Here is a 57,671-nt window from a genome sequence, read left to right as displayed (position 1 = left end):
TCCTTATCTGGCCCGTAGGCGTTGTGAAAGATGAGGTCTACGGCAAAGATGTCTCCTATTTCCCCTTTTTGGATGGTGTCGTAAACCGCTTTAAAGGCTTTGGTGTAGCGGTAGGAAAGATCTACGGAAAGCAGCTTGTTTGCCTCGCGGGAGGCTTCGACCACCTGTTCTACTTCTTTGGCGGTACGGCCGAGTGGCTTCTGGCAAAAAACAGCTTTTCCGGCTTTTAAAGCCTCCACGCTTTGCCGGGCGTGCATGGCACTTGGGGTGGCAATCACAATACCGTCGAGGTCCTTTTCAGCAAAAAGGGCTTCAGAAGAAGTCTTTAAAATGGCATTTTTGGCACTCTTTTGGGCAGCGTCGCAATTTTCGGAATCGGGTTCTGTGATCGCCGAAGCTTTTGCGTTGGTATTATTGAGAATGGCTTCCATACGATTGCGGCCTATCCAGCCAACGCCCAGAAAACCTAATGATAATTCTTTTTTGGTGGGTTGAGTTGCGATCATGCTAGTTAACGATTAGAGCTTTTATAAATCCGTCTGGCCTTTGGGTTAAATGCTGGTAAGCTTTTTCCATTTCTTCAAGAGGGAATTTGTGGGTAAAGAGCGGGAAGGGGTCCATCTTACCTTCTTCCACGGCTTTTATGGCATTTTTGATCCCTTTTATATATTGCTGCGGATCTCTCTCGTGGGCACTTATCATATCTATGCCGCGCCAGTTGAGCATTTGCACGTTCACGCTGCGCATCCCGTCCTGATGGAAACCGGCAACGATGAGTTTACCCCTTTCGCCGGTAAGCTCGATAGACAGGTTGAGCGGCCATTCTTTTCCGGTGCATTCTATGACCCGATCACAAAAGTTTTCTCCGGTTAATTCCTTTACTTTTTCAATGATCTTATAGTGGTCATCCATCTGGATCAAATGGTCGGCTCCTGCTTTTTTGGCGGCTTCCAGGGAGAATTCCCTTCTGGAAACAGCAATGACTTCGGCTCCGGCCGATTTTGCCAGCTGAATGAGCAGGAGTCCTAAAAATCCGCTCCCAACAACAGCAACTTTTTGGCCTTTTTGGATATCGCTGCGTTCAAAGATGTTCATGGCACAACCCAAAGGTTCCCCGGGGAAAGGCTTTCCCTCTAAAGAAGCAGGCAGTTTTACTGTGCTCTCTTCTTTTGCGATATCGTGCGTGGCATAGGCGTTGTAAGTGAGGGCAGTTACCCTGTCGCCCTTTTCAAATTTTGTCACGCCTTCTCCCACGGCATCTACAACGCCCCAGCCTTCGTGACCCGGTTCTCCCGGGCTTACGGGATAGTTGAACCAGTCGCGGCCTTCCCAAACCGGAATGTTTGAAGCGCATACGCCGCTGCCTTCCAGCTTGATGCGGATTTCGCCCCGGGCGGGTTCGGGTAAGTTGATTTCTTTAACAGCAACTTTTTGCGGGGCTTTTAAAATTGCGGCTTTTGCAATTGCAGTTTCTACTTTTACAGGTGCTTTTTCCTGTACGGCCTGCGGTGAACTCATATGGCGATTTCTTTTGTAGGATTTAAATTTGCGGGTAATTCAATATTTCGGTTTTCACAAAGCCATTTCAGGAGGTGCTCAACCCCTTTATCTACAGAATATCTGGGCTGCCAGCCTGTGGCTTCTTTAAATTTGCCGGTGTTGGATACATAGTAGAACTGATCTCCCGTGCGCCAGTCTTCAAAGCTCACGTTCATTTCTTTTCCGGCCTTTTCCCGTATCGTGTCTAGGATTTCCAGGAGACTAACGGTATTTTGTGGCCCGCCTCCAATGTTGAAGACCTGCCCGGCCAGTTTATCGATGTTCTTATGAGCCAGCATAAAGGCATCAATCAGGTCTTCTACAAAGAGAATGTCGCGCACCTGCTTGCCGTTTCCGTAGATGGTGATAGGCTTATCTTCAAGCGCACTAATTAAAAAATGTGCCACCCAGCCCTGGTCTTCGGTACCAAACTGGTGTGGCCCGTAAATGCAGCTCATTCTAAATACCGCCGTCTTTAGGCCGTAAGTTCTTGAGTAATCAAGAATGTACTGGTCGGCCGCGCCTTTAGAGCAACCATAAGGGCTATGGAAGTCGAGCGGGATCTTTTCGTTAATGCCGTATTCTTTCATTTTTGCATCGGCAGGATAGAACCTGGTCTCATTTTCAACCATTTCTACATCCTGAAGGTTTCCGTAAACCTTGTTGGTAGAGGTAAAGATCAATGGCGGCTGATGTTTGCTTTTTCTGATGGCTTCCAGAAGGTGGAAGGTGCCGCTGAGGTTTACATTGAAATCGTGAACAGGATTGGTCACCGATGAGGTCACTGCAACCTGTGCGCAGAGGTGGAAAACTTCGGAAGCGTTGTTCACGCTCTCCTGAAGGATTCGTGTTTCATTAATGTCTGAGATCTGGATAATGAGCTTATCTCCATATTCCTTTTGCAGCCATTGAAGGTTTTCTTCAACGCCATCCCTAAACAGGCTGTCATAGATCATCACTTTTTTTCCTTCCGAAAGGAACCTTGAAGCGAGATTGGTGCCAATAAAACCGGCACCTCCCGTGATGAGCGTATATTTTTGACTGGTATTGACCCGGTATTGTTTCTGAATGTAATCCTGCTCCCTTACCTTCTCTATTCCATTTTTCTCCAGGAGTTTATAGAGCAGCTTTTTAGTGCCGTCGGTTTTCTTTAACCCGAAGTGATATTCCCTCTCATCGAGATGAAAACCACCCACAGTCGAATTTTTAGGGTCGAGATCTTTTAACGAGTACCAGTAAATCCTGTCGGCATCGGCATTAAGCACATTTTTAAATTCCTGAAACTGCTTTACTTCATCATTTTGCCAGGTGGAGAAGCCAACTTCAGAAATCCATATCTCTTTGTGGTACCCGAACTTTTCCATCACTTCCCTGATGCAGCTTATGTTTACGTCCCAGCCTTTCCATTGCTGGTCAAATACATGTGGAAAACCGTGAATTCCCACCGCGTCTATATGATCGAGCACTTTTTGCTCTATCATCATTTGCATCCAGTTTGGATCTATGGGGCTCATCCCGCCAAGCAGGGTCTTTTTTCCCCTTTTTTGAGCCCAGTGGGCCGCCATGCCTATCATGGTAGAAAACTTGTTCCACGAATAATCGAGGGTGAAGTCATATTCTACTTTGTTGTTGGGCTCGTTCCAGAGTTCAACCCACTCAAAGTAGTTTCCGTAGCGGGTGATCATGGTGTCAATAAAATCGGCGTAGGCTTTCAGATCTTTAGGTGGGGCCGAAGTCTTCGGCATTTCACCTATTGAGGGCGGCGTGTAGAGAAAACAGGGCAGGATCTCGACATGGGGAGAAAGTTCGGCAAAGAGCCAGTCGTACCATTCAGCGGTACCTTCCACATACCAGTCGGCCCACGAAATTCCTGTGCGCAGGTGCCTGATCCCCAGTTTTTTGAAATCTTCTATTGCAGCTTTGACCTCCTCGTATTCTCCGGGTCTAAACCATTCCAGAATGCCAAGGGAAGGAGTATTATTATCTAGATTCTTCTTTACGTTCATAGCTGTTCTTTTACACGGTTAAACCTCTGGAAGACAATTCGCTGCTGGCCCTGCTCACATTGTCTGTGGCTATTTGGGTTTTAAGCCATTCGGCCAGTTCGTACAATCCATCTTCAAATTTCACTTCGGGAGTGAATCCCAGTTTCTCTTTTGTTTTGGTGGTATCTGCAAAGCAATGCCTTATATCTCCCACCCTGTATTTTCCGGTGACTTCAGCTTTAATATTTTCTTTGCCCATTACTTCGGCCAGTTTATCGGCAATTTCAAGTATGCTGTACTGGTTACCGCTACCCACGTTAAATACTTCCCCGTTGGCTTCAGGTTTTTCCATGGCCAGCCTAATGGCACGGGCCACGTCTTTTACATGAATAAAGTCCCGCTTCTGTTTCCCGTCCTCGAAGATCATGGGGGCATTGTTGTTGAGCAGGCGGGAAGCGAAAATTGCAAGCACGCCGGTATAAGGGTTTGACAGTGCCTGGCGGGTTCCGTAGACATTAAAGAACCGCAAAGCTGTGGTGGGAATATTGTAGGCTTTGCCGGTAATGAGGCTTAGCCGTTCCTGGTCATATTTTGAAAGGGCATAAACCGAAGAAAGATTAGGGGTTTTAGACTCGGGAGTCGGTACAGGTTTGAGTTCTTTTCCCTGGCTGTCATACATTTCCCACTGTCCTTTTTTAAGGTCGCCAAGTTTGCGTTCACAGTCCATTTTTTTCTCACCTGCCTCATTGAGGTAAAGGCCTTCCCCGTAAATGCTCATGCTCGATGCGGTAACTAATTTTTCCACCGGCCTGTCCATTAACGCCTCCATGAGTACTGCCGTGCCCAGGTTATTAACATGGGTGTAGTCTTTGATCTGGTACATACTTTGGCCAACCCCTACCATGGCAGCCAGATGTACCACGGCATCTACGCCTTCAAGAGCCTTTTCAACAGCTGCTTTATCGCGCACATCTCCAATTTGCAGTTCCACATTTGGGTTGAGATATTCGGGGCGTGAGGCATTCTCCCCATGCACCTGCTCTGAGAGGTTATCCAGAGCCCGTACTTTATATCCTTTGTTTAGAAGCTCATCTGCAAGATGAGACCCTATAAATCCTGCTCCTCCGGTAATTAATACTTTCTTCTGCATTTGATTGGTTTTGGTTGGTTAGAAGTTTTGCAATAATGGTCTGGTTGTGATCTTATTTATGCTGGTGCCTTTTTTCTTGTTGAGTGCATACCACACGTCTTCTGCAATTTCTTTAGGGTCTATGGCACCCATACCCATTTCTTCCACGGAAGCATTTCCGGAGATTTCATGCTCAAAAAAGGCAGTATCTACTATGCCGGGGCTTACCACCGTAACGTTGATGTGCGGAAGCGACTCCAGCCTTAAGGTTTCGGCAATTACCTCCAGGGCCGATTTTGAAGCTGCATAAATTCCTCCATAGGGGTGGGGCTGGGAGGCCGAAACTGAAGAAATGAATACCACATTTCCCCCTTTTTGAGAGATCATGTGCGGGGTAAATGCCCGAATGCATCTTAGAGGCCCCATAACGTTGGTCTCGAGCACTCCTTTCCATTTTTCGGGATCCCCTTCTGAAAGTTTTTCCTTAATGCCCTGCCCGGCGTTTATTATGAGGTAATCGGGATGGCCCACATGCTCTGTGGTCCAGGCATACAGCTCATCAATCTCCTGGGCATTTCTTACGTCGCACTTGTGAAAGTGAAGGTTTTCCTCTTTAAAATGCCCTTTTTGAAGATCAGCTACAACCACCTTTACTCCTTCTTTACTCAGTTTTTCGGCTATTGCTTTGCCTATACCACTACTCCCGCCGGTTACAAGTGCTATTTTGGAAGTAGTTTGTTGGCTCATTTAGACTGGTTCTTTTTAGGTTCAATAAATATGTGAGAAACTGCGTGCGAATTTTTCCCGACAGGTGAACTAAAAGGGGGGAAGGGAATTCCTGCGGAAAAAAAACGGCTGAGTTTCCTCGCCGCTCGATATTTTCAAAGGTACATGAGGAGCCTGTGAAATTATGCTAAAGCTAAGCTAAAACATTCTTAAACCCCTAGATTTTACTGGGCTTTCGGGGTAGGATCAGCAGCCGTAAAGCGGGCTGGCCACGTGAGATAATTCGTAATAAAGGCAGCAGCAACAAGGGGTTGAAGAAGCCCTTAAAACAAAGAACAGGAGTTTTAGGGCTCCTGTTCTTTAATTTAAAAAAATCATTGTCGTCTGGAGGAAAGGTCAAAAGCTAAAAACCATGCTTGTATACCTTTATTAGGCTTAATTACTGGCGAATTATGGCCTTAGCTCCAATTTGATTTATTTAATCGGACAATGCTGATTAAAAATGAGAAAATCTTCATGCCTTACAGTACTTCTGAAGGCTTTTTTGCCATTTTATAGCCTTGTCGAGACGGTCTTTTTTCTCCGTAACCGGGTCTTCCTCTTCAGCATAAAAGATAAGGGTTTTGTCTTCCCTGCTCTTACTCTTCAGCAGAAGGGAGATTTCCCTAATCTCATCGAGCACCTGGGTGCTTTTCTCATCTTCATCTATTTTAATGAGATCGATCTTCAAGATGTCCTGGAGGTTTATTTCCTGAAGTTCGGCTTTGTTAGAAGACTTCAGCAGGAAAAATTTTCCGGCAGTTTTATCGAGGCCTATAGACAGGCCGTAAGTATTATCGGTTTCATCAAGCCTGTAACCTTTTTCACCTGCCAAAAATGCCATTTTTTGAGCTCGTTTTTTTTCTTTGTGCGATTGGCTGTAAACCAGGTAACCAACGGGAGCTATGAATAGAATTAATAGTCCCAGCCCCATAAGGGTGGATGCTGTATCCATTTTTTATATGATTTATTGTGAACGATTTATTTTTATCCTGAATGGTTGCAAGAGTTGCAGGAGGGCGTTCACCAGAAAAAATGTTTGGGGAAAAGCTGGGTTTTCAGATCTTTCCGAAGATCTCTTTTAAAGCTGAAATATGCCGCCTGAGTGACATTTTTGGGAAGTATGTGAGGAATAAACCTTACTGAAGAAATAGCCGGGCAACTGTCTTTTTTAAGTTCGGGCAGCTCCGGGAATAAATTCTCGCGGTAAGCGACAGAAAGAGGGTTGGCAGCTGCCAGTTTTTCGGAAGCAGGTGAGTGCTCCTCACGTACTTCCGAAATACTAAAAGCATAGCCCGATGCCCCTCCAATGCTGAAAAATGCAAGAAGGAGAACCAGTATCTTCATCCCTATTTTAGGCTGCTGCTGCACAGGCTAAAGGTACTCAAAAAGTGCGCCGTTATAGCAGTTTTACAGCATCTTTGGCAAAATAACTGGCTATCATTTTTGCGCCGGCTCTTTTAATGGCCGTGAGCTGCTCTAGCATCACCGCATCGTGATCTAACCAGCCTCTTTCGGACGCTGCTTTGAGCATGGAATATTCCCCGCTCACCTGGTAAACCGCAACGGGTACATTTACGGTATTTTTGATCTCTCTCACAATGTCCAGGTAGCAAAGGCCGGGTTTTACCATCACCATGTCGGCACCTTCTTCGATATCCTGCAGGGTTTCTTTTATGGCTTCTTCGCGGTTGGCGGGATCCATCTGGTAAGTTTTCTTGTCGCCAAATCCCGGGGCCGAATCGAGCGCATCGCGAAATGGCCCGTAAAAAGCTGATGCGTACTTGGCACTGTAACTCAAAATTCCTGCGTTGAAGTGGTTTTCCTGTTCCAGAAGTTCCCTTATTGCCTTTATGCGGCCGTCCATCATATCACTTGGCGCAACAAAATCGGCACCAGCCTGCACATGAGAAAGTGACATTTTTGCGAGGACTTCTTTTGTAGGGTCGTTCAGGATCTGTCCGTTTTCTACAATCCCGTCATGGCCGTAAGAAGAATATGGGTCTAGAGCCACATCGGTCATGACCAGCATTTCCGGAACGGCATTTTTGACAGTTTTCACTGCCCTTTGCATCAAACCATCGGGATTAAGGGCTTCGGTTCCCTGGTTGTCTTTAAGGGTATCGGGTACTTTCACAAAAAGCAGTACCGATTTCAAACCGAGGCTCCAGAGTTCTTTCACCTCGTTTTCAAGAAGGTCAAGGCTATACCTGAAGTAATTTGGCATAGACGCAATCTCTTCCTTTATATTTTTTCCTTCCACAACAAAAAGAGGAACTATAAAGTCATTTGGGGTGAGCAGTGTCTCCCTCACCAGCCCTCTTATGGTTTCGTTTGTTCTAAGTCTGCGGTTTCGTATTAGCATAATTCAAAATTCAAGATTCCTGTTATTCAAGGTTTAATGTTTATAGTTCAAGGTCTGAATGTCATAAACACTTTCACTGACCATTAAATCAAACCCATTTCCGCGGATTCGCCAGGACCTCCACCAGCTTCTCCTCCTCACTTCCTGGCTCGGGGTGGTGGTCATATACCCACTGAACGTGTGGCGGTAAACTCATTAAGATACTTTCTATCCTGCCATTGGTTTTTAGTCCGAACAGCGTGCCTTTGTCGTGAACCAGGTTAAATTCCACGTAACGGCCCCGCCTTATTTCCTGCCAGTTCCGCTGCTGTTCATTGTAGGGCAGATCTTTTCTTTTTTCAACTATTGGAAGGTAAGCTTCCAAAAAACTGTCGCCCACATCGGTGACAAAATCATACCATTCCTCGCTGCTCCTTTCTTCAGAAGGCCTTAAATAATCAAAGAACAAACCGCCAATCCCACGGGCTTCATCCCGATGGGAGTTCCAGAAATACTCGTCACAGCGTTTTTTGAATTCCGCATAAAAATCTGGATGATGCCGGTCACAGGCAGTTTTACATATTTGGTGAAAATGTTTGGCATCTTCTTCAAAAAGATAATAAGGAGTAAGATCCTGTCCGCCGCCAAACCAGCTATCTACCGTGTTTCCTCCTTTGTCATACATCTCAAAATAGCGCCAGTTTGCGTGTACAGTGGGTACCATTGGGTTTTTTGGGTGTAGCACGAGGCTTAATCCGCAGGCAAAGAAGTTCACATCGCCCACCCCAAAATGTTTTTGCATGGCAGGGGCAAGCGGGCCATATACTTTAGAAATGTTCACGCCTCCTTTTTCAAAGACATCACCTTCTTCAATCACCCTGGTGCGGCCACCGCCACCTTCAGCCCTTTTCCAGAGGTCTTCTTTAAAAACGGCTTTTCCGTCAATGGCTTCAAGGTTGGCTGTGATGCGATCTTGCAGGTCCTGTATGTATGCGTAAAATTTCTCCTTCATTTTTTCTGAAGCTTTTTTCTGAAAGCTTTTTTCTGAAAGCTTTTCCTAATGATTAGCCTTTATATTCCTTTACTGCTTCAACAAAAGCAATGGCATTTTCAACAGGAATATCGGGTAAAATTCCGTGGCCAAGGTTTACCACATACCTGTCTTTCCCAAACTGGTTGATCATATCGTGTACCATTTGTTTTATTTGGGTCGGTGGCGAATAAAGGCGGCTGGGGTCAAAATTTCCCTGCAGGGTGATTTCGCCTCCCGTTAATTTTCTCGCCATTTGCGGGGAGCAGGTCCAGTCTACGCCAAGAGCCGAAGCGCCCGATTTGGCCATGGTATCAAGGGCAAACCAGCAGCCTTTTCCAAAGGCGATCACCGGGATTTCAGGTTTTAGCGCATCAATGATCTGCTGAATGTATTTCCATGAAAATTCCTGGTAATCTTCGGGAGAAAGCATGCCGCCCCAGGAGTCAAATACCTGAACCGCATCTACCCCTGCCTCCACTTTTGCCTTCAGGTAAGCTATAGTGGTATCAGTGATTTTCTGGAGCAGGGTATGGGCAGCCTGCGGATTTGTAAAACAGAATTTCTTTGCAATATCAAAGTTTTTGGAACCCTGGCCCTGTACCGTATAGCAAAGTATCGTCCATGGGGAGCCAGCAAAACCAATTAACGGCACCTCGTCATTAAGCTCCTTCTTGGTCATTTTAACGGCGTCCATAACATAACCCAAAGTTTCATGAACATCGGGAACAATTACTTTTTCAACATCAGCCATCGTCCTCACCGGATTGGGTAACCATGGGCCCAATCCAGGTTTCATTTGCACCTCAATATCCATCGCCTGTGGCACCACTAAAATGTCGCTGAACAAAATAGCGGCATCGGTACCTACCTGGTGAATTGGCATTACGGTAATTTCTGTAGCCAGTTCAGGTGTGCGGCAGCGGGTAAAGAAATCGTACTTATCCTTGAGCTTCATAAAATCGGGCAGGTACCTTCCTGCCTGGCGCATCATCCATACCGGTGGCCGCTCTACAGTTTCGCCTTTTAAAGCTCGAAGAAAAAGATCGTTTTTTATCATAATTTTATTATTCGAATGTTAGTTGTGCAGACAAATTAAGTCTGCGTATATCGTGAACTTCCTGAAAATTTTGTTTTTTTTCACTAGAGCTTTTTTCCAGCGTTTCAGGTCTCATTTTTATTAGGTATGCCGGTTTATCTAAAAGTTTTTACCACCTGCACAATGACATTTTCAATAGTAGGTGTGCTGGCGATAACAATATTATCTGTAAAATTCTTTGCTTCGGAAGCTGTTGTGGTCCCAATACAAAAGGCTGTGCTTTGCTTTAAATCATTTCTGGAACAGTAACTTCGCACTGCGCTGGGGCTAAAGAACAGCACTCCCTCAAAGATACGATCTATTTTTTTGGGCACCGAAAGGGTGTCGTATACTTCTACTTCGGTAAGTGGTACCCCTGCCGATCTTAATCGCCCTGGGATCTCGGGACGCCTCTTTTTTCCGCAGAAGAACAGGAAATTTTCTTTACTGTGGTTTTCAATGATTTCTGAAGCTAAAAGGGCCCCGTAATTTGCCATTTTTGACACCCTGAAGCTGTTATGTTTCAGGAAAGCTTCGGTTTTTTCGCCTACACAAAAAATATTTTTCTGCTGAATTTCCTTTATCCGAGGATGCTGAAGTATCGCCCTTACCGAATTTTTGCTCGTAAAAATGACATTTTCAGGGAGCGTTCCAATTTCAAAATCCAAAGGTTGTATCGCAATAAAATCGGTTTCCACGAGGCCTATTCCTTTATTTAAGAGCAGTTCTCTCTGGCCCCGGCTTAGTTTTTTTGTAGAAAGTACACTTGCGCCCGCTCTCTCTCTGGAAAGTGACCTCTTAGCCTCGTGTCTGGTTTCTTTAGCGGACAAAAGATTGTAAGATTAGCCTTTGGTGTTGTTTACCTCTTCCTTGATCTTGCGCATAAGCACATCGCCGCCGGCATTTAACACTTCCTCGGCACATTTGCGCCCAAAACCTTCATACTGAGATACCGGAATTTCTTTTTCTACTCCAATTCTCTCCTGACCGTCAAGGCTGAAAAGTGCCGCTGTAAAATGTACAGTCTCGTCTTGAATGGTAGCGAGGGCACCAATAGGTGCGGTACAACCACCTTCCAGCACTCGTAAGAATTCTCTTTCAATGTGTACACAAACTGCTGTAGGTTTATGGTTTAAAGCAGCAAGGGCTTTTCGGCAAAACTCATCATCTTCTTTTGCCACCACCAGCATGGCTCCCTGTGCTGGGGCAGGGATCATCCACCTGAGGTCAATATAAGCCTCGGGAGTTAAATTTATACGCTCAAGGCCTGCCGCTGCAAATACAGCACCGTTCCAGTTACTGTCTTCCAGTTTTTGAAGCCGGGTATTCACATTTCCGCGCAGGTCAACGATCTCGTGGTTGGGGTATTTATGTAACCACTGTGCCTGGCGGCGCAGGCTTCCGGTGGCGATTATTCCGTCATCATCATTGAGGAAATCGGTTCCTTTATGCACCAGAATGTCGTGCGTATTTGCCCTTTTTAAGACCGCAGCCTCTACAATGCCCTGTGGCAGTGCAGTAGGAACATCTTTCATGGAATGTACGGCGATGTCTATTTGATCTGTGATCATGGCGACATCGAGGGTTTTGGTGAAAATTCCGGTGATCCCGAATTCGTACAGGGGCTTGTCAAGCACCAGGTCTCCCTGTGATTTTACCGGCACCAGTTCGGTTTTGTGCCCCAGTTTTTCCAGCGCATTCTTCACGGCATTTGCCTGCCACAGCGCAAGTTCGCTGTCACGGGTTCCTATGCGAATCACTTTGCTCATCTTTTCACGGTCTCTTCAAGTTGAAACACCTTCTGGATCAATTCCAGGCTTTCATCGGTAGAATTGGAATCGCCTTTTAAGTGATTGGCAAACTGGTTCATGATCTTTTGAATAATGCGATCTCCCAGCACTTCAGCCTGGCGTTCATTAAAATTCTCTATTTTTTTGCGTTGAAAATCCACTTCCGCATCTTTCATTGTGCGGAGTTTCTTTTTCAGGGCTTTTATGGTAGGGGCGAATTTTCGGGTTTCAAGCCATGAGTTGAAATCGGCTTCCATTTCAGCAATGATCTCGTGAGCCTGTGGGATGGCGGCTTTTCTTCTTTCCAGAGTCTCATCGGTGATCTGTGAAAGGTGGTCAAGGTGAATAAGGGAAACCCCGGGAAGTTCTTCAACTTCATTAGCCACATTCTTAGGGATAGAAAGGTCTAAGATCAACAGGTCTTTCTTGTTAAAGATAAGGTCTTTGGTAATGGTTGGGTTTTGAGCGCCCGTAGCCACTATCAAAACATCGGCCTGTCTTATTTCGGCCTGTAGATCGGCATAATCCTTAACGGTAAGATCAAATTTTCCGGCAATTTTTTCAGCCTTGTCTTTGGTCCTGTTGATGAGGGTGATGTGGTGGTTCTTGGTGTGTTTTACCAGGTTTTCGCAGGTGTTACGCCCAATTTTTCCGGTTCCAAACAACAGGATATTGAGATCGGCAGGGTTTTCAAAATTCTTCAGAATATATTGCACCGATGCAAAACTTACTGAAGTAGCTCCCGATGATATTCCTGTTTCATTCTTAATGCGCTTGCTCGCCTGGATCACCGCATTCACCAGCCGCTCTAAAAATGGATTTGAGACTCCGATATCCTTTGATTGTGTAAAAGCCGATTTTATCTGGCTAATTATTTCAAAGTCCCCCAATATCTGGCTGTCAAGACCGGTGCCCACTCTAAACATGTGAGAAATGGCATCTTTGTTTTTATACACATAAGCCACTTTTTCAAATTCTTCAACGGTGCCGTGGGTATGCTCGCAAAGCAGTTTGATCAACTGGAAAGGGTGTTGGGCAAAACCGTAAATCTCGGTTCGGTTACAGGTGGAGGTTACAATGAGCCCATCAATACCTTCAGCTTTTGCCTGCTCAAGCAAATTTGTCTTTCCGGTATCGTCCAGGCTAAAATGTCCTCTTACTTCTGCATCGGCTTTTTTGTAACTAAGCCCTATGGTATAAAAATGTTTTCCTCTAGAAATATTATAATCTTCCATGTACCTGAATAGCATTCTAACGGGCAAATTTAAGCTAAGGCTAAAGTAAAAAACAACGCTCAAAGTACATTTTTTGTCGTTGCACGTGATTTTGTACCAAAAACTGATCAAAATCATTTATTTGAGCTATTTTTACCTGTGAAATATGGAAATGCAGCAATTTTGTTTAGAACGTTTCTAAATAGAAGCTACTGAAAAATTGATTTTGCCATGCAGGAAAATGTCGCTCAAAGTACCTATGAAAAAACCCGTTTGGAAGAAGGATTTTATCTGCTCCGGTTCCAAAATCCCACCAGGGAGCGGGTGAAAATTCAGCGGAATATCAACAGTAATTTTATACAGTTTCACTTTTCAGGAAAGGGGGAAGGAAGGTTTTTTTTCAATAACGGCAGTTACAAGGTCCCGTTGCTAGAAGAAAATGCACTGCTTTTGTACAACCCAAAAAGAGACCTGCCCATAGATTTGGAGCTACAGGCCGGCAGCTGGGTAATTTCTATAGTGATCTCCTTAAAAAAATTTCATGCGCTTTTTTCTGAAGAAGCGGGTTACGTAAGTTTTTTTAGCCTTGAGAACCGCGATAAACAATACTATAAAGACAGCCCCCTCACGCCGGGAATGGTGATCGTATTGAACCAGATTGCCAATTACAACGTGGTGCCCAGCATCAAAAACCTATATTTTAAGGCCAAGGCATACGAGTTGCTCAGTTTGTTTTTTAATAAATCTGAAGAACCCGATGTTGAACAATGCCCTTTTTTAAGTGACGAAGAGAACGTGCTTAAAATTAGAAAAGCCAAAGAAATTATCATTGCCAATATGGCCGAGCCACCTTCGCTGCAGGAGCTTTCACGGGAAATAGGCCTAAGCCTTAAAAAGCTGAAAGAAGGCTTCAAGCAGATCTACGGAGATTCGGTGTTCAGCTTTTTGTTCGATTATAAGATGGAATATGCCCGCAAGCTGCTCGATTCGGGCGAATACAACGTGAATGAGGTGGGGTTAAGGATTGGCTACAGCACCTCGAGCCACTTTATAGCAGCGTTTAAAAAGAAATTTGGCACCACCCCAAAGAAGTATCTCATGTCGCTTTCTTCGGAAAGCTAGGCTATAAATTTCTTCAATGGAACTATTTTTTTTGAGCTTTTCTGAAGCTTTTTAGCCGAATTTAATAATCGTATTTTTGCCACAAATTTAACAGATGAGTAAAGGAGTATTATTGGTGAACCTGGGTTCGCCCGACAGTACAGATCCGGAAGATGTAAAGAAATATCTGGATGAATTTCTTATGGATGAAAGGGTGATAGATGTACCCTATTGGGCACGCACGCTGCTGGTGCGTGGCATCATTTTAAATACCAGGCCCAAAAAATCGGCTGAAGCTTACCAGAGAATCTGGTGGGACGAAGGCTCGCCCCTCATTGTACTTTCCGAAAGGCTGCAGCAAAAAGTAGATGCGCTAACCTCTGTGCCCATTGCCCTTGCGATGCGTTATGGAAAACCTTCCATTAAAACAGGCCTCGAAGAATTACAGGCGCAGGGGGTAGATGAAGTATTGATCTTTCCGTTGTATCCGCAGTTTGCCATGGCCACTACCGAAACCATCCTGGTGCTGGCAGAAGAGCTCAGGAAAAAGCATTTTCCGCAGATGCAGTTTACTTCTGTCCCCGCATTTTATAATCACGATGATTACATTCGGGTGTTGAGCTCAAGTATTTCAGAATCTTTAAAAGGGGTAGATTTTGATCACCTTTTGTTTTCCTACCACGGGGTTCCAAAAAGGCATATTAGAAAGAGCGATATCACTAATTCTCATTGCAAGATAGATGGCAGTTGTTGCCAGACAGCTTCGGCAGCGCATCAATTCTGCTATCGCCACCAGTGTTACGAGACCACCAAGCTGGTAGCCGAACAGCTGGGGCTTGAAAAGGGGAAATTTTCGGTATCATTTCAGTCCAGGCTTGGGTTTGATCCATGGTTGCAGCCTTATACCGACCGTACCATCGAAAGAAAAGGCCTTGAAGGGGTGAAAAATCTTGCTGTGGTATGTCCGGCCTTTGTTTCCGACTGTTTGGAGACGCTTGAGGAGATCGCGATGGAAGGAAAAGAGATCTTTGAAGAAGCCGGCGGTGAGAAATTTACCATGGTACCCTGTTTAAATGACCGTGATGACTGGGTGAAAGTGCTGGCCCGGTGGATTGACGAGTGGGCGCACCAGAATGTGGCCGTATAATGCCATTTTTGACACCTTAGCTTTAGAACGGGCTTTTCATTATCTTTGATACACTATGGAAAAGGATAAGCTAAAATTAGAACTTCTGCAAAAGATAATCGCCTGTGAGAATGAGGTTATTTTAAAAAAGGTAGAAGAATTACTCTTTGGAGTTTCTGAAGCCGGGTTTGAAAAAATTTCCATATGTGATGATTTACAGGTTGACAGGCACTTCGGTGCTTATCTTTTCCATCTTTCACACATATCTAAACCCCAGCAAAAAACCTTCAGCATAAATTGGAATACTACAACTATATCAAATCGCTGCACCTCATTTTTGTGATCACCTGGTTCGCCGGACTCTTTTATATTCCGAGGCTTTTTATATACCACATCGAAGCACTTGATAAACCCGAACCTCAAAAGAGCATTTTAAGCGATCAGTTAAAGATCATGACCAGGAGGTTGTGGTATATCATTACCTGGCCTTCGGCTATTCTTGCCACCTGTTTTGCGGTATGGCTGCTTATCCTGGTGCCGGGCTGGCTTCAAATGCCCTGGATGCACGTGAAGCTCACTTTCGTACTGCTTCTTTTTGCCTATCATGGCAAAAGCCATCATATTTTTAAGCAACTCCAAAAAGATAAGGTAACCTGGACGTCAAACCAGATGCGGCTCTGGAACGAGGGTTCAACCCTAATCCTGTTTGCGGTGGTATTTCTGGTAATTTTAAGAGATGCGCTTAACTGGATCTTTGGCCTGGCAGGGATATTTTTACTGGCCGCAATGCTAATGCTGGGAATCAAAATCTATAAGCGTATACGCACAAGAAACGAAGAGCATTAGAACGGTTCAATTATTGTTGCGTAAATAGTCATTCTAAAATCATCTTGTTTGAAGTTTTCTTTAAGAACCCGAATATTTCTTTCCATGATCGTGCTGGTGCTGCTGGCATCCATACTCATTGGAGGAATCACGGTTTTGCAGTACAAACAGGAAGCCCAAGATTACCACAGGGAAAGGCTTGAACGCAAGGAAGAGGCTATACGGGAACATATCAAGTTTGTGGTGGAGAGTACCACTTATGAGATAAAGGAGGAGACGGTGTACCTCATTCTTAAGCAGGATGATAAGATCCACGAGATCTCTCAGGTGCATAATATGCCCATTAACGTTTACAGCCTTGATGGAGACCTCATCTTAAAATCAAACCAGTCTTTCTTCCCCGATACTACCGATCTTCGGCTTGATAACAGCATACTTGAACAGCTGGAATCTTCTTCGAGAAAAAGGATCATCAGGCAGACTGTCAAAAATGACAAAAGGTTCCAGTCTTCTTATACCTATATTACTGACAATAAATTCAGGCCCCTGGCTATTCTCAACCTTCCGTATCTCGAAGATGATTACTTTATAACCCGCGACCTCAGGAACTTCCTCGTAAAGCTCACCGAAGTCTATTTGTTCATGCTGGTACTGGCCATTTTGCTGGCTTACTTCCTGTCAAAATATATCACCCGAAGTTTAAAAACCGTTTCAGAAAGGATACATCAAACCCGGCTCGACAAGAAGAACCACAAGATTGAAATTGGCAACGTGAGTGAAGAGATCTATACGCTGGTGGCGGCCTACAATTCGATGATAGACGAGCTGGAAGAAAGTGCCGCGAAACTGGCTACCAGCGAGCGGGAACAGGCCTGGCGAGAGATGGCAAAACAGGTGGCGCATGAGATCAAGAATCCGCTTACGCCCATGCGCTTAAGCGTGCAGAGCTTTCAGAGAAAATTTGATCCCAATGATCCGCTGATGCAGCAAAAGGTAGATGAGTTCAGCGATACTTTGATCACGCAAATAGATACCATGAGCTCAATTGCTTCGGCCTTTTCGAATTTTGCCAAGATGCCGGCGCAGCAAAATGAGACCCTTAATGTGCCAAAAATAGTAAAACTGGCACTCGATATTTTTAATGAAGATTACATCCTTTTTTCTTCGGAAAAAGAGGAAATAGTAGCCAAATTTGACAGGACCCAACTCATAAGAGTGGTGACCAACCTGGTCAAAAATGCCGTGCAGGCCGTAGAAAAAGAGGAAAATCCGGCGGTGCTGGTCACCGTGACCGAAGAAGAAGACCGGGCCTGCCTCATAGTTTCCGATAATGGCATGGGGATTTCCGAAGAGAACAAAGAGAAGGTGTTTGAGCCCAAGTTTACCACCAAATCGAGCGGAATGGGACTTGGCCTCGCCATGGTAAAAAACATAGTTGAAAGTTGCGGCGGGAGCATTCAGTTTACGTCCAGATTAAATAAAGGCACTATCTTTAAGGTGCATTTTCCAAAATAGTTAATTATGAATTTTGAAAATATTCTGTTCGAAGAGAACAACAACATTGGTTACATCACGATCAACCGCCCAAAAAAGTTAAACGCCCTCAACAAAGCGACCATAGAGGAGCTTAACGAGGCTTTTGAATCGGCCAGGGAAGATCATGACATCAAGGTGATCATTCTCTCCGGAAGCGGCGAAAAAGCCTTTGTTGCCGGTGCCGATATTAGTGAATTTGCTGAATTCTCCCAAAAAGAAGGTCGGCGTCTTGCGGCTGAAGGGCAGGAGAAACTGTTTGATGTGGTTGCCAATTTTCCGAAGCCAGTCATAGCAGCCGTTAACGGTTTTGCTTTGGGTGGCGGCCTCGAACTCGCCATGGCAGCACATTTTAGGATTGCCAGCGACAACGCTAAAATGGGCTTGCCCGAAGTTTCTTTGGGGGTGATTCCCGGCTATGGAGGTACGCAAAGATTACCACAGCTGGTGGGCAAAGGCCGCGCGATGGAAATGATTATGACCGCAGGGATGATAGATGCGCAACAGGCACTCGATTACCAGCTTGTAAACCATGTTACCGCGCCCGAAGATCTTATTCCGCTTGCTGAAAAAATTGCAGGAAAGATCATGAACAATTCCATGGTGGCAATTTCGGCTGCTATACGGGCTGTAAATGCTAATTATGAAGTGGGGGTCAACGGATTTGAAGTTGAAATTGATGCCTTCGGAAGCTCTTTTGGAACCGAAGATTTCAAGGAAGGAACTTCAGCATTTTTAAATAAAAGAAAAGCCAGTTTTCCCGGAAAATAGTTTAGATATCAGATTTTAGATATGAGATTTGAGAAAAGGCTTTGGGCGTCATCCGGAGCTTTTTTGTTTTAATTAACTTTGGATTTTATCCTATTATTAGGAAAAAATCCTATTTTTGTCCCTTATGCGAGGGAACGATTTTATCAAAGGAAGGGGAGCGCAGGAGCAGGTAAAGAACAGATTTGACGCCTTATCTTACCAGATGAGGGATGATTTCCTGAACTATTGTGCTGCCGAAGGAGAGGAGGCTGCGCCTTCAAAAACGGCTTTTCTCGATACCTTTCCAAAAACTATAGTCAACAAAGTTACCAGCCCCGATGTGGGGATGGAATTTTCTCTAAACCCATACCAGGGCTGCGAACACGGCTGTGTGTACTGCTATGCCCGCAATTCTCATGAGTATTGGGGGTTTGGGCCGGGGCTTGATTTTGAACAGAAGATCCTGGTGAAACGCAATGCCCCGCAGCTGCTGGAAGCCAAACTGCGCAGCAAGAGCTGGAAAGCAGCTCCCATCGTGCTTTCGGGAAATACAGATTGTTACCAGCCGGTAGAGCGTAAACTCGAGATCACCCGGCAGTTACTTCAAATCTTTTTAAAATACAGGCATCCCGTTGGGATAATTACCAAAAATGCCCTTATTCAAAGGGATTTGGATATTCTTCAGGAACTGGCAAAAGACAATCTGGTACGGGTGAATCTTTCCATTACTTCCCTTGAAGAAAAAAACCGGCAACTCCTGGAACCTCGCACGGCCAGCATCAAAAAGCGCCTGCAAACCCTGGAGTTGCTCAGTAGCAAAGGAATTCCGGTGAATGTGATGATGGCGCCCATTATTCCCTCAATTAACAGCCACGAGATCCTGCCGCTGGTGAAAGAAATTTCAGAAAGGGGTGCCTGTGGCGTGGGTTATACCGTGGTGAGGCTTAACGGGGCCATTGGTGAGATCTTTGCTTCATGGATACGAAAAGCCATGCCGGGAAAGGCAGATAAAGTGCTGCATCAAATCGCCGAATGCCACGGCGGAAGCCTCAACGACAGCCGCTTTGGAACCCGAATGAAGGGCGATGGCAACATCGCCGACCAGGTGGCACAGCAATTTGCCATTGCCCGGAAGCTTTATCTTAAAGACAGGGAGCGCCCCGTTTTAAATTGCGATTTGCACGAGCAGTATAAAGATGGCCAGATGAAGCTGTTCTAAAAATGCCATTTTTGAGAGGCTAGTCCCCATTCTTTATAGAACTGTTCAAGAAACCCAACCATGAAATCATGACGTTCCTGGGCTAATTTTTTCCCCGTATTCGTGTTCATCCTGTCTTTAAGCAGGAGAAGTTTTTCGTAAAAATGGTTTATTGTGGGGGCTGAAGAAGCTTTATATTCCTCTTTGGTCATATTGAGGTTCGGTTTTATATCCGGATCAAAGATGGGCCGGCCCTTGTGGCCACCGTAGTTAAAGGTGCGGGCAATTCCTATGGCACCAAGAGCGTCAAGGCGATCGGCATCCTGTACTACATCAAGTTCGGGGGAGCTAAATTCCTGAGCCTCATTTCCTCCTTTAAAGGAGATCCATTTAATGATATTCTCTACATGAAGAATAGCATCTTCGGGCACTTGTTGTTCCTGTAGAAACTGCCTCGCTATTTTGGGGCCTATAGTTTCATCACCGTTGTGGAATTTAGAATCGGCAATATCGTGAAGTAAGGCTCCAAGGGCTACGATAAACCCATCTACTTCTTCGGAAGCGGCAATAATTCTGGCATTTTTGAATACCCGTTCAATATGGAACCAGTCGTGGCCGCCTTCAGCATTTTTCAATTTTTCCTTAACAAAATCAACAGTACGGGCAATGATCTGGTCTTTTTCCATAGGTGTCAAAAATGGTATTTTTAGATGATGTCGGCGGTAATGCTGCGTTCCACCTGGGCTACGAGTGCATCGGGAGTGTCAGATTTAGCTGAGACCGGTTCGTGAACTTTCAGCATAAGGTGTACGCCAATGCCCATGGGAAAACTTCCGTAGCGAAACAATTTCCAGCTGTTGTTGATGGTAATGGGCACAATAACGGCTTCAGGCATCTTCTTGATGAGCAGCTGCAAGCCCTGCACTGCAAACTTTTTGGGAGCCCCGGTGCGGCTGCGGGTTCCTTCAGGAAAAATAACTGCCGATCTGTTATTCTGGTTGAGGTAATCGGCAAATTTGCTCATTTTCACCAAAGCCTCGCGGCCATTCTTGCGGTCAATGAGAAGGTTTCCGCCGTGACGCAGGTTGTAGGAAATACTAGGGATTCCCCTGCCCAGTTCTTTCTTGCTCACAAATTTTGGATGATGTTCTCTAAAATGCCATATAATGGGCGGAATATCGTACATACCCTGGTGATTGGCCACAAAGATGCAGGGCCTGTCTGTAGGCAGATTATATTCATTCTCTATACTGAAGCGGGTGCCGAGAAGATTAAGGCAGCGCAGCAGGAAGAAATTGAAGACGTCAACGCTCTTTTTGTGGGGCTGATAGCCTCCCAGGTTAAAACACAGCCACTGTATGGGGTGGAAAACCAGCAGGTTGATAAAAAAGAAGATGTAAAATACTACCGAAAGCGGGTAAGAAAGGATCTTTTTGAAGGTTTTCATTTTTACTTGCTTGCAAAAGGCTGCAATTTCTGCATTTAATTGCTGTCGTGCAAAACAGAATTTCAGCAGGGTGGATTATTTCAGGGAATGGCACAAAAAAACCTGTCAAAAATGTCATTTTCGACAGGTTTTAATTTCAGTTGCTTATAATTCTTAGCAGAATTCGTTATAAGCTTCAGTAAGATTATCAGCAATAATTTCGGCAGGACGGCCTTCAATGTGATGTCTTTCGAGCATGTGCACCAATTCGCCATCTCTAAATAGAGCCATAGAAGGCGAAGATGGAGGGAACGGTACCATGTAATCGCGGGCTTTTTCTGTAGCTTCACGATCTACCCCGGCAAAAACGGTCACTAAATGATCTGGGCGTTTGCTGTTTTGCAGGCTTATTCTGGCGGCAGGGCGTGCATTTGCAGCCGCGCAACCGCAAACAGAATTCACCACCACCAGGGTAGTTCCTTTTCTGGCAATTGCCTCATCAACCTGCTCTTCTGAATGTAATTCTTCAAACCCAATGCTGGTAAGGTCCTCTCGCATTGGCTTCACTAATTCCGGTGGATACATATATCAATTTTTTTTCGTTAAAACTAAAGATACAAAGATACCAAATAAAACTAAGAGCATAAATTTTGTAAAGTTAAAGCCTCGCAGGCTGCTCTGGTAAAAAGAAAGAAGTTGTAAAATGCTATCTTTGCAGCCCAAAAGTACCCTAATGATCAAATGGTTTGCCGCTTTTGTCGGTTTTATGTTTTATGGGATTCGGGGAGCCATCCTCGGATTTATTATAGGAAGCCTTATAGATGCTCTTACCAACCGCAAAGGCGGATTCACAATTTCGAATGAAGAGGAACGGGTGACCCCCGGAGATTTTGAACTTCATCTCTTGACCCTCTCGGCTATTGTAATCAAGGCTGATGGGCAGGTGAGCCAGAAAGAGATGGATTACGTGCGCAATTATTTTGTGCAGGCCTACGGAAAAGATCGTGCAAATGCTGTTTTTCGCACTTTTAATGAGGTGGTAAAAGACCGGCAACTTGACGAAAGGCGCATTTCTGCATTTTTAGCAGCCCGCACCCAGTATGCCGCGCGTTTACAAATAGTTCACTTTTTGTTCAGCATTGCCAACGCCGATGGTAACGTGAGCCAGGCCGAAGCCGGAAAAATCAGGCAGATTGCCGGGCATTTAAGAATCGGGGCGAAAGACTTTGAGAGCCTTTACGCCATGTTCTTCAAAACTACCGATAATGCTTACAAAATCCTGGAGATCGATAAATCGGCCACCAATGCCGAGGTGAAAAAGGCCTTTAGAACAATGGCCAAAAAATACCACCCCGACAAGATCCAGCATATGGATGAAGCCTACATCAAGGGCGCCGAAGAAAAATTCCGCAGGGTGCAGGAAGCTTATGAGCAGATACAGAAGGAACGAGGTTTTTAATACTTACTGAAGCAGCGTGTTCCCTATTTTTAATCCTACAAAAATCGTTCTGGGGCGGGTGGGGCCGTAGACGTAATTTGCATCTTGCTCAATGCCCTGGTCAAAATCCTGCTGGTACTCATTAAATATGTTCTGAAGCCCTGCATTTACTTCAAGCTGAAATTCTTCGGAAATTTCGAAGAGGTAAGCTGTTTTAAGATTGATTTCAATAAAGCCTTCAGTTTTTTCAAGGCGGTCATTTGCGATATAACCTGCCAGGTGAGGCACGTACATACTGCCGGTGTAAACGCCTGAAATATTGTTTTGCCACTGCTTTGCGGGTGCATACGTAAGAATGAAATTTCCGTAGAGATCAGGAGATTTAAAGAAATTTCTGGCATTTTTGAGAGGTGCAGAAGGATCATCACTAAACCGGACAGGATAATCGTATTTGGATCTTTGAAACGTGCCTCCCATTTGCAGGATCCAGTCTTCATTTGGAGCCACAACCACATCAAGATTTAGTCCGTAAACATTGGCCCCTTCGCCGTTGCTTTTTTCGAAAGTGGTTTCAGAAATGCGCTCCAGGATAAAAGGGTTTTGCAGCCGGGTGTAAAAAGCTTCGAGCGTGAGCCTGTAATTATCATCTAAGGTGGTTTGGTTCCATTCTGCGGAAGCCAGAAAACTGTGTGAGGCCTCTGACTGAAGATCATCGGCGAAGGTAACCAGGCTCACCTCTCCTGCAGCGATCCTGGCGTGAATGTCTTCAGTAAAAACCTGAGGCGCCCTAAAACCTTTGGCATAGCTGGCCCTGAATTGCAAATGTTCACTTTCAGAAAACAATAAATTTATTCGTGGGTTTAACACCACATTTTCTTCGGCTGCATTGTGGAAATCGGCTCGCAGGCCGCCCAAGATTTTAAGTTTGCTGGTTGCCTGCCATTCCTGTTGTGCGTAGATCCCAAGAATGTTCAGGTTTTGGTCGATATGCGCATTGTAGCCGGGCTTGCGGTCTCTCATTAGGTTGTTCTTAAATTCGGTTCCTGCCGTAAAGGTGGCAGGGGCACCAAGAAAATTTTCCTGATCAAGGGAAAATTGTGTACCCAGCAGGTAAGTGTTGTCTATGGAGTTGCCGTAGCCCCGCAGGCTTTCTTCATAAGTTTTTCCCTGGCCACCATAGAAATTGTCATTTTTGGAAAGCTGGGCAGTGGCGTAAACAGAATATTTAATATCCCTGTTTTTGGAGGAGCCTTCATAAGTAAGCCCTCCTCCAAACACGTTACTTGTAATCTGCTCGGTAATATCGGCTTCAAAAGGCTGAAGGTGCAAATTGTTCCCACCGCGCCGGAATTCGTGAATGGTATGAAAATCAAGACTTAACTGGCTGTGGTCATTAGGTTTGTAAAATGACTTAAATCCGAAGGTTTTATTCTCGACGGCAGTAAGTTCGGTAAAGCCGTCATCATTGTGGTCATAAGGATTTCGGTTTCTAAACATTCCGTAGGCATTGAGTCCGGCCCTGTAATTTTCGGAAAGAACGGTAGTATTCATGGTAACAGCCCTGTCACCGGCTTCGCCGTTAATGGCCGCCAGGTTTCCGGCAATTTCGTAGTAGTTTTCCGCAGGAACTTTAGTGATTATATTTATGGTGCCGGCAATGGCATTTGAGCCGTAAAGCGCCGAGCCTCCGCCGCGCACCACTTCAATTCTTTCAATTGCATTGGCCGGGATTTGTTCGAGGCCGTAAACGCCGTTAAGCGCACTAAAGACCGGGCGGCTGTCAATGAGGATCTGCGAATATGCCCCGTCAAGGCCGTTCATTCGCACCTGTGAAAAACCGCAGTTCTGGCAATTGGTCTCCATTCTTAGACCCGGCTGAAAAGTGAGTCCGTCACCAAGGCTGATAGCCTGGGTGGCCTTAAATTCTTTTTCAGAAGTTACAGAGACGATGACGGGTGCAGTATGTCTAAGCTGCCCGCTGCGGCTGGCAGAGATCACTACCTGGTCGAGGCCGGTGACATCTTCCTGCAGGGAAAAATCCAACATTTGAGGTTCAGAATTGAGCACATCAAGATGTTCTTTGATGCTTTTAAAACCTATGGCCTGTAAGATAATCTCGTGGTGACCCAGGGGAGCTTTAATTACAAATTCCCCCTTGTTGTTGGTGGTACTGCCAATTACAGAGTTTTCAAGATAGACATTAACCAGGGGTACAGGCTCTCCTTTATGGGTGACACGTCCCGAGATCTCGGCAGTCTGACTGTAAATATTCCAGCCTGCCAGGAAAATCATGAATGAAATAAAAGTTTTCATTAAAAAGGGGTTTTCGCAAATCTATAAACAATTTTTAGATAAGGCTAAAAATTGTTTATGATGAATAAAAAATGTAGTTTTGATACTCGAAAAAATATCGCTTTATGTTCAGTCTTTCTGAAGAGAATTATTTAAAAGCCATTTTTCACCTGGAAAAAATTTACTCGACTGGGGTAAGTACCAATGCCCTTGCAGAAGAAATGGAGACCAAGGCATCTTCGGTCACCGATATGCTGAAGAAACTTGCTGAGAAGAAACTGGTGAAATACCGAAAGTATCAGGGAGTGCAGCTTAGCGACAAGGGTCACAAGGCAGCCGTGGAAGTGATTAGAAAGCACCGCCTGTGGGAAGTTTTTCTGGTAGAGAAGCTAAACTTCAGCTGGGATGAGGTGCACGATATCGCCGAACAGCTTGAACACATAAAATCTGAAAAACTCACTCACGAACTCGATAAATTTCTGGAATACCCAAAGAGAGACCCGCATGGAGATCCCATTCCCGATGCTGAAGGCAACTTCAGGATTTCGAATAAAGTGCTGTTGGCAGACCTTGAGGAAGGAGAATCGGGGATATGTGTAGGTGTAAAGGATTCCTCTACCGAATTCCTGCAATACCTGGATAAAAATAACATTGCTCTTGGAAAATTGGTCTCAGTGGTACACCGGGAAGCATATGATGAGTCCCTGTTCATTAAGATCAACGATGAAGGCCTGCATGTGTCCAAGAGCATTTCAAACAATTTATTTGTAAAACCCGTGGAATAATGAATGAAATTATTGCATATTTTGAAACTTTAGATCCGGTAATGGCTGCGTTTCTGGCCACCTTATTTACCTGGGGGCTTACTGCGCTGGGGGCCTCTTTTGTATTCTTCTTTAAGACGATGAATCGCGCCCTCTTTGATGGTATGCTAGGCTTTACCGGCGGCGTGATGGTAGCGGCAAGTTTCTGGAGCCTGCTGGCACCGGGAATTGAAATGAGTGAAGGCGAAGGCTTTCAAAAAGTTGTGCCGGCCGTAGTGGGTTTCGGCCTGGGTGCTCTTTTTATCTTTGGAATGGACAGGGTGCTGCCGCACCTGCACGTTAACTTTAGAATGGCCGATAAGGAAGGGGTAAAGACGCCCTGGCATAAATCGGTGCTGCTTACCCTCGCAATCACGCTGCACAACATCCCCGAAGGTCTTGCTATAGGCGTGTTGTTTGGTGGTGCTGCCATGGGTCTTGAAGGAGCCAGTATAGGGGGTGCGGTAGCTCTGGCAGTGGGAATTGGATTGCAGAACTTTCCGGAAGGTTTTGCCGTTGCCACACCCTTAAGAGGGCAGGGTATGAGCCGCTGGAAAAGCTGGAACTACGGCCAGCTTTCGGCCATTGTAGAGCCGGTGGCGGCTGTACTTGGTGCCTGGGCCGTATTGACCTTTGAACCCATTTTGCCCTATGCGCTGTGTTTTGCTGCTGGTGCCATGATCTTTGTAGTGGTGGAAGAAGTTATACCCGAATCTCAACAGGATAAATACACCGATATTGCAACTCTCGGATTTATAGGCGGCTTCATGGTGATGATGACACTTGACGTTGGTTTAGGTTAACCTGCATGCAACACTGGCATTTTCCAATCGTCTTTAGTGTATGAGAGGAAAAATTATGTGGTTTTGTCTTACCTGCTTTTTAAGTGTAGGATCTAGCCAGGCGCAAATTAGAACAACCGAAGCCGGCCTTTTGCCGGGCCAGCAATTAGAACTGGAAGAATTTTCAGTAGAATTTTTAGGAGTAACTTCAGATTCCCGCTGCCCTGAACAGGTGACCTGCATCTGGCCGGGAGAAGCAAAGATCTTACTGGGAATCAGCGAAAATGGACAATACTACGAAAGGGAAGTTGTTATAATGGGCAAGAGGCTAGTGCTAACCTTAATTGGAGATCTGGAGATACATGTACTTCAGCTGAGTCCTTATCCTGAAACTGCCACCGGGATAGCCCCCGAAGCCTACTGCCTTAGTATGGCCCTGACTCTCCCAGAGCCGATTTAGTGGCAGCTTTTACAGCCGGTGCCACAGGCTTTATCGGTTTTTTTCCTTCCGCCATACAGGAATTTCGGTTTGTATACAAATTTTGTGAACATGTAGCCCACGGCGATTGTAAAGGTGATAAAGACGAGTATTTCCTGAAGTAATTCCATAGTCTTATTTTAAAAGTTGAAAGGCCAGCAGCGCGGCAACGTAAGCGATCACGGTCATGGATACCAGTTGTAACACAGGCCATTTCCAGGTGTTGGTTTCCCTTTTTACAATGGCCAGGGTACTCATACATTGCATGGCAAAGGCGTAAAATAACAACAGGCTTATGCCGCTGGCAAAGGTAAACAGCGGGCCTCCCAGAATGTGGTTGGTCTCTGATGCCATTCTTGATTTGATGGTTTCCTCTTCATCGCTCCCAACGCTGTAGATGGTCGCGAGGGTTCCCACAAAAACCTCCCTTGCCGCAAAAGAGCTCACAATAGCTATTCCAATTTTCCAGTCATAGCCCAAAGGAGCAACCGCGGGTTCAATCGCTTTTCCAATGTTCCCTATATATGAATGCTGAAGTTTATAAGAGGCAACCAAATCGTCAATTTCTTCTTCGGGTAGATAAGTTTCACTGTATTTGGTTTCCACAATCTCCCTTGCATTACTGAAATTATCTCCGGGGCCGTAACTGGCGAGTACCCAAAGGATAATAGAAATTGCAAGAATGATCTTTCCGGCACCTAATACAAAAGCTTTAGTTTTTTCCACCACATTGATCCCCACGTTCTTTAACAAGGGCAACTTGTAGTTAGGCATTTCTATGACAAAATAGGATTTGCTTTTTATCTTGAGGAGCTTGTGCAACACCCAGGCCGATCCTATGGCCATCCCGAAACCAAGCAGGTACAGCAGCATGAGCGTCAAACCCTGAAGGTTGAATCCCATAAATGTTTCATCGGGAATAACCAGTGCAATAATGATGAGGTACACCGGAAGCCGGGCCGAACAGGTAGTAAAAGGCACTACAAGTATGGTGATGAGCCGTTCTTTCCAATCCTCAATATTTCGGGAGGCCATAACAGCGGGAATAGCACAGGCAGTTCCCGAAACCAGTGGCACCACACTTTTTCCGCTAAGTCCAAAGCGGCGCATGCTCCTGTCCATAAGAAATACCACCCTGCTCATATAGCCGCTTTCTTCCAGAATGGAAATGAATAAAAACAAAAATGCGATCTGGGGAATGAATATGACGATACCGCCAAGGCCGGGAATAATTCCTTCGGCTATAAGGTTGGTGAATGGTCCCGGGGGCATAGCAGTTCTTGTTACTTCACTCAGCTTTGCGAAAGTGGCATCAATGAAATCCATTGGGTAGCTGGACCAGTCGTAAATAGCCTGGAAGATGAGTAAAAGAATGGCAAAGAAAATCACATAGCCCCACACCTTGTGAGTTAAGACCCTGTCCATTTTTGCACGCATTCCTCTGGCAGCGTTAACATCAATGGTCATTGCCGTTTTCAGGACGTTGTTGATAAACTGATAACGCAAAATGGTTTCCTTCTGTTGCATCCGTTTAAGCGTGCTTTCGTCTTTGGTGACAAAATCTTCTCTTAAAGGCGCGCTGTTCCGGTTTACATTTCCAAAGTTGACATCCTGGGTGATCACCAGCCAAAGCTTGTACAGCGACTGGTTTGGGAAGGTATTTTGCAACCTGTCAAAATACTCAGGATCCATCCTGGAGGCATTTAGACAAGGTTCTGTAGAAATATTCCGGTAGTTCATGATAAGCTCTTTCAGCTCATCAATGCCGGTGCGTTTTCTTGCACTTACAAGAACAACTTTGGTCTTTAATTCTTTTTCAAGCAGGGGAATGTCAAGGGAAATTCCTTTGCGCTTCATCCTGTCGGCCATATTGATGACCAAAATGGTGGGGATCTCCAGATCTTTGATCTGCGTAAAGAGCAGCAAATTCCTCTTTAAATTCTCCACATCGCTAACCACCACAGCAACATCGGGGTAATCTTTGTCATTTTTGTTGAGCAGCAGCTCGATCACCACGTTCTCGTCAACCGAAGAAGCGTTGAGACTGTATGTTCCCGGAAGGTCAAGTATATGCGCCTTAACACCTCGTGAAAGTTTACATATTCCCTCTTTTTTCTCTACGGTGATGCCGGGGTAATTTCCCACCTGCTGGTTTAAACCCGTAAGCTGATTAAATACTGAAGTTTTCCCGGTGTTGGGATTGCCAATTAACGCAACATTCAATTGTTTGGCCATGACTACGGAAGAATTTCTATTTCGATGTGCATGGCGGTTTCTTTACGTATCGCCAGGTGACTGCCGTTGATATTGAGATAAAGCGGATCCCGAAACGGGGCCGTTTGTACCAGGAGCACTTCATTTCCCGGGAGACATCCCATTTCCAGAAGTTTTAGCGGAATTAATTCGGCTGAAATTTCCTTGATGATGCCTCGCTGGCCACGCTTAAGATCGGCAATAGTCGTGATCAAAGTTTATTTAGATTGATTTTAAACAAGGCAAAAATAAGGCAAAATCTAATATTAGAAAAACTTGCAACCACAAAAGAATTTTTAATTGTCCGTTTCCTAATCAGAATTGGCTTGGCTATACTCATTTTTCAGCACTTCAATGTCGTGTATAAGGTCTTCTATCGCACCGGGATTTGTGCCGTCATAAAAGCCTCTAATCCTTTTTTCTTTATCTACCAGCACAAAATTTTCGGTGTGAATCATATCAAACGGGCCGCCGTCACCACTGCTTTTTGCTGCCAGGTAAGATTTTCTTGCCAGGTCGTAGATTTCTTTTTTGTCTCCGGTTACGAGGTTCCATTTTTCATCTATCACGCCTTTTTCATCGGCGTATTTTCTAAGCACCGGCACACTGTCGTAATTGGGGATCACTGTATGTGAAAGAAGAAGCACGTCTTTATCATTTTTCAGCTTTTCCTGGACCTGCAGCATATGGTCTGTCATGATAGGACAAATGGTTTGGCAGGTAGTAAAGAAGAAATCGGCTATGTATATCTTGTCTTTGTAAAAATCCTGGGTAATGGTGTCCCCGTTTTGGTTGTACAACTCAAAATCAGCAATAGTATGGTATTTTCGCACTTCCTGCATGGTAGAATCTACAAGTTCGTTATTCACCATGCTGGGCTGGTAAACCGGCAATCTTTCGGTAGGTTTCAGGATGTTATAAATGATGGTGATGATTATTGCCGATAGCACAAACAGGAAGATGGCAAAGAATTTGTATTTCGCAAAAAAGCCAAGCATAGCATCAATTTGAGGCACAAAAATACGATTCTAAAATGGCATTTTTGAAACCTAAGCCTCCTAAAATGAACTCCTGCTAAACCACCTGAACTTTAAACTTTTGTGAGAACCTTTAAAAGGTTACTTTTGTGCGATTTTAATTTTGCCAGAAAATATGGATCCTTTTTTTATAAAAGCACTTCAATTAATACTCAGTTTATCGCTGCTTATCATTCTACATGAGCTGGGGCATTTTATACCGGCGAAAATGTTCGGGATAAAAGTTGAGAAATTCTTCCTGTTCTTTGATGTCAAATTTGCCCTTTTAAAGAAGAAAATCGGCGATACAGTGTATGGTATCGGCTGGCTTCCGCTGGGAGGTTATGTGAAGATCGCCGGCATGATAGATGAGAGCATGGACAAGGAGCAAATGGCCCAGCCGCCAAAGCCCTGGGAATTCCGAAGTAAACCTGCGTGGCAGCGCCTCATTGTTATGGTGGGTGGGGTTACCGTAAACATTGTACTGGGATTCTTCATTTATATGATGGTGGTGTTCACCTGGGGAAGCCCGTATATTGCGCCCGAAGATATGCCCAACGGCTTCGCTGTAGACGATACTTTTAAAGAATACGGGTTTCGGGATGGAGACCGCGTGCTTCAGGTAAACGGGGAAGACCTTAAAAACAGTATTGACATCAACAAGTATCTCTTCCTTAGAGATGTGCAGAATATTACCGTGCTGCATCAAAACGGGCAGGAAGAAACCATTGCTGTCCCCGAAGATGTAGGCTCACTAATGTTTGAGCAGGGAGTGATGCAGCCCTTCGTGCCCATGACCATCCCGGTGCTCGATACCGTAATTGCAGGTAGCCCTGCAGATAAAGCCGGACTCAAAAAAGGCGACAGGATAATTGCCATCAACGATTTTGAAGTAGGTTACTGGCACGAAGTGACCCGGCAGATTGAAGCCAGCAAAGGCAGGGAGCTAAGGCTTGTTTACAGCCGCAACGGTGACTATGCAAGCATGGAGGTAGATGGCCAAACAGCTGGAACAATAGACGGGCGGCAGCAGGAAATAGCTGTTACGCCCGATGAGGAAGGGAAAATTGGGGTCGCACCCGGCACTTCAATCGAGGTGAGCAGGGAACATTATTCATTTACCGAAAGTATTTCAAAAGGTTTTGACCTTGCCTACTGGACGCTGCACGATTATGTGGCCCAGTTCAAGTACGTGTTCACCAAAAAAGGAGCCACCCAGGTGGGAGGTTTTGGCGCTATTGGCGGCCTGTTCCCCGATGCCTGGAACTGGCAGGCCTTCTGGATGACCACAGCCTTTATTTCAATCATCCTGGCATTCATGAACATTTTACCCATCCCGGCACTAGATGGCGGCCACGTGGTTTTCCTGATGTACGAAATGGTCACCGGGAGAAAACCTAACGAGAAATTCATGGAATACGCACAACTTGTGGGATTTGTTATCTTGATTGCGCTGGTACTGTTTGCCAACGGAAACGACATCTACCGCTGGTTGTTCGAATAAATTTAGTTTACAATTTTTATGAGAGGCTGTCTCCAAAATCTTATGACCCTCGCGCAGTAATGCGAAAGCGGTCGGCAGGTTTTTAAGGCAGCTTCTTCAATTATATCTTTTATGAAAACTCCTTCTCTTTCTTTTGCTTCGGAATACCTTCGGAAAATGGCATTTTTGGCAGGTATTTTTGTGGTGCTTTCCTGCTCTTCAGATGATGCTGCAAATTCAGAAAAACCTGTTCCGCCTGAAGCAGCACCTAAAGCCGAAAGCATCGTGATCTACACCATCAATGATCCTCACGGCAAGATCCAGAACTTCGGAAGGATAAAAGCCATCATCGATAAAGAAAAAGAAACAGAATCGCAGGTGTTCTTTGTTTCGGGAGGTGATATTTTTTCAGGAAACCCTGTGGTAGATTACCACCCCAAAAAAGGCTTTCCCATTATAGACCTTATGGGCAAGGCCGGTATGGATGTCACCGCCCTGGGCAACCATGAGTTTGATTACGGGCAGGAAGTGCTTCAAGAGAGAATGCTCGAGGCCGGTTTTCCTTTCCTGTGTGCCAATATTGAAAGCAGCGATTCGGGTTTTACGCTTCCGCAGGGAAAAGTGATCATTGAAAAAGATGGTTTTGAGATCGCCTTTATAAGTGTGGTTGAGACTTCTTCGGCCAATAATAAACCCCTGTCTCATCCGAAGAAGTTAAAAGGCCTCGAATTTACTGAAGGCGTAGAGGCCATGCAAAAGTACCGCAATGATTCTGAAGTAATGGCTGCCGATCTTGTGGTGGCGCTTACCCACTACGGGAAAGACGGCGACAGGATGATCTTACAACAGCACGATTTTGTTGACCTGGTGGTGGGTGGCCATAACCACTCGGTGTACAATGAGCAGGTGAAGGGGCGGTATATGGTGCAATCGGGTTCAGACCTTGAACTGCTCACAAAATTGAGCCTTAGCGTAGAAAATGGCGAGCTGATCTCTTATGAATACGAACTTATTGAGCTTAATAAGCAGACTGAAACCGATGCCGCCATCGAAGCATTGATCGCTGAATACAATAACCGCCCCGAATTCTTTGAAGAATTGGGTACATCTTTACAGGATCACAACCGTGCCGAAACTGCCTGTTTCTATACCGATGCCCTGCGGGCAATTACCGGTGCCGATGTGGTTTTTCAGAATTATGGCGGAGTAAGGGCCAGTCTTGATTTTGGGAGTATAACGCCTTTTGACCTGTACACCATAGATCCTTTTCAAAACGGCCTCGATTCCTTTAAAATGACCGTTGAGCAGCTCGAAGCTTTCCTCAATGCACCTTACGCCCCTTCTTTGGCGTATTCAGGAATAGCGATGGAATTAAGGGATGGAAGGCTGGAGCTTGTCGCCCCCGATGGCAGCCTGTTACCTGATGCTTCGGAAATTAGCGTGGCCATGAATGACTATTTGTCTAACGTGTACCAGGAAGATTTTCAGCAGCCCGCCAGTACTTATGAAAAGACTACTGCGGAATACCTAATCGATTACCTGAAGCAGTACCAGTCTGAGATCAACTATGCTGGTTGTAACCGCGGAATCTAGAGGTGTCAAAAATGGCATTTTTGACTAGCCTTTAAAAATGAAATACACGGCAAGAACGAGAAAAATGAAGCCTATAAGGTGATTGCTGCTGAAGGTTTCATTTTTGAAAAAAATAACCGAAAAAACCACAAAAACCACAAGGGTAATGACCTCCTGCAGCACTTTTAGCTGAACCAGGGAGAAAGGGCCGCCTGTACCGCTGAAGCCAATACGGTTTGCCGGTACCTGGAAGCAATATTCAAAAAAAGCTATGCCCCAGCTAATCACGATGAGCCCAAAAAGCCCCCATTTTGCTATGCCTTTCCATTCGCCAAACTTTAAATGCCCGTACCAGGCAAGGGTCATAAAAGCGTTTGACAAAACCAGTAACAGGATGGTAGTAAGAGATTTCATATTTAAAGTTTAGCAGCGTCAAAATTATTCAAAAAGGAAAGTAATATCTTTAATTTAACAGCTGAAAAAAATCTCTGTTGCCTTCTCATTTTTTTTTGTGCTTTGTTTAGGGAAATAGATTTTTTAAATTATATTTGCAACCGCAAAAATGCTTGCGACAGTCCTCCTTAGCTCAGTTGGTTAGAGCATCTGACTGTTAATCAGAGGGTCCTTGGTTCGAGCCCAAGAGGAGGAGCAAAAAGCAGCAGAAAGCTTTTCAAAAACTCTGGACATACTGAAATTCCTCCTTAGCTCAGTTGGTTAGAGCATCTGACTGTTAATCAGAGGGTCCTTGGTTCGAGCCCAAGAGGAGGAGCAAAACAAAGCCCCACATTTTTTGATGTGGGGCTTTTTGATTTTCTATGGGTTACCAGGTTTACGTGCTTTACTCCAGGTTTTTGGGCCGGTTTTACATTGGCTCCACCTCAAATTTGAAGATCCGTATGGAAAGGTAAATCTTCTAAAATCGCGTATTATAAGTTTTTTTAAAACCTAACAGGTCTCTAAGACCTGTTAGGTTTGATTGGAAATTAAACGTACCTAATTGTATATAGACTTAATAAATTCCTGGTACTTTTCGATGATCATTTTGCGCTTCAGCTTAAGGGTGGGGGTTAACTCTCCTCCTTCAATCGTCCAGGCATTAGGGATCAACCGGAACTTCTTGATTTGTTCCACCGGATTAAAATGCTGGTTAAAATGAATAACAGAAGCACTAATCAACTCCTTTGCGTGCCGGTCTTCAAGAACCTTATCATTACCGGGATAGGGTTTGTCCTGTTCCAGGTACCATTTTTTAAGCGCTTCAAATGCCGGCACCACCAGGGCGCCCACAAACTTCTGTAGCTCTCCCACCACCATGATCTGCTCAATCCATGGGCTTTCTACCATCTTGTTTTCAATAGGCTGGGGTGCTACAAATTTTCCGCCGCTGGTTTTAATCAGTTCTTTTTTGCGGTCTGTGATCTTCAGGAATTTTCCATCAATAAATGTTCCTATGTCGCCCGTGCGCAGCCATTCTCCTTCCATGACTTCTTCAGTAAGATCGGGCCGTTTGTAGTAGCCCATCATCACATTTGGGCCCTTACACAAAATTTCCCCGTCTTCGGCAATTTTGACCTCAACGCCTTTTAAAAGCGGCCCTACGGTACCAAACATCCTGTTCTGTTCATTATAGCGGTTTCCACTAATAATGGGAGAGGCTTCAGTTAAACCATAACCTTCCTGTACCACAATGTTAGCGGCAGTGAAGATCTTTAAGAGGCGCACCTGGCATGCCGCCGCACCTGTGATTATAGATTTGACCTCACCGCCAAGGGCTTCGCGCCATTTGCTAAAGATGAGCTTATTGGCTACTGCAAGTTGTAATTTGTAGCCCAGGCTTTTTGGTTGATTGATCTCGAATCGTTCTGCCAAATTCAGGGCCCAGAAAAAAAGTCTTCTTTTTAATCCGGTGAGTTCGTTGCCCTTTGCAAGTATGCCTTCATAGACCTTCTCAAGCAGCCGCGGAACTGTGGTGAAAAGCGTGGGTTTTACTTCTTTGAGGTTTTCTGAAATTTTTTCAAGGCTTTCGGCATAATAAACAGCGGCACCACTGCAAAACAGGCAGTAGGTAGCCATTCTTTCAAATGCGTGGTTGAGCGGAAGGAAGCTCAGGGTTTTTTTGCCGTTTACGCCTACCTCCTGGATAACATTGGCGGCACCAAGGGCGTTGCTAACAATGTTACGGTGTGAGAGCATCACGCCTTTTGGGGTCCCAGTGGTGCCCGAAGTATAAAGTATGCTAGCAAGATCGGTCTCTTTAACGGCATTTTTGCTCACCTTAACCTGCAGCTTTAACTCTGGGCTCAGGGGAATCATCAGGTTGGTAAGCTGCGGTATGCCCGCAACTGGTTTGAAAGAATAGATATGTTCTAGATCCGGCAGCTCTTCACGTATTTCAACGATTTTTTGGTAGAGCGCAGCGTCTCCTACAAAGATCATTTTTACATTGGCATCGGTAAGAATAAATTGTAGTTCCTGGTTGGTAATGTTGGGGTATACCGGTACCGATACCGCGCCGGTTTGCTGAATTGCCATATCGGCCATCATCCACTCGGGGCAGTTCTGGCTAATAATGCCAATTTTATCCCTTCCTTCTGTACTGCCGTCACCTCCCGAAAATCCCATTTTTAAGAGGGAAGCACTTATCTGCTCAATTTTTTCCCCTACCTCGGCGGTGCTGTATTTTCTCCATGTTCCGTTTTCTTTAGCGGCAAGCATGTCGGGTAACGGAAAATGTTCAAGCTGAAAGCTGAGGCAGTCAAAAAGGCGTTTTGGTGCTGCTGATTTTTTTATGTGTGGTGTCATCTGAAATCACTAATTATCTTCCGGGGAGGACAGCTTAAGATTTGTCCTGAAATCATTCCGCAGAAGAAGCGCAAAAGTATTATATAAATAAGATAAAAAGATGAAGTGGCAACCACAAATGTTTTCCGAAGCAGTTTTTATGCCTTCAGGATTGATCAAAATAAAAAACCTGGCAGCCCGTATGGAGGTGCCAGGTCTATTAGAAAATTCAAAGTAAGCACCTTGAATTTTGAATCAAATTAACTTTCTTCTCCCAGTTCTACAGCCCTGTCAAAAGCGGCATAGGCGGCTTCCTTGATGAGTTCTTTTACATTATTGTCATCCATCGAGTCGAGTGCCGCACGGGTAGTACCCCCTTTTGAGGCCACGCGATCCATCCATAAAGTGGGGGACAGGTCGTTTTGGTTGAACAGTTCTACCGCACCTTCGAAGGTCTGGCTTACCAGCACTCTGGAATCGTTCTCCGAAAAGCCCATTTTTAAGGCTGCTTCGAGCATCGAGTTCATAAAATAGAATACATAAGCCGGCCCGCTTCCCGAAATTCCGGTAGAGGCATCAATGAAGTTCTGGTTCTTCACGTGAATAGATTCGCCGGTAGTATCCAGGAGGTTTCTCACCATTAGCAACTCTACCCTGGAAACTTCTTTAGATTCGGTATAAGAGGTGACTCCTTTACCTACCTGGGCAGGAAGGTTAGGCATTGCCCGCACTACCTTTTTGATTCCCAGGCCACTCTGTATGGTGCCTATGGTGACTCCTGCCATAAGGGAAACCGCAATTTGCTCCTTGTGCATCATGGGCTTCATCTTTTGAAAGAGTTCTTCGCTGTGGTAAGGTTTTACAGCAATAAAAATTAGATCGGCCTCGGGTAAAGCATCTTCCAGTTGCTCGTGAACGTCAAAGATCCCCATGTCTTTCAGCAAAACAATTTTGTCTGGCGACACGTCGTAGATCATGAGTTTACGCCTGTTTAAAAAAGTTGATGAGGCCATGCCTTCTGCATAAGTAAGGCCCATATTTCCTGCTCCAATAACTAAAACTTTCATTACTTCTAATATTTTGTAGAATTTGTGCAAAGACTGTACAGTACCGTCCGTAAATAAAATTAATTCTGAAATTCTTTGTCTGTCATGCTTTATGTGGCTTATATACAGGCTTTTGGAAGTGTTAAAATATTTGCGGAGTAACCGACATATCGTCAAAAACCTGAAAATCCGTCAGTAGCAGGAAAACTTCCGAAGAGAAAATCCTGCTTTTTATTGATATATTTGGCTCAAACTGATCTAAAATTTAACTACACGCATGAAAAAACTTTCGGGACTATTGAGCCTGTGCCTGCTTTTATCGGCACAATTCAGCTTTGCACAAACCAAAGATGAAGTTATACAAAATATTGTAAAGGAAGCCGAGCAGAATTCCAGGCTTGAAGAACTGGCGCACCAGTTGCTTGACAGTATTGGGCCCCGCCTGGTGGGCACACCACAAATGAACAATGCCCATAACTGGGCCGTTAAGAAATTTGAAAGCTGGGGCATCCCTGCCGAAAAGCAGAAGTGGGGGGAATGGCGTGGCTGGGAACGCGGTATAACCCATATTGATATGGTGGAGCCACGGCTGCAAACCCTTGAGGGAAGGCAGCTCGCGTGGAGCCCTTCTACCGGGAAAAAACCTGTTACCGCCGAGGTAATTACTTTGCCCGAAACAGTGGCCGATTCTATGGCTTTTCAAAACTGGCTGCCACAGGTAAAAGGTAAATTTGTTCTCATTTCTATGCAGGAACCAACCGGGAGACCCGATTATAACTGGGAAGAATATGCCACCGAAGCTTCTTTGGAAAAGATGAAACGCGAACGCAGTGAGCAGTCTGAAGCCTGGAGGGATAAATTCCGTGCTATGGGCTATACCTCCCGCACCTTGCCTGCTGTACTGGAAAAGGCCGGTGCTGTTGGGGTGGTTACCTCAAACTGGTCTGAAGGTTTTGGCGTAAACAAGGTTTTTGGTGCTTACACTAAAAAGGTGCCAACGCTCGACCTTTCTTTAGAAGATTACGGAATGCTTTACAGGCTGGCAGAAAGCGGGAGCAAACCAAAGATTAGAGTCACTGCGCAGTCTAAAGACCTGGGTATGGTACCAACTTTCAACACCATTGCTACTATTAAAGGAACCGAATTACCAGAAGAATACGTGGTGCTTTCGGCGCATTTTGATTCATGGGATGGCGCTACCGGTGCCACCGATAACGGAACCGGAACTATCGTAATGATGGAAGCCGCCCGTATACTTAAGGAGCATTACCCAAACCCGAAGAGAACAATTATCATAGGGCTTTGGGGCAGCGAAGAGCAGGGGCTCAACGGTTCCCGTGCATTTGTAGAAGATCATCCCGAGATCGTCGATAATATTCAGGCAGTATTCAACCAGGATAACGGTACCGGAAGAGTAGTGCGTATTTCGGGTAACGGATTCTTACACGCTTATGATTATGTTGAAGACTGGCTTTCAAAAGTGCCCGATACGGTTGCCGATCATATAGAGACTACTTTCCCCGGAAGACCCGGCCGTGGTGGTTCAGACTATGCTTCCTTCCTGGCAGCAGGAGCCCCGGCCTTTAACCTTACAGCTTTAGACTGGTCTTACTGGAACTACACCTGGCATACCAATCGCGATACCTACGACAAGATCGTTTTTGACGATGTGAGAAACAATGTCATTCTTACTGCAGTACTTACTTACATGGCGAGTGAAGACGATGAAAAGGCCTCCAGAGAACAAATTAAACTGCCTGTAGACACCCGCACCGGGGAGCAGCAAACCTGGCCAGAACCGCGTTCTCCTAACCGTCGCGGCGGAGTGGAATAAGAAAAAGTAAGATCGGGCGACAAAAACAAGACCCGATTTGAGCTGCAGAAAACCTTTCGACCTGAAGTGTCAAAAATGGGATTTTCTGCAGCTTTTTTTATTTAAGGCCTAGTGTCTTTTTCCCTTCAGCCACCTCTTTTCTGGCTCTTTCAAAGAGAATTGCATCGCCGCCAACAAGCACTTTTGTGAGTTTTTCCATTTCCTGAAGGTATTTGCGGCCAAAACCCGGGTCATTTCTCACAATATCAGGAGTGTTGTCAATAACATCGGCTAATTTTATGGTTTTAGCCTCTCTGCTTATGTTGGCCTGGCGCTGCACTTCGCGGTCTTTGCGCGCCCTTCGGTTGAGGTGAGGGTAATTCACCTTCATGTACTCATCGGTAAGTTCTTCAACCAGAGCGGCCACTTTTATTCCGAATTTCTCCCTGATTTCTTCAATGCTTACCGCAGTATCTTCCACAACATCATGTAGGTATGCCGCGCAAATCATTTCTGCGGAATGTGGTACGCTTTTCACGATTTTTGCCACCCGCTTCGGGTGTTCTATATAAGCTTCTTCTGAATATTTCCGTTGCTGCTGCCCGTGAGCTTTAGTTGCAAATTCCAAAGCTTCTTCTTCCATTTTTTATTCTTAAAATATGAATTTTTCCGAAGAAAAAGCGATCGTTTCAGCTTCAGTTACTTTAAAATTCAGAAAACAGATTTCAGCCTTCTTTTTCTGAATAAAGAAAGTAATGCTGAAGGTTTTGAAAATGGACATTTTTTCACTCGTTTTATGAGTGTCAAAAAATGCCATTTTTGACCTTATTTTTGCAGCGGTGCCCCTACCGGGATGGAACAATCGTGGCCCGGCTCCCCGTGGGGAGGATTTACCTGCGGCGTTTGGTCTACCCTTATTGGCGATACCGATGACGAGGGTGCCGGGCTGGCAGCTGCTGGGCTGGTGCTGCCGGCAGAATTGGCTGTTAAAGGCGCACCCACCGGAAGATCACACCTGTGGCCCGGAAGCCCATGGGCCGGATTCACCTTTACTTGCTCACTACCTGCTGCCTGCGCACTGGTTTCGGCGGTTTGCTGCGGGCTAGATTGGGTTGCAGCCTTTTCATCCTTACATGAAGACATTAGGAGCAATCCCAGGGCTATGGTGAGATAGTTGAGTTTTAGATTTTTCATTTTCATCTTATTTTATAAGGTTTAGCAGTTCTTGTGGCGGAATGTTTAAAAGGCCGGCAGAGGGTAACCTGCGGGTCATTTCCTTCCAGTTTTCATCTTCTTTAAATATGGCTTCAAAAATGGGCTTTGCCTCGTCCATTCTTCCGCTGTTGGCAAGGGCAACGGCGGTCCAGTATTGCATTTCGAGGTTTTCTGGGAAAAGTTTCATGGCATTGCCGTATTCTTCAAGTGCTTTTTCAATATTATTTTCTTCCATAGCCAGGTCGCCACGGTTCATAAATTCATAAGCCCGGGCAACTTTTAGAAGGCGTTCCAGTTCTGCCAGCGGTTGCTCATGATCGTCTACCCGCAGGTCGATCTTTTTTTCTTCCCAGGGATTTTTCACTTTTTCGGGGCCCACAACAATAATTGCGGCCGACTGGCTGCCGCGGAGATCTCCCCCTGCAGCCTCGGCAGCCTGCAGAACCTTTAACACCCTTTCGGCAAGCGGCAATTTTGCGTTCTCCAGAAAAGCTTTTTGCATGGCAGGCACTATTGTGGCATTGAGCATCATATTAGCCTGTACCGAATAATTTTCGCCACTAATATGGTCTGCGGCTTCTACGCAATTTTCGCCGGTGTGGGCGGCAGTATTCCCTGAAGTATCCAAAAAGGCCACCTGCCGGTATTCTTTTCCTTCATCCTGAGCAAGCAGGATCCCCAGGGCTTCGGAAGGATTTTTTCCCTGTTCCATAAGCTCCAGTCCCTGCGGGCCATAAGCAGGATTGACGAATGATTGTGTTGCCACCACGCCTACGCCCGATTTTCCCCAGGAAACAATTGAGCCCACAGAAAACCAGTGGCTCTGTACACCCACGGCCATCTCGCCTGTCTCTGCATCTCTTGCCACTATAGAATAGGTATGTGCAAAGGCATCTTTCATGATTTCGGGATTGCCCGACTGGGAGAAGACGGCTGTACAGCAAAATACAGCGAGAAAAGAGAGAATCTTCATGAATAAAAATTTTTTTAAAAGTAAGAAATATTCCTTTATGCAATTTGTGCTGGTGAGAGGGCTAAAAAATTATGGATTATGCCCTATAACTAAAAGGAAGTTTTTAAATTTGCGGCCGCAAGGCCTCGTAGTTCAATGGATAGAATAGAAGTTTCCTAAACTTTAGATCCAAGTTCGATTCTTGGCGAGGCTACTTGAGATAAGAAAACCCTGAAAGAACTCTGCTTTTGGGGTTTTTTGGTTATAAATGATATAAAGGTATAATTGTATTCTTATAATGTTGTTTCAGCTTTTCCCATTAATTCTTTTTTAATTTGGATGTAGTTTGCCTTTTGGGGTGCAATTTGTATTAATGCTTCTACAGTCTTAAGAGCTCTCTCTTCTTCTTGCAATTTTAATTCAGCTATTAAACGCACGTAAAGGAGGTTTTCCTGATTGGGGAAATGTTTGAGAGCTTTATCAAGAACTTCAATTGAATTTTTATAATCTCCGTTCTGTTGCAGGAGTAACGCGTAATTGTAACATGCACGAGCAAACGGAACTTCAAGCCCACAAGCCATAGAAAGAAATCTGCCGGCCTGCTTTTGTTTGCCGGTTTCATTATATAGTAGTCCTAGCATGTAATATGCTTCTGCAAATTGAGGTTCCTGTTCTGTGACGTTTTTATACAAGCTTTCAGCAATGGCTATATTTCCCATCTGGTACTGGAGATAAGCCATATTCATTCTTGACCGATTGTTGTAGCTATCTATTTCAAGAGCTCTCTGATAAGCCTTAATAGCCTTTTCATGATTGCCTGCTGCTTGATAGAATAGGCCCAGCTCATGCTGACCTGTAGGAAAATCGGCATTTATTTTTAAATACTCAAAGTATTCTTTCTGTGCTTTTTTATATGCCAATTTGTCCATGACCGGAATATTGTTCATGATAAAAAACCTAGCTGCATTAATACGAACAAGACGTGTATTATCCTGTAGCAGAGAAGCTATATATTGATTTAGCTCAGGTCTTTTGTATTGAGAAAGGGCTTTTACTACTTCATTTCTAACCAAAGGAGATAGATCCTGCCCAGCATTCTTTAGTAAAGTTATCTGTTGAGGAGACAAATCATATGCTGATAAAAGTCGAACAGCCGTAGCCCTCACAATATCTGGTTGTTCTTTAGCGATTATTAGTTGCTCAAGAGCACTTACATCCCCTAATTGTCCCGGAATTAATAAGTCTGAAAAATGTGATTTGCGTTCCTCACCAAAGTTTTCTGTTATTTTGTCGCTTGCCCATTGCGCCGATTTTTCCTGATGACATGTGTTGCAGGCATTAGGAGTTCCGTATAATACACTTTGATCTGGCCGCGGAATTCTAAAACTGTGATCTCTTCTAAAGTCATTACCCATATAAATTTTTCCTGTCATATGGCAATTAATACATAGAGTAGCTTCTGTTCCTTCTTGATGCATGTGATGGGAAGGCTCATCATAACTGCTTTGATGACATTTGAGACATAATTTATTTCCAGATTTGAATGTTTCAGTTGTGTGAGTATTATGGCAATTAAGGCAGGAAACCCCTGCCTGATACATCTTACTCTGAATAAACGATCCGTAGACGTAGTCTTCATCCTTTATTTGTCCATCCATTTCATAGGTTGGATAGACTAATAATTCAGGGTTGTAATGATCTAAAAAGTGCCCCTTATAATCAAATTTTTCAGTTATTTGGCTTCTTCTTGAATGGCAACGGGCACATTTTTCCACAATTTCATTAGAGCTCATACCGTTTGCCATATAAAATTCTGGTGGAGAGTCTATGGGACTGTTTTGCTGGTAATAAGAGGTGTGCGCTTTTCCCGGGCCATGACAGGCTTCACAACTTACATTGATTTCACTAAAGGTTGTATGATACTCACGGGATGCTGGATCGAAATTTTTTTCGAGATTGGTGGAATGACAGTCGGCACACATGGTATTCCAACGCATTGAACCTCCCGTCCACTTCAACCAATCTTCATGTTGAACCTCTAACTCCTGTTCAAGGGAAAACCACTGCTGTTTTTCAGAATCCCAGGCTGTTAGTAGTGCCTGGAATTCACCCTGAGGAAACGCTACCAGATATTGCTGGAGTGGGTAAACTCCAAATGTATAAATTACCTCGTAGTCGTGATATTGACCATCTGGTCCCTCTGTATTCACATAGTATTTTTCTCCTTTCTTAAAAAATTTCGTAAGCACATTTTTATGTTCATAAAAAGTATTGTTGAAGTTTCCAAGTACAGTTGTGGAATCTGCGATTGTCATGGCAAGATCGTGATGAGAATTTTTCCAATGATTGTACTCCTGTTGATGACATTTCATGCATGTTTTGGATCCCACAAAGCCTTCTTTTTGCTGCTCGGTTTCTGTGATATTTACATATTCATTTTCTTTATCAGTTTTACAACCAGTTAAAAGGAAGAGGCAAAGAAGAGAACTTAAAACTACAGCTGAAGTAATTAGTCTCTCTACATTTTTATTTTTTTTACAAAAAAAATAAGGTCGCAAACCTGGAGGAGGGGAAAAGAAGTAAATACTCACGGGTGAATAATAAAATATTACAAATGTAATAAGTAGAATTTTTATGGAGGAAATTTCTTAAGGACGTTAAATCAAAACCTAAAGGCTTTATTATATTACGACTTACTGTCATCCATTCTTACACTTTCTCTTTATCATAAAAATTAAAGACGTTAATATTTTCATAATAAGCTTATAAATCTTACATTTAATTCTCTCAAAGCCGTCTCTTCTCAAAGCCGTCTCTCTGGTATCGGTTGATATTCATATCCTTAGGCTTAGGTGTAGTGACTTACAGTAATTGGTCGGCGATGGGTTTAATTATTCCTTTCAAATACATGCTTCAGAAAAGCTATATTTTATCTGCACTAATTCTCCTTTCCAGCTTTTTTTATTCCTGTAAAAAATCTTCTTCTGAAGTTTCTCACGCACCAAGAAAGATTTCCTTCAATGAAGACTGGCAGTTCTTTCTTGGTGATTCCTCAAAAATGGCTTCTTCAGGAGCTCAATGGAGAACTCTAAATGTGCCGCACGATTGGAGTATTGAAGGAGAATTCAGCCCCAAACACCCTGCAGGGGTGGGAGGCGGTGCTTTACCCGGAGGTCTTGGCTGGTACAAAAAAAAATTTAGCCTTGCTGCAAAAGACAGTACCAGACTAACTGCCGTAACTTTTGACGGCGTTTACCAGGACAGCAAAGTCTGGATCAACGGGAAATATTTAGGGAACAGGCCCAACGGCTATATTGGGTTCCAATATGATCTCACCCTTTTTCTCCACTATGGAAATGAGCCGAATGAAATTCTGGTAAAGGTCAATAATGCTCATCAACCAAATTCCCGCTGGTATTCAGGTTCCGGGATTTATCGAAATGTTTGGCTCACCAAAACCGATAAGCTGCATGTGCCTCTATGGGGAACTTTTGTTACTACGCCACAAGTATCCAGAGACAGTGCTTTAATTCAGGTTGAGGCAAGGCTTGTAAACCAATACAGGAGTGTCAAAAATGGCATTTTAGAGACCTCTTTGATTTACAGGGATCAGCAGGTGAATTTGGTTGCATCAGAATTTGAAATTCAGGCGCAGGATACTTCCGAAGTAACTCAGCAAATTAAGGTTTTACAACCTCAGTTGTGGTCTACAGAAGATCCGCAGCTATATTCCGTAGTAACAAGAATAAAGGTTGGCGGGGAAGTTGTCGATGAATACACCACTAAGTTTGGGATCAGGGATTTTACATTCGATCTTGAAAAAGGTTTTATTCTGAATGGGGAACAGCTGAAGATCAAAGGGGTGAACAACCATCATGATCTTGGGCCTTTAGGTGCCGCAGTGAATAAGAGGGCCATAGAGCGACAGCTGGAGATCATGAAGGAAATGGGCGTAAACGGAATTAGAACCGCCCATAATCCGCCTGCACCCGAACTTCTGGAACTAACAGATGAAATGGGTTTTATTGTGATGGCCGAATCTTTTGACATGTGGGAAAATGCCAAAACTGCAAACGATTACAGCAATTTTTGGGATGAATGGCACGAGCGGGATGTGAAAGACATGCTTCTTCGCGACCGCAACCATCCGAGTATTTTTATCTGGAGTATTGGCAATGAGGTGCCAGAGCAGTGGAGTGAGCGAGGTGCCGAAATAGGAAGGGAACTGGCCAGGATCACCAAAGAATTTGATCCTACCCGCCCAGTTACCGCCGGAATGAATCCGCCAGTACACACCAATGAAGACGATGTAACTTTACAGTTTGATGAGCCACAACAGCCTAATGCCCTAGCGGGGTCCGGAGCTTTAGATCTCATTGGGTATAATTACGCCCACCAAACCTGGCCAAAGCACCAGGTAAACTTTCCCCAACCCCCTTTTATAGCCACCGAAACTACTTCTGCGCTGGCTACACGAGGATTTTACGAATTTCCTTCGGATACTACAAAGATCTGGCCGGTGCGCTGGGATATTCCTTTTGATGGTGGAAACCCAGATCATACGATTTCAGCTTTTGACCAGGTGAGAACACCCTGGGGCTCTACTCATGAAACTACCTGGAAAATTATCAAAAAACACGAGTTTCTATCAGGGTTTTACATCTGGACCGGGTTTGATTATCTTGGAGAGCCAACGCCATACGGCTGGCCTTCAAGAAGTTCTTACTTCGGAATTGTAGATCTCGCAGGTTTTCCGAAGGATACTTACTACATGTACAAAAGTGAATGGACCAATGAGCCTGTTTTACATATACTACCGCATTGGAACTGGGAAGAAGGGCAAATTGTGGATGTCTGGGCCTATTACAACAAGGCCGATGAGGTTGAGCTCTTCCTGAACGGAGAAACAATGGGCACAAAGAAAAAGCAGGGGGATGACCTGCATGTGATGTGGCGCTTTCCTTTCAAAAAGGGCATTTTACGAGCTGTTTCCAAAAAAGACGGAAAGGTTGTTCTTGAAAAGGAAGTAAGAACTGCCGGAGAGCCTGCAAAATTGACTATTCAGCCCGACCGAAGCAGCATTAAAGCCGACGGGCAGGACCTGTCATTTATTACCGTAAATATCACAGATGAAAACGGGATTATAGCACCCCGAGCAAATAATGTTGTTCATTTTGAGGTCACAGGCGGTGGAAAAATAGAAGCAGTTGCCAGCGGAGACCCTACGAGCCATGAATCTTTTAAAGGAACTTCACATTCAGCTTTGAATGGAAAAGTCCTGGTGGTTATCCGTGCCGGGAAAGAAGCCGGGCCGGTAGAAGTGACCGCTACTGCAAATGGTCTTCAGAAAGCTACCACCACCATAAATTTAGAATAGAAATTGAATCTCCTAAACCATAAAAATGAAGAAATGCTGGTTAAATAAGGTTGAATTTTCCCTGCTTTTGGCATTTCCTGAAAGTTTTGGTGCTAAGGAAAATATTCAGGAAGTTGGCATTCTCAATAGGCCGTGTGTTAAAAAGGTAAATCCAATGACAGCCCGCTATATATCTGGGGCTTTGAACAATAAGAATCATGATTAGTAAATTAAGTGTAATTCCGGCAGTTCTTTTCAGCTTAATGAGCTGTAATCAACAGGAAATCAACCATGAACTCAGTTCTCCGGGAGGGCAGAACAAGATTTTCTTCGAACTTGAAAATGAGAGGCCAAGGTATTCCGTTTTTCATGGCGACCAGGAGGTAATAAGTCCTTCAGAAATGGGCTTTGTCTTCAGAAATAATGATTCCCTGAGCAGGAATTTTGAGATCACTGGTGTAGAGCGGGCATCTTTTGATGAAACCTGGAATCAGGTTTGGGGTGAGAAGCAGGAGATTAGGAACCACTTTAATGAGATGTTAGTGAACCTTCAGGAAAAAAACGGAAAGCATAGAAAATTGCAGCTGCAGTTCCGGGCTTTTGATGACGGAATAGCATTCAGATACATTTTTCCAGAACAGGGAATTAAGGACAGTATTTTTATAATGGATGAACTTACCAGCTTCAATCTTAAAGAAGACGGCAAGGCCTGGTGGATTCCCGCTTACCATGAGCAGCGTTACGAAAACCTTTATGAAGCTTCACCGGTAAGTTCTCTTGATACGGTACACACTCCGCTTACGGTTGAGAGTGACAGCGGGCTGGCCTTAAGTTTCCATGAGGCTAACCTTACAAATTTTGCCAGTTATACGCTCTATCCCAAAGAAAGTACAAAACTTAAGATTGATCTTGTGCCCTGGGCCGACGGGGTGAAAGTACGTACCAAAGCTGCTTTTACCACGCCATGGAGAACCTTACAAATTGCCGAAGCACCTAAAGATCTCATCACTTCCTACCTCATCCTCAACCTTAATGAACCTAATAAAATTGAAGATACCAGCTGGATTGAGCCGTATAAATATATTGGAATCTGGTGGGGGATGCATATTGGAAAATACACTTTTTGGGAAGGTCCAGATCATGGCGCATCTACCAAAAATGCCAAAGAACATATCGATTATGCAAAAAAGCTGGGAGTAGACCATTTGCTTATTGAAGGCTGGAACAAAGGCTGGACCCCGCAGTGGTATGAGAACCACATGCACCAGTTTGAGTTCACACAATCTACAGATGATTTTGACCTGGAAGAAGTAACCACCTATGCTGCCAAAAATGCGGTGCAAATTGTGGGGTACCATGAAACCGGTTCCAATATCGACAATTATCTGAAACAGGTTGACAGTGCTTTTGCCCTTTACAACAAAGTGGGGGTCAAAACTGTGAAAATTGGTCACGTAGGTTCTAAACTCAACATGAAAGAGTGGCATCACGGGCAGTTTGGCGTCAATTATTTCAGGAACATCCTTAAAAAAGCGGCTGAACACAAGCTTACTGTTTTCTTCCATGAGCCCATTAAAGATACAGGAGAACGGCGAACGTACCCCAACATGATGGCTCGTGAGGGCGCCCGCGGAATTGAGTATAACGCCTGGAGTGAAGGAAACCCTCCAAACCATACCGTGATCCTTCCGTTTACCCGCTTTTTGTCGGGGCCTATGGATTTCACCGCCGGAATTTTTGATGTGGAGATTAGTCAGGGTTACCCCGGAAGAAATGTGCATTCCACAACGGCTAAACAATTGGCTTTACTGGTAACGGTTTTCTCTCCGGTTCAAATGTTCGCCGACCTGCCCGAGAACTATGTTGATAAACCCGCTTTCCAGTTCCTGCTTGATGTGCCTGTAAACTGGGAAGACACAAAGGTGTTAAATGGGGAGGTGGGAAAATATATCACTCTTGTTCGAAAGGATATTAACAGTGATGACTGGTACCTGGGCAGTATTACCAATGAAGAGGAAAGGGATTTAGAGCTTGATCTTTCCTTTTTAGATGAGGGGGCAACTTATGAAGCCCAGATCTACGCCGATGCCGAAGGAACGGGATATCAGAAAAATCCCATGGAAGTTGAGATAAGAAAAAAACAGGTGACGGCAGAAGATAAACTTACGCTACACCTTGGTGAGAGCGGGGGTACAGCGATTAGGTTTAAAAAATTATGATTTTTCCTTCTGAAGAGCAAAACATTAATTTTTCTTTTATCAATTTAATCCTGAAGTTTATAAAATGAAATTGATAGGCGGCCCTTCAGGTAAATATAATCTAACAAAACATTACACGATCAAAACCAATATGATATGAAAAACAGATTTATAGCCTTAGTGGGCCTTTTTGGCCTTTTAAGTTTTTCTGCCTGTAACAACGGGAAGGAAGCAGGAGATATGGCAGTTGCAGAAATCTCTCAGGAAAAAGCCATTTTTGAAGGGCAACCTTTAAGTATGGAATACGAAGAGGAGATCACTAACCTCATTTCCCAAATGACGCTAGAAGAAAAAGCCGGAATGCTTCACGGTACCAGTATGTTCGCCACCTCGGGTGTGCCAAGGCTGGGAATACCAGAGTTGACAATGGCCGATGGGCCACTGGGAGTGCGTGAAGAAATTTCCCGCGACTCCTGGGCTCCTGCCGGTTGGGACAATGATTTTGCCACTTATCTCCCCGCAGGCGCAGGGCTTTCAGCTACCTGGAACCCTCAATTGGCTTACACTTTTGGAGATGTTATAGGCGCTGAGGCGCGTGACAGGAATAAGGATGTTCTATTGGCTCCTGCCTTCAATATCATCAGGACTCCGCTGGGTGGGCGTACTTATGAGTATTTTTCCGAAGATCCCTTTTTGAATACCCAAATCACGGTGCCTTACATTGTGGGGGTTCAGGAAAATGACGTGGCAGCCTGCATCAAGCATTATGCTGTGAACAACCAGGAGACCAATCGCGGTACTGTAGATGTTCAAATGGACGAAAGAACGCTTAGAGAGATCTACCTTCCTGCTTTTGAAGCTGCAATTAAGGATGCGCATGCCTATAGTGTGATGGGGGCTTACAATAAATTCAGGGGTGATTATTTAAACGAAAATGAATATATGCTTCAGGATGTCTTACGAGATGAATGGGGCTTTAAGGGAATTGTGATTTCAGACTGGGCCGCTATCCACAGCACGGTAAAAGCCCTAAAAGCCGGCGCTGATGTTGAAATGGGAACTCCCGGTCCTTTTAATGAATTCTATTTTGCCGATCCTCTTATTGCAGCAGTAAAATCGGGGGAACTTTCAGAAGAAGAGGTCGATAAGCACGTGAGAAGGGTTCTAAGGCTGATGTATAACATTAAAAGCATTGACACCACCAGCCGTGCAAAAGGAGCCCGTAATACCGAGCAGCACTTAAAAGATGCTTACAACATTGCTTCAGAATCTGTTATACTTCTCAAAAATGACAAAAATATGCTGCCTTTAAAGCTCGAAGGGGTAAAAAGCATTGCGGTAATTGGAGATAATGCAACAAAAAAGAATGCTTTGGGAGGTTTTGGAGCCGGGGTAAAAACTAAACTTGAGGTGACTCCGCTGGAAGGTCTTAAAAACAGGTTACCTGAATCTGTGCAAATCAACCATGCGCAGGGCTATCTTGAACGCTATTCAAAGACTGACAAAGCAAAATTTGGCGATGTCACCCTTGACGGGCCTGTAACCATCAATGAGCTTGATCCAGAGCTGTTGGAAGAGGCTGTGAATGCTGCAAAAAACTCTGATGTTGCTATCATCTTTGCCGGCTCAAACCGCGATTACGAAACCGAAGCTTCAGACCGTGCAAATCTCGATCTGCCGTTTGGGCAGGAAGAATTGATAGAAAAAGTGTTACAGGCAAACCCAAATACCATTGTAGTGATGATCGCCGGTGCACCTTTTGATGTTAAGAATGTCGAGCAACAAACTTCCACGCTCGTGTGGAGCTGGTTCAATGGTTCTGAAGGCGGTAATGCCCTGGCCGATGTGCTTCTTGGAAAGGTAAACCCGTCGGGAAAACTTCCATGGACGATGCCCAAAGATCTAAAAGATTCACCTGCACATGCCACAAACAGCTTTCCGGGAGATGAGGTGGCCACTTATGATGAAGGTATACTGGTAGGTTACCGCTGGTTTGACACTAAAAACGTAGAACCTCTTTATCCTTTTGGGTACGGACTTTCCTATACCAATTTTGAATTTTCTAATGCAAAAGTGGATAAAAAAGAAGCTTATGCAGGAGATGAAAAGATCAAAGTTTCAGTAGACGTTAAGAACACGGGAGAATTTGACGGGAAGGAAGTCGTGCAGCTTTATGTTTCAAAAGCTGATTCTAAAGTAGAACGGGCGGCACAGGAACTTAAAGGTTTCCAAAAAGCAAATATCGCTAAAGGCGAAACAGAAACCGTAACTATAGACGTTCCGGTTAAAGAATTGGCCTATTACGATATGAACTCCGGAAAATGGACTGTAGAACCGGGAGCTTATACGCTAAAGCTGGGCAATTCTTCAAGAAATATTCTGCAGGAAGTAATTGTTCAGGTAAAATAATAAGGCTTCAAGGGAGGGTTCCAAAAATGGCATTTTAGGAACCCCGTTAAAAACCTGCTTTTTTAATTAATACACTTTTATAACTTACATTCAACCCATGTTATCAAAACCTACACTTCAGGCTAAAATTATTGGAGCCTTTCTGCTGATGGTCAATATACTATCGGCCCAAAACTCTTTTGACCGTACTGCCGATGCTCATACTTCCGAAGAAAAAATCGGTATAAACGGGGAAAGGCTTGATCAAATTGACAGGATGATCTCTGAAGCAATTTCAGAAAAAGAGATCCCGGGCGCAGTTGTACTCATCGCAAAAAACGGCCAGATTGTTTATCACAAAAGCTTTGGAACAGCCGATGCCAATGGAAAAGTATTGAAGAAAAATGACATTTTCAGGATTGCATCCCAAACCAAGGCAATTACTTCTACTGCGGTGATGATGCTTTGGGAAGAAGGAAAATTCAGGTTAGACGACCCCATTTCAAAATATATTCCTGAATTCAAAGACCCTAAGATCATAGCTGAATTCAAAGCTGAAGACACCACCTACACAACCAGGCCTGCCGGGAAAGAAATCACCATTCGCCATTTGCTCACGCATACCTCGGGCCTTGGATATGGTAGGATTGATTCTGATGAAAAGATTAAAAAGATATATGTAAAGGCCGGGGTGGTTGATCTCTATACCACAAAGGAGATAAGCATCGCCGAAAATGTGAAAAAGCTTGCTGGCCTGCCTCTTTATGCAGTTCCCGGGGAAGAATGGCATTATGGTGAAAGCCTTGATGTGCTGGGGTATTTTGTCGAAAAAATTTCGGGGCAGCCGTTTGATGTGTTTTTAAAGGAAAGGATCTTTGATCCTCTTGGAATGGACGACACTCAGTTTTACATGGGCGATGAGAAAAAAGACCGGCTGGTTAGTGTGCAGCACCAGGTAGATGGGGAATGGCAGAACTTTCCTGTGACCTTTTATGACCCCGATTATCCTGTGAAAGGAGCAAAAGCCTTTTTTTCTGGCGGGGCAGGGCTTACCAGTACAGCAAAAGACTACGCGCGCTTTCTCCAGATGTATCTAAATGGGGGTGAACTTGACGGGAACAGGATCTTAAGCAAAACTACTGTAGCACTTATTATGGAAGACCAGGCAAAAGAGCTATACAAAGATCAGCACAAGGATTATGGGCTGGCATTTTCAGTTCTCAATAAAGAAGGAGTTCGTGCCGGTGGTTTAGGGAGTGAGGGTACTTTTGACTGGGGCGGTTATTTCAATACCCAGTATTTTGCCGACCCTAAAGAGAACCTCATTGGCATCATCATGAAACAAACCCAGGGTACCACGCAGGATGAAACCGCCTGGAAATTCAGGCAAATGGCCATGTCCGGTATAACCCAATAGAAAATATAAGTTAACATTTAGGGAATCAATAGTTTGCTTCAGTAATAATAATTATTTAAACCGGTTCATTTTTCCTTAAGATTTCGTGAAATAACGTGCGGTTAACAGTCTGTGGGTAATTAATTGAGTAATTTAAGATCATAACCATAAAAAATTATATAGTTATGAAACGAATTTCTTACAAATTGTACAGCGGACTTATAGTTCTGATGTTACTTCTTGCCTCGGGACAGGTTACTGCCCAGGACCAGGAGAGGATCATGGACATGGAGAAACGCGAAGTGATAAAATCTGATGCAATGGATGCTAAAATGGCATTTATGAGAGCAAATCCGCAACTTGAAGGTATGCTTAACGATGCAGCCGGATATGCTATTTTCCCTAACGTGGGGAAAGGAGCCTGGATCCTTGGAGGGGCAGCAGGTAACGGAATTGTTTACGAGAACGGACAGGTAGCCGGATATGCCGAACTGCGACAAATTGATATTGGGTTCCAATTTGGAGGAAAAGCCTTTAGAGAGCTTATAGTTTTTGAAACCCAGGAAGCCCTTAATAAATTTAAAGAAGGAGATTTTGAATTTGGAGGTAGTGCATCTGCAGTAATCTGGGATGAAGGAGCCGGTGGAGCCATTACTTTTGAAAATGGTGTCGGTGTAGCGATTATGCCCAAAGCCGGGGCCATGGCAGGTATCTCTGTAGGGGGTCAGGAATTTGATTACCGCGCCGCCCAATAAAAGTCCCTAAAATGACATTTTTAAGACCGGATCATGTTGATCCGGTTTTTTTATGCTGAATTTTTAAACCATAATACTAGTCTTTAGGGTATTCTATTCTTCTGAAGTTAAAAAATTCAATGAAACCTTTTCAAAATTGCCCACTGCCTACTGCCTACTGAATACTGCCTACAATTCTAATACCGGCTATTGAGCTAATATTTGAAGTTGAGCATCAGGCTCAGCCTATTGCCGTCACCCCCGTGGTACAGGCCAATATTCCCCGTAAGGGCAAGACCGGCGCTTATCCATATCGAGCCGCCGTAGTTGCTGTGCCATTTGTGGGAATCTTCCTCCGGAACCCAGACCCGGCCATAATCAAAACCTGCCGTTAGCCCGTAAATGAAGGGAAGGAAATTATTTTCCCACACCCCCAAAGCCGATCGTACATCGGTACTGTGGTAGAATGCCTGTTTTCCGTTAAACCTGTGGTTGCGGTATCCCCGCAAGCTTCGGTTCCCGCCAATGGTGGCGGCATGGTAGATCTCATAATTTTCTCCAAAGATCACTTCGCCACCCAGTTTTGTGGCAAATACCATGTACCCGTTCGAACTTATGGGATAATTAAGGGAAACTGAAGGTTCAAGGTAACCCAGCTCGTTTTTGGCCTCGTCTATACTTTTTTTATAGCCCGTAGTAAGGCGAATATCCGATCCCAGTCTTGGGAACGCGCTGCTGTTCTTACTGTAGAACCTGTAATTGGCTTCGGCACCTGCGTAAAACTGCTGGTCAAAAATGTCATTTTCGGGAGTTAATATTTCCCCCAGGTAAGTAGCAGCTTCATATTCTACTTTATAGGCATCTACGCTGAGACCAATATCGAACACGCTGCCAGCGTCATTACGCCAGATAAGGGCGGGCGAAAAATGCCATTTTTGGATCTTCAGCCGGTTGTAATCCCGGTCAACTTCATCTTTGTCATAAATGGTTTCGCTACCTGCCCCAAAATAATTCATCCCGTAATTTGGGCTGGTGTAACGGGCGGTAAACCCAAAGTTCCAGTTGTAGAACAAATGTGCAAATTCCCCGTGGTAGCGTACCGCAAAACCCCTGGTAGCGAAGTAATAATTGGCCAAAAGTTTGTGCCGGGCCTGGAATGGATTGTTCACCAGCCCGTATTTTGTCCAGATAGCTTCGGCGCCCAGGGTGAAACCGGCATCGGTCTCAAAATTAACGTAGGGAACGGTTTTAAAGATGTTGTACTTGAATTTTTTGTAATTGAAATTGTTGATCTTGTAAGAATTTACGAGGAGCTTTCGGGAACCGGGTTGTAAAATCTCATTTTCAGCACTTTTGAAGTCGTAGAGCTTGACCTTTCTTTTATTCTGAAAATTATAAGTGTCTTTCCCGGGGCCGCCAAGAACTTTGATGTTGATGAGGTTATCTCCCTCTCCTGAAGTTGTAAAGCGGTCGTCTCCCGCCATTCCGTAGATCCAGATATCTTCAGTTTCTTCGGAATTATAAGTTTGCCTGAAGATCTCTTCACCTTCACTTTGCTGAATGATTTCCGTTTTCCCGTCGTTCTGTCTTATGATCTCAAAATTTTCATCTTCATCGGTTCCGGTAATGACCTTAAACTTCTGAAGGTGTTCATAATAATTACGGGCAATGCCCATCATATTTGCCCTGCGTTTCTTCAGGTTTTGTTTGATCTCTTCAATAGTGTGATCCTGTGCTGCCGCAGGTAATTCGGCAAAAGCCTGCTGAATCTGCTCGTTGGTTATGGTATTTTGGATCAGTTTTACCTGCTCTTCCCACTGCTCCCAGCGGGTTTGGTAGAGTACCTGTAGGTCTAGCGGGTAGCCAGACCAGTTGAACCATTTAATGCTGTCTATATCTTCATCATAAGTCTGCATTTTTCTAAGCCGTGGTTCCGCCAGTTTTATTAGCCTGATGAGCGGACCATCATACTTCGAAAAAGCCTGATCGCGGTCTCGCGGAATGGGGGTGTAGGTTTTTCCCGTTTCGTCTTCATATTCGGCCCAGCGCCAGTTGTCCTGGTGGCGGTCCCAATCTCCAATGAGCATATCAAAGAGCCGGGCTTTAATGTATTCTTCCTGGTTCACCCTGGCCTGCGGGTCTTCCCGAAGCTCTTCAAGAAGGTCAAAACTGCTTAAAATGTCCTGTGGCTCCTCAAATTGCGCAAAAGATTTGTTCTCGCTGCCGGCGTGCGCCTGTAACTCATAGAGCTCATCGCCGTATTCATCGTTGTGGATCTCGAGCGCAGGCTGGCGTGGCACGTAGTAGATCTGGGGTTTTATGTGCGGCAGGTCAAGGGCTTCAGCAAAATTATCAAGCGCAAACTTTGCGTAAGGCTGCGAGGTGGTAAAATAATCGAGCACGAGCCGCTGAGGGTAACTGTTATCAATGCGGTCACCAATAAAAGTGGTTGGCGCAAGATCGGCCTGAATATATTGAGTCGCACTTTTTCTAAGCGCCCTTAAAGTGTACTCATGATCATCTTCATTGATGAACCTGATGGAACGGGATTGCTGGCCTCCGCCTTCTTTTATGGGGGTGAGCCCGCCGTAAATCGTGTCGAGCAGTAAGACCGGAACTTCAATTTTGGTGTTGTAAACATTGCGGTAACGATCTCCCCACAGGAAGCGGTAAAAGTTGCTTTTCTGAGTCTCTTCGGGAGAGTAGATCGAAGCCGAATGGGTTTTTCCGAGCTTTTCCCAGCCTGCTCCTTCCAGCTCAATTTTTGTATTTCTTTCCTGCGGAATTTTTTTGCTGAAGAGCAGTGTTTTCCCTGAAGGGTTTAGGCTGAAAAATTCGAGGTTTGAAGTGCCATTTTTGAAGACCCTGAGTTTTGCATATCCTGGTGCTTCCGAAGCAAAATGGGCATCTTTGGTAGTTTTTGCAGGCGTTGTACCTGCGGCAGTGGCACTAATGATTTGCGGATTCCTGCCGTTGTGCAGGTATTGCAGGTTAGCATCATTTCCCGAAACAAAAATGACATCGTCAAACTGGCTGGCAAGGGTTTCCAGCCTCCTCCTTAACTCCCGGTAAAGCGGATTCTGAAAATCCTGACGCGAAAACGGGAAAATCTTGTTGAAAACACCAGTTTGTGAACTCGTAAGCACCGGATGATGAACCGCGATGATTTTTACCTTTCCGAAATTGTCTTTTAAGGCATCTTTTACTTCAATGAAGAACCTTTCTTTTGTACGTATATCACATTCTACATTATAGTCACTGCTGCGATCCCAGTCTTGCAGGTACCACTGGGAATCTACGGTAATCAAGGCCACTTCATCATTAATTTCTATGTCTTCTACAGGGCAGCCGTCGTTGGGCAGAAACTTGCCGTTGCTGTTGTCTTGCAAAAAACTTTCCAGGTCGTCGAGGTTTTCAGGAGATCCTCCTGTCCATTCGTTGATTCCGGGGGTGAAAATGATATTTCCGTTGAAATTTTCTAAAGGCTGCAGCAGGTTCTTCCGCAGAAATTCCCTGGTGTTTTGCCTTAGCGGTTCAACTTCCGGAAAGCCGTGAGAAGGAGTGATGTTTCCGGGTAAAATGAGTGTGGCAGAAATGTCATTTTGAGAATCTCCTGCAACGCTCTCAAGCAGGGGCAGGGTAGCCATACCGGCACCGGGACCCGTGTTTGAAAGTATGTAAAAAACCCGGCTAACAGCTGCGCTATCCTGCTCTTGCTGCTGTGCAAAAGAAGAAAACAGGCAAAAAACAGTGAAAAAAGAATATGTATATAGAAATCTCAAAAGGAGATGAGGAATGGGTATTTTAGGGGTCATAAAAACTCGTGAGTTAAAAAATTCTCTAAAAGGGAAAGTCAGTGCTTTACCCAAAGCATCAATTTCTGAAAAATTACTGCCATTCTGCTGATATTTAACCTCTTTGTAACAGCTTTAAAAGCTTTTACTAACAGAATTTTAACCTGCAGGTCCCAAAAAGGGCATTTTTAACCGGAACTTTTTAATCCCGCTGTAATTAGATAATCTGTAAAGGTGCTAAACCTTTAAATTGCCGGTTTTTTGGGGTCTGGAAGCTTGCTGTTTCAGTGCTTACCCACTAAGGTTTAAAGGCGTAAAATGCCACCCTAAAAATTTCGTTAAAGACAAAATGCAGTTATATTTGTTTCCAATGAACCTGCGTCTCCTTGTAAAAACCTTTCTCATCTTCCTTTTTTTCAGCCTGGCTGTAAAAGGGCAGGAATTACCGCCTGTGACCAACTTTTCGCCTGGCCAGTACGGGGGCGGAAACCAAAACTGGATGATCTCCCAGGGCCCCGATAAGCAGATCTATGTGGCCAACAATGCAGGCCTGCTTCAGTTTGACGGCGAGCACTGGAATTTGTATGAAGTCCCGGGAGAAACAGCCGTTCGTTCGGTACTGGCTTCCACCGATATTTATACCGGTGCTTATATGGAGTTTGGCTACTGGCGACCGCAGGAAAATGGCCGGCTGCAGTACCATTCACTAAAAGATTCTGTAGGGGGGAAGTTAATGGACGGGGAGCAGTTTTGGGACATAAAAGAAGTGGGTAACCATGTGATTTTTCAAAGCCACCAGCGCCTGTACAGTTTTAATAAACAAACAGGAGAGGTGGTAACTTTAGTCAATGAAGACAATATTTCAAACCTTTTTAAGGTGCGGGATAAGATTTACTACCAGGTTGCCGAAAAAGGCCTTTTTACGATCGAGAACGGGATTGGGAGAATAGTGCTGAACAATGAGATCATCGGGAATATGCCCATTGTGGGTTTGTTTCCTTTTTCCGAAGAAAATATACTTGCGGTAACCCGGGATGACGGGCTGTTT

50 protein-coding genes and 3 tRNA genes (2 of these 53 running past the window's edge) are annotated in these 57,671 nt (G+C 44.6%); 24 read left to right on the top strand and 29 right to left on the bottom strand.

Translation table 11 applies throughout. The features are described from left to right. The 13 genes from JRG66_RS06915 to hemA all read right to left on the bottom strand — a co-directional run. A protein-coding gene (locus JRG66_RS06915; protein WP_265165155.1) for a Gfo/Idh/MocA family protein crosses the window boundary here: on the bottom strand, positions 1 to 506 show its beginning. 508 nt of this gene lie to the left of the window's left edge; the window shows 506 of its 1,014 coding nt (coding positions 1-506); its start codon is at positions 504 to 506; its stop codon lies off the left edge, out of view. 1 nt (position 507) lies between these two features. Next, the gene (locus tag JRG66_RS06910) at positions 508 to 1,518 is read right to left on the bottom strand and encodes an MDR/zinc-dependent alcohol dehydrogenase-like family protein (RefSeq protein ID WP_265165154.1); all 1,011 of its coding nucleotides are present in this window, start codon (positions 1,516 to 1,518) and stop codon (positions 508 to 510) included. Further along, complete coding sequence (locus tag JRG66_RS06905; RefSeq protein WP_265165152.1) at positions 1,515 to 3,545, bottom strand: GDP-mannose 4,6-dehydratase; 2,031 nt, start codon at positions 3,543 to 3,545, stop codon at positions 1,515 to 1,517. Before JRG66_RS06905 ends, JRG66_RS06910 begins: the two co-directional genes overlap by 4 nt. A 10-nt stretch (positions 3,546 to 3,555) precedes the next feature. Beyond that, positions 3,556 to 4,674: an SDR family NAD(P)-dependent oxidoreductase gene (locus tag JRG66_RS06900; RefSeq protein ID WP_265165151.1), complete on the bottom strand. Its 1,119-nt coding sequence runs from the start codon at positions 4,672 to 4,674 to the stop codon at positions 3,556 to 3,558. An 18-nt stretch (positions 4,675 to 4,692) separates the two neighbouring features. Beyond that, positions 4,693 to 5,400 (bottom strand): SDR family oxidoreductase, encoded by a 708-nt coding sequence (locus tag JRG66_RS06895; RefSeq protein WP_265165150.1) that lies wholly within the window; start codon positions 5,398 to 5,400, stop codon positions 4,693 to 4,695. A gap of 493 nt (positions 5,401 to 5,893) precedes the next feature. Further along, positions 5,894 to 6,373 carry a hypothetical protein gene (locus JRG66_RS06890; RefSeq protein WP_265165149.1) on the bottom strand — a complete coding sequence of 160 codons (480 nt, stop codon included), beginning with the start codon at positions 6,371 to 6,373 and terminating at the stop codon, positions 5,894 to 5,896. Positions 6,374 to 6,441: 68 nt separating this feature from the next. Continuing rightward, positions 6,442 to 6,765: a hypothetical protein gene (locus tag JRG66_RS06885; RefSeq protein ID WP_265165147.1), complete on the bottom strand. Its 324-nt coding sequence runs from the start codon at positions 6,763 to 6,765 to the stop codon at positions 6,442 to 6,444. A 52-nt stretch (positions 6,766 to 6,817) separates the two neighbouring features. Further along, complete coding sequence (gene hemB, locus JRG66_RS06880; protein ID WP_265165146.1) at positions 6,818 to 7,783, bottom strand: porphobilinogen synthase; 966 nt, start codon at positions 7,781 to 7,783, stop codon at positions 6,818 to 6,820. Positions 7,784 to 7,871: 88 nt separating this feature from the next. After that, positions 7,872 to 8,774, bottom strand: coding sequence for an oxygen-dependent coproporphyrinogen oxidase (gene hemF, locus JRG66_RS06875; RefSeq protein ID WP_265165144.1), 903 nt, complete (start codon positions 8,772 to 8,774; stop codon positions 7,872 to 7,874). 52 nt (positions 8,775 to 8,826) lie between these two features. After that, on the bottom strand, positions 8,827 to 9,852 hold the full coding sequence (gene hemE, locus JRG66_RS06870) for a uroporphyrinogen decarboxylase (protein ID WP_265165143.1): 1,026 nt from the start codon (positions 9,850 to 9,852) through the stop codon (positions 8,827 to 8,829). A gap of 134 nt (positions 9,853 to 9,986) precedes the next feature. Beyond that, positions 9,987 to 10,700: a uroporphyrinogen-III synthase gene (locus JRG66_RS06865; protein ID WP_265165142.1), complete on the bottom strand. Its 714-nt coding sequence runs from the start codon at positions 10,698 to 10,700 to the stop codon at positions 9,987 to 9,989. Between the two features lie 12 nt (positions 10,701 to 10,712). Beyond that, on the bottom strand, positions 10,713 to 11,639 hold the full coding sequence (gene hemC / locus JRG66_RS06860; RefSeq protein ID WP_265165140.1) for a hydroxymethylbilane synthase: 927 nt from the start codon (positions 11,637 to 11,639) through the stop codon (positions 10,713 to 10,715). Further along, positions 11,636 to 12,895, bottom strand: coding sequence for a glutamyl-tRNA reductase (gene hemA, locus JRG66_RS06855; protein ID WP_265165416.1), 1,260 nt, complete (start codon positions 12,893 to 12,895; stop codon positions 11,636 to 11,638). The genes hemC and hemA overlap by 4 nt, the downstream gene beginning before the upstream one ends. A 210-nt stretch (positions 12,896 to 13,105) precedes the next feature. Here hemA and JRG66_RS06850 point away from each other — a divergent pair, with 210 nt between their 5' ends. The 7 genes from JRG66_RS06850 to JRG66_RS06820 all read left to right on the top strand — a co-directional run bounded on the left by JRG66_RS06850 (position 13,106) and on the right by JRG66_RS06820 (position 19,428). Further along, positions 13,106 to 13,996, top strand: a complete 891-nt coding sequence (locus JRG66_RS06850) for an AraC family transcriptional regulator (RefSeq protein ID WP_265165138.1) — start codon at positions 13,106 to 13,108, stop codon at positions 13,994 to 13,996. Positions 13,997 to 14,090: 94 nt separating this feature from the next. Continuing rightward, on the top strand, positions 14,091 to 15,122 hold the full coding sequence (gene hemH, locus JRG66_RS06845; protein WP_265165136.1) for a ferrochelatase: 1,032 nt from the start codon (positions 14,091 to 14,093) through the stop codon (positions 15,120 to 15,122). 55 nt (positions 15,123 to 15,177) lie between these two features. Then, positions 15,178 to 15,444, top strand: a complete 267-nt coding sequence (locus JRG66_RS06840; protein ID WP_265165135.1) for a hypothetical protein — start codon at positions 15,178 to 15,180, stop codon at positions 15,442 to 15,444. After that, the gene (locus JRG66_RS06835; RefSeq protein WP_265165133.1) at positions 15,399 to 15,947 is read left to right on the top strand and encodes a CopD family protein; all 549 of its coding nucleotides are present in this window, start codon (positions 15,399 to 15,401) and stop codon (positions 15,945 to 15,947) included. The genes JRG66_RS06840 and JRG66_RS06835 overlap by 46 nt, the downstream gene beginning before the upstream one ends. An 84-nt stretch (positions 15,948 to 16,031) precedes the next feature. After that, on the top strand, positions 16,032 to 17,441 hold the full coding sequence (locus JRG66_RS06830) for a sensor histidine kinase (protein WP_265165415.1): 1,410 nt from the start codon (positions 16,032 to 16,034) through the stop codon (positions 17,439 to 17,441). Between the two features lie 6 nt (positions 17,442 to 17,447). Then, positions 17,448 to 18,230 (top strand): enoyl-CoA hydratase/isomerase family protein, encoded by a 783-nt coding sequence (locus JRG66_RS06825; protein WP_265165131.1) that lies wholly within the window; start codon positions 17,448 to 17,450, stop codon positions 18,228 to 18,230. Positions 18,231 to 18,354: 124 nt separating this feature from the next. Continuing rightward, entirely contained in the window at positions 18,355 to 19,428 is a 1,074-nt protein-coding gene (locus JRG66_RS06820) for a PA0069 family radical SAM protein (RefSeq protein ID WP_265165130.1), read from the top strand. Here the strand turns inward: JRG66_RS06820 and JRG66_RS06815 are convergent. The 3 genes from JRG66_RS06815 to JRG66_RS06805 all read right to left on the bottom strand — a co-directional run bounded on the left by JRG66_RS06815 (position 19,425) and on the right by JRG66_RS06805 (position 21,418). After that, positions 19,425 to 20,093, bottom strand: a complete 669-nt coding sequence (locus JRG66_RS06815) for an HD domain-containing protein (RefSeq protein ID WP_265165413.1) — start codon at positions 20,091 to 20,093, stop codon at positions 19,425 to 19,427. The genes JRG66_RS06820 and JRG66_RS06815 overlap by 4 nt on opposite strands. Positions 20,094 to 20,113: 20 nt before the next feature. After that, on the bottom strand, positions 20,114 to 20,854 hold the full coding sequence (locus JRG66_RS06810) for a lysophospholipid acyltransferase family protein (RefSeq protein ID WP_265165128.1): 741 nt from the start codon (positions 20,852 to 20,854) through the stop codon (positions 20,114 to 20,116). 153 nt (positions 20,855 to 21,007) lie between these two features. Beyond that, positions 21,008 to 21,418: a BrxA/BrxB family bacilliredoxin gene (locus tag JRG66_RS06805; RefSeq protein WP_265165127.1), complete on the bottom strand. Its 411-nt coding sequence runs from the start codon at positions 21,416 to 21,418 to the stop codon at positions 21,008 to 21,010. Positions 21,419 to 21,566: 148 nt separating this feature from the next. On the opposite strand from JRG66_RS06805, the gene JRG66_RS06800 reads away from it, so the two are divergent. Further along, positions 21,567 to 22,292 (top strand): tellurite resistance TerB family protein, encoded by a 726-nt coding sequence (locus JRG66_RS06800; RefSeq protein WP_265165126.1) that lies wholly within the window; start codon positions 21,567 to 21,569, stop codon positions 22,290 to 22,292. Positions 22,293 to 22,295: 3 nt separating this feature from the next. Here JRG66_RS06800 and JRG66_RS06795 read toward each other — a convergent pair whose 3' ends face one another. Further along, positions 22,296 to 24,584, bottom strand: coding sequence for a TonB-dependent receptor (locus JRG66_RS06795; RefSeq protein WP_265165124.1), 2,289 nt, complete (start codon positions 24,582 to 24,584; stop codon positions 22,296 to 22,298). Positions 24,585 to 24,688: 104 nt separating this feature from the next. On the opposite strand from JRG66_RS06795, the gene JRG66_RS06790 reads away from it, so the two are divergent. Genes JRG66_RS06790 through JRG66_RS06780 form a run of 3 tightly spaced genes read left to right on the top strand, consistent with a single transcriptional unit; the run spans position 24,689 to position 26,608 of the window. Next, positions 24,689 to 25,348 (top strand): metal-dependent transcriptional regulator, encoded by a 660-nt coding sequence (locus JRG66_RS06790; protein ID WP_265165123.1) that lies wholly within the window; start codon positions 24,689 to 24,691, stop codon positions 25,346 to 25,348. Then, entirely contained in the window at positions 25,348 to 26,169 is an 822-nt protein-coding gene (locus tag JRG66_RS06785) for a ZIP family metal transporter (RefSeq protein ID WP_265165122.1), read from the top strand. Before JRG66_RS06790 ends, JRG66_RS06785 begins: the two co-directional genes overlap by 1 nt. Positions 26,170 to 26,209: 40 nt before the next feature. After that, positions 26,210 to 26,608, top strand: a complete 399-nt coding sequence (locus tag JRG66_RS06780; protein WP_265165121.1) for a hypothetical protein — start codon at positions 26,210 to 26,212, stop codon at positions 26,606 to 26,608. On the opposite strand, the gene JRG66_RS06775 is transcribed toward JRG66_RS06780, so the two are convergent. The 4 genes from JRG66_RS06775 to JRG66_RS06760 form a co-directional block, all read right to left on the bottom strand. Then, on the bottom strand, positions 26,605 to 26,757 hold the full coding sequence (locus JRG66_RS06775; protein WP_265165119.1) for a hypothetical protein: 153 nt from the start codon (positions 26,755 to 26,757) through the stop codon (positions 26,605 to 26,607). The genes JRG66_RS06780 and JRG66_RS06775 overlap by 4 nt on opposite strands. A gap of 4 nt (positions 26,758 to 26,761) precedes the next feature. Next, a complete protein-coding gene (gene feoB, locus JRG66_RS06770; RefSeq protein WP_265165117.1) occupies positions 26,762 to 28,861 on the bottom strand; it encodes a ferrous iron transport protein B in 2,100 nt (699 codons plus the stop codon). 2 nt (positions 28,862 to 28,863) lie between these two features. Then, positions 28,864 to 29,094: a FeoA family protein gene (locus JRG66_RS06765; RefSeq protein WP_265165116.1), complete on the bottom strand. Its 231-nt coding sequence runs from the start codon at positions 29,092 to 29,094 to the stop codon at positions 28,864 to 28,866. Between the two features lie 96 nt (positions 29,095 to 29,190). Continuing rightward, complete coding sequence (locus tag JRG66_RS06760) at positions 29,191 to 29,877, bottom strand: SCO family protein (RefSeq protein WP_265165115.1); 687 nt, start codon at positions 29,875 to 29,877, stop codon at positions 29,191 to 29,193. Positions 29,878 to 30,031: 154 nt separating this feature from the next. Here JRG66_RS06760 and rseP point away from each other — a divergent pair, with 154 nt between their 5' ends. Together rseP and JRG66_RS06750 are read left to right on the top strand one after the other, a co-directional pair. Then, the gene (gene rseP / locus JRG66_RS06755) at positions 30,032 to 31,399 is read left to right on the top strand and encodes an RIP metalloprotease RseP (RefSeq protein WP_265165114.1); all 1,368 of its coding nucleotides are present in this window, start codon (positions 30,032 to 30,034) and stop codon (positions 31,397 to 31,399) included. A 111-nt stretch (positions 31,400 to 31,510) separates the two neighbouring features. Next, a complete protein-coding gene (locus JRG66_RS06750; protein ID WP_265165113.1) occupies positions 31,511 to 32,971 on the top strand; it encodes a bifunctional metallophosphatase/5'-nucleotidase in 1,461 nt (486 codons plus the stop codon). Between the two features lie 24 nt (positions 32,972 to 32,995). On the opposite strand, the gene JRG66_RS06745 is transcribed toward JRG66_RS06750, so the two are convergent. Continuing rightward, positions 32,996 to 33,364: a DMT family protein gene (locus tag JRG66_RS06745; protein WP_265165112.1), complete on the bottom strand. Its 369-nt coding sequence runs from the start codon at positions 33,362 to 33,364 to the stop codon at positions 32,996 to 32,998. Positions 33,365 to 33,525: 161 nt separating this feature from the next. Here JRG66_RS06745 and JRG66_RS06740 point away from each other — a divergent pair. Together JRG66_RS06740 and JRG66_RS06735 are read left to right on the top strand one after the other, a co-directional pair. Further along, positions 33,526 to 33,599, top strand: a tRNA-Asn gene (locus JRG66_RS06740). 46 nt (positions 33,600 to 33,645) lie between these two features. Continuing rightward, positions 33,646 to 33,719, top strand: a tRNA-Asn gene (locus JRG66_RS06735). A 224-nt stretch (positions 33,720 to 33,943) separates the two neighbouring features. Here the strand turns inward: JRG66_RS06735 and JRG66_RS06730 are convergent. Both JRG66_RS06730 and proC read right to left on the bottom strand, forming a co-directional pair. Next, positions 33,944 to 35,752, bottom strand: coding sequence for an AMP-dependent synthetase/ligase (locus JRG66_RS06730; protein ID WP_265165111.1), 1,809 nt, complete (start codon positions 35,750 to 35,752; stop codon positions 33,944 to 33,946). 239 nt (positions 35,753 to 35,991) lie between these two features. Next, positions 35,992 to 36,798 carry a pyrroline-5-carboxylate reductase gene (proC, locus tag JRG66_RS06725; protein ID WP_265165109.1) on the bottom strand — a complete coding sequence of 269 codons (807 nt, stop codon included), beginning with the start codon at positions 36,796 to 36,798 and terminating at the stop codon, positions 35,992 to 35,994. A 256-nt stretch (positions 36,799 to 37,054) separates the two neighbouring features. Here proC and JRG66_RS06720 point away from each other — a divergent pair, with 256 nt between their 5' ends. Further along, positions 37,055 to 38,611 (top strand): M20/M25/M40 family metallo-hydrolase, encoded by a 1,557-nt coding sequence (locus JRG66_RS06720; RefSeq protein ID WP_265165108.1) that lies wholly within the window; start codon positions 37,055 to 37,057, stop codon positions 38,609 to 38,611. Positions 38,612 to 38,708: 97 nt separating this feature from the next. Here the strand turns inward: JRG66_RS06720 and JRG66_RS06715 are convergent, their stop codons facing one another. From JRG66_RS06715 to JRG66_RS06705, 3 genes are all read right to left on the bottom strand, one after another. Further along, on the bottom strand, positions 38,709 to 39,233 hold the full coding sequence (locus tag JRG66_RS06715; RefSeq protein ID WP_265165107.1) for an HD domain-containing protein: 525 nt from the start codon (positions 39,231 to 39,233) through the stop codon (positions 38,709 to 38,711). 182 nt (positions 39,234 to 39,415) lie between these two features. Continuing rightward, complete coding sequence (locus tag JRG66_RS06710; protein WP_265165106.1) at positions 39,416 to 39,784, bottom strand: hypothetical protein; 369 nt, start codon at positions 39,782 to 39,784, stop codon at positions 39,416 to 39,418. Between the two features lie 7 nt (positions 39,785 to 39,791). Then, positions 39,792 to 40,778, bottom strand: a complete 987-nt coding sequence (locus tag JRG66_RS06705; RefSeq protein WP_265165105.1) for a DUF1028 domain-containing protein — start codon at positions 40,776 to 40,778, stop codon at positions 39,792 to 39,794. A gap of 121 nt (positions 40,779 to 40,899) precedes the next feature. On the opposite strand from JRG66_RS06705, the gene JRG66_RS06700 reads away from it, so the two are divergent. Then, a tRNA-Arg gene (locus JRG66_RS06700) sits at positions 40,900 to 40,971 on the top strand. A 79-nt stretch (positions 40,972 to 41,050) separates the two neighbouring features. Here JRG66_RS06700 and JRG66_RS06695 read toward each other — a convergent pair. Beyond that, complete coding sequence (locus JRG66_RS06695; protein WP_265165104.1) at positions 41,051 to 43,348, bottom strand: tetratricopeptide repeat protein; 2,298 nt, start codon at positions 43,346 to 43,348, stop codon at positions 41,051 to 41,053. A 317-nt stretch (positions 43,349 to 43,665) separates the two neighbouring features. On the opposite strand from JRG66_RS06695, the gene galB reads away from it, so the two are divergent. From galB to JRG66_RS06665, 6 genes are all read left to right on the top strand, one after another. Further along, a complete protein-coding gene (gene galB / locus JRG66_RS06690) occupies positions 43,666 to 46,134 on the top strand; it encodes a beta-galactosidase GalB (RefSeq protein WP_265165103.1) in 2,469 nt (822 codons plus the stop codon). 25 nt (positions 46,135 to 46,159) lie between these two features. Continuing rightward, entirely contained in the window at positions 46,160 to 46,339 is a 180-nt protein-coding gene (locus JRG66_RS06685; RefSeq protein WP_265165102.1) for a hypothetical protein, read from the top strand. Beyond that, positions 46,332 to 48,332, top strand: a complete 2,001-nt coding sequence (locus JRG66_RS06680) for a glycoside hydrolase family 97 protein (protein WP_265165101.1) — start codon at positions 46,332 to 46,334, stop codon at positions 48,330 to 48,332. Before JRG66_RS06685 ends, JRG66_RS06680 begins: the two co-directional genes overlap by 8 nt. A gap of 135 nt (positions 48,333 to 48,467) precedes the next feature. Beyond that, positions 48,468 to 50,720 (top strand): glycoside hydrolase family 3 C-terminal domain-containing protein, encoded by a 2,253-nt coding sequence (locus JRG66_RS06675; RefSeq protein ID WP_265165099.1) that lies wholly within the window; start codon positions 48,468 to 48,470, stop codon positions 50,718 to 50,720. Between the two features lie 97 nt (positions 50,721 to 50,817). Beyond that, entirely contained in the window at positions 50,818 to 52,116 is a 1,299-nt protein-coding gene (locus tag JRG66_RS06670) for a serine hydrolase domain-containing protein (protein WP_265165098.1), read from the top strand. A 164-nt stretch (positions 52,117 to 52,280) separates the two neighbouring features. Then, entirely contained in the window at positions 52,281 to 52,850 is a 570-nt protein-coding gene (locus JRG66_RS06665) for a lipid-binding SYLF domain-containing protein (protein WP_265165097.1), read from the top strand. A gap of 194 nt (positions 52,851 to 53,044) precedes the next feature. On the opposite strand, the gene JRG66_RS06660 is transcribed toward JRG66_RS06665, so the two are convergent. Beyond that, entirely contained in the window at positions 53,045 to 56,644 is a 3,600-nt protein-coding gene (locus tag JRG66_RS06660; RefSeq protein WP_265165095.1) for a BamA/TamA family outer membrane protein, read from the bottom strand. 349 nt (positions 56,645 to 56,993) lie between these two features. On the opposite strand from JRG66_RS06660, the gene JRG66_RS06655 reads away from it, so the two are divergent. After that, positions 56,994 to 57,671: the 5' portion of a helix-turn-helix and ligand-binding sensor domain-containing protein gene (locus tag JRG66_RS06655; protein ID WP_265165093.1), read on the top strand. The gene runs 2,097 nt beyond the window's last position; only the first 678 of its 2,775 coding nucleotides appear in the window; it begins with the start codon at positions 56,994 to 56,996; its stop codon lies off the right edge, out of view.

Source organism: Salinimicrobium tongyeongense, from assembly GCF_026109735.1.
GTDB lineage: Bacteria > Bacteroidota > Bacteroidia > Flavobacteriales > Flavobacteriaceae > Salinimicrobium > Salinimicrobium tongyeongense.
Note: the sequence above shows the minus strand (reverse complement) of the source record. Positions and strands in the feature narration are given on the sequence as shown.

Coding starts and splice junctions, on each gene's coding strand:
- hemF (WP_265165144.1), bottom strand. CDS start 8,774: ATGAAGGAGAAATTTTACGCATACATACAGGACCTGCAAGATCGCATC.
- JRG66_RS06670 (WP_265165098.1), top strand. CDS start 50,818: ATGTTATCAAAACCTACACTTCAGGCTAAAATTATTGGAGCCTTTCTG.
- JRG66_RS06805 (WP_265165127.1), bottom strand. CDS start 21,418: ATGTATCCACCGGAATTAGTGAAGCCAATGCGAGAGGACCTTACCAGC.
- JRG66_RS06730 (WP_265165111.1), bottom strand. CDS start 35,752: ATGACACCACACATAAAAAAATCAGCAGCACCAAAACGCCTTTTTGAC.
- JRG66_RS06665 (WP_265165097.1), top strand. CDS start 52,281: ATGAAACGAATTTCTTACAAATTGTACAGCGGACTTATAGTTCTGATG.
- JRG66_RS06830 (WP_265165415.1), top strand. CDS start 16,032: ATGATCGTGCTGGTGCTGCTGGCATCCATACTCATTGGAGGAATCACG.
- JRG66_RS06815 (WP_265165413.1), bottom strand. CDS start 20,093: ATGGAAAAAGACCAGATCATTGCCCGTACTGTTGATTTTGTTAAGGAA.
- galB (WP_265165103.1), top strand. CDS start 43,666: ATGCTTCAGAAAAGCTATATTTTATCTGCACTAATTCTCCTTTCCAGC.
- JRG66_RS06680 (WP_265165101.1), top strand. CDS start 46,332: ATGATTAGTAAATTAAGTGTAATTCCGGCAGTTCTTTTCAGCTTAATG.
- JRG66_RS06685 (WP_265165102.1), top strand. CDS start 46,160: ATGAAGAAATGCTGGTTAAATAAGGTTGAATTTTCCCTGCTTTTGGCA.
- JRG66_RS06705 (WP_265165105.1), bottom strand. CDS start 40,778: ATGAAGATTCTCTCTTTTCTCGCTGTATTTTGCTGTACAGCCGTCTTC.
- JRG66_RS06885 (WP_265165147.1), bottom strand. CDS start 6,765: ATGAAGATACTGGTTCTCCTTCTTGCATTTTTCAGCATTGGAGGGGCA.
- JRG66_RS06760 (WP_265165115.1), bottom strand. CDS start 29,877: ATGCTTGGCTTTTTTGCGAAATACAAATTCTTTGCCATCTTCCTGTTT.
- rseP (WP_265165114.1), top strand. CDS start 30,032: ATGGATCCTTTTTTTATAAAAGCACTTCAATTAATACTCAGTTTATCG.
- proC (WP_265165109.1), bottom strand. CDS start 36,798: ATGAAAGTTTTAGTTATTGGAGCAGGAAATATGGGCCTTACTTATGCA.
- hemH (WP_265165136.1), top strand. CDS start 14,091: ATGAGTAAAGGAGTATTATTGGTGAACCTGGGTTCGCCCGACAGTACA.
- JRG66_RS06900 (WP_265165151.1), bottom strand. CDS start 4,674: ATGCAGAAGAAAGTATTAATTACCGGAGGAGCAGGATTTATAGGGTCT.
- hemC (WP_265165140.1), bottom strand. CDS start 11,639: ATGAGCAAAGTGATTCGCATAGGAACCCGTGACAGCGAACTTGCGCTG.
- JRG66_RS06810 (WP_265165128.1), bottom strand. CDS start 20,854: ATGAAAACCTTCAAAAAGATCCTTTCTTACCCGCTTTCGGTAGTATTT.
- JRG66_RS06715 (WP_265165107.1), bottom strand. CDS start 39,233: ATGGAAGAAGAAGCTTTGGAATTTGCAACTAAAGCTCACGGGCAGCAG.
- JRG66_RS06775 (WP_265165119.1), bottom strand. CDS start 26,757: ATGGAATTACTTCAGGAAATACTCGTCTTTATCACCTTTACAATCGCC.
- JRG66_RS06745 (WP_265165112.1), bottom strand. CDS start 33,364: ATGAAATCTCTTACTACCATCCTGTTACTGGTTTTGTCAAACGCTTTT.
- JRG66_RS06750 (WP_265165113.1), top strand. CDS start 31,511: ATGAAAACTCCTTCTCTTTCTTTTGCTTCGGAATACCTTCGGAAAATG.
- JRG66_RS06710 (WP_265165106.1), bottom strand. CDS start 39,784: ATGAAAAATCTAAAACTCAACTATCTCACCATAGCCCTGGGATTGCTC.
- JRG66_RS06790 (WP_265165123.1), top strand. CDS start 24,689: ATGTTCAGTCTTTCTGAAGAGAATTATTTAAAAGCCATTTTTCACCTG.
- JRG66_RS06850 (WP_265165138.1), top strand. CDS start 13,106: ATGCAGGAAAATGTCGCTCAAAGTACCTATGAAAAAACCCGTTTGGAA.
- JRG66_RS06800 (WP_265165126.1), top strand. CDS start 21,567: ATGATCAAATGGTTTGCCGCTTTTGTCGGTTTTATGTTTTATGGGATT.
- hemE (WP_265165143.1), bottom strand. CDS start 9,852: ATGATAAAAAACGATCTTTTTCTTCGAGCTTTAAAAGGCGAAACTGTA.
- JRG66_RS06840 (WP_265165135.1), top strand. CDS start 15,178: ATGGAAAAGGATAAGCTAAAATTAGAACTTCTGCAAAAGATAATCGCC.
- JRG66_RS06785 (WP_265165122.1), top strand. CDS start 25,348: ATGAATGAAATTATTGCATATTTTGAAACTTTAGATCCGGTAATGGCT.
- JRG66_RS06660 (WP_265165095.1), bottom strand. CDS start 56,644: ATGACCCCTAAAATACCCATTCCTCATCTCCTTTTGAGATTTCTATAT.
- JRG66_RS06795 (WP_265165124.1), bottom strand. CDS start 24,584: ATGAAAACTTTTATTTCATTCATGATTTTCCTGGCAGGCTGGAATATT.
- JRG66_RS06905 (WP_265165152.1), bottom strand. CDS start 3,545: ATGAACGTAAAGAAGAATCTAGATAATAATACTCCTTCCCTTGGCATT.
- JRG66_RS06675 (WP_265165099.1), top strand. CDS start 48,468: ATGAAAAACAGATTTATAGCCTTAGTGGGCCTTTTTGGCCTTTTAAGT.
- hemB (WP_265165146.1), bottom strand. CDS start 7,783: ATGCTAATACGAAACCGCAGACTTAGAACAAACGAAACCATAAGAGGG.
- hemA (WP_265165416.1), bottom strand. CDS start 12,895: ATGGAAGATTATAATATTTCTAGAGGAAAACATTTTTATACCATAGGG.
- JRG66_RS06890 (WP_265165149.1), bottom strand. CDS start 6,373: ATGGATACAGCATCCACCCTTATGGGGCTGGGACTATTAATTCTATTC.
- feoB (WP_265165117.1), bottom strand. CDS start 28,861: ATGGCCAAACAATTGAATGTTGCGTTAATTGGCAATCCCAACACCGGG.
- JRG66_RS06825 (WP_265165131.1), top strand. CDS start 17,448: ATGAATTTTGAAAATATTCTGTTCGAAGAGAACAACAACATTGGTTAC.
- JRG66_RS06910 (WP_265165154.1), bottom strand. CDS start 1,518: ATGAGTTCACCGCAGGCCGTACAGGAAAAAGCACCTGTAAAAGTAGAA.
- JRG66_RS06895 (WP_265165150.1), bottom strand. CDS start 5,400: ATGAGCCAACAAACTACTTCCAAAATAGCACTTGTAACCGGCGGGAGT.
- JRG66_RS06780 (WP_265165121.1), top strand. CDS start 26,210: ATGAGAGGAAAAATTATGTGGTTTTGTCTTACCTGCTTTTTAAGTGTA.
- JRG66_RS06720 (WP_265165108.1), top strand. CDS start 37,055: ATGAAAAAACTTTCGGGACTATTGAGCCTGTGCCTGCTTTTATCGGCA.
- JRG66_RS06820 (WP_265165130.1), top strand. CDS start 18,355: ATGCGAGGGAACGATTTTATCAAAGGAAGGGGAGCGCAGGAGCAGGTA.